At 59.7% G+C, this 57,671-nt stretch carries 42 protein-coding genes (2 of these 42 only partly in view); 31 read left to right on the plus strand and 11 right to left on the minus strand.

What is annotated here, in order from left to right:
• Together HCG46_RS05115 and HCG46_RS05120 are read right to left on the minus strand one after the other, a co-directional pair.
• Positions 1 to 517: the beginning of a ShlB/FhaC/HecB family hemolysin secretion/activation protein gene (locus HCG46_RS05115; protein ID WP_168684951.1), read on the minus strand. 1,253 nt of this gene lie to the left of the window's left edge; only the first 517 of its 1,770 coding nucleotides appear in the window; it begins with the start codon at positions 515 to 517; its stop codon lies beyond the left edge, outside the window.
• Between the two features lie 6 nt (positions 518 to 523).
• The gene (locus HCG46_RS05120; protein ID WP_168684953.1) at positions 524 to 5,911 is read right to left on the minus strand and encodes a filamentous hemagglutinin N-terminal domain-containing protein; all 5,388 of its coding nucleotides are present in this window, start codon (positions 5,909 to 5,911) and stop codon (positions 524 to 526) included.
• A 228-nt stretch (positions 5,912 to 6,139) separates the two neighbouring features.
• Between HCG46_RS05120 and HCG46_RS05125 the strand changes: the two genes are divergently transcribed.
• The 14 genes from HCG46_RS05125 to HCG46_RS05190 all read left to right on the plus strand — a co-directional run bounded on the left by HCG46_RS05125 (position 6,140) and on the right by HCG46_RS05190 (position 27,024).
• Positions 6,140 to 7,597, plus strand: a complete 1,458-nt coding sequence (locus HCG46_RS05125; protein WP_168684955.1) for an ATP-binding protein — start codon at positions 6,140 to 6,142, stop codon at positions 7,595 to 7,597.
• A complete protein-coding gene (locus HCG46_RS05130) occupies positions 7,594 to 8,289 on the plus strand; it encodes a response regulator transcription factor (protein ID WP_152505720.1) in 696 nt (231 codons plus the stop codon). Before HCG46_RS05125 ends, HCG46_RS05130 begins: the two co-directional genes overlap by 4 nt.
• A 127-nt stretch (positions 8,290 to 8,416) precedes the next feature.
• A complete protein-coding gene (locus tag HCG46_RS05135) occupies positions 8,417 to 9,715 on the plus strand; it encodes an ABC transporter substrate-binding protein (protein WP_168684957.1) in 1,299 nt (432 codons plus the stop codon).
• A complete protein-coding gene (locus HCG46_RS05140) occupies positions 9,708 to 11,753 on the plus strand; it encodes an ATP-binding protein (RefSeq protein ID WP_168684959.1) in 2,046 nt (681 codons plus the stop codon). Before HCG46_RS05135 ends, HCG46_RS05140 begins: the two co-directional genes overlap by 8 nt.
• A complete protein-coding gene (locus HCG46_RS05145; protein ID WP_075282369.1) occupies positions 11,737 to 13,074 on the plus strand; it encodes a sigma-54 dependent transcriptional regulator in 1,338 nt (445 codons plus the stop codon). Before HCG46_RS05140 ends, HCG46_RS05145 begins: the two co-directional genes overlap by 17 nt.
• 149 nt (positions 13,075 to 13,223) lie before the next feature.
• Positions 13,224 to 14,546, plus strand: coding sequence for an extracellular solute-binding protein (locus tag HCG46_RS05150; RefSeq protein ID WP_055656022.1), 1,323 nt, complete (start codon positions 13,224 to 13,226; stop codon positions 14,544 to 14,546).
• Positions 14,547 to 14,632: 86 nt separating this feature from the next.
• Positions 14,633 to 16,369, plus strand: a complete 1,737-nt coding sequence (locus HCG46_RS05155) for an iron ABC transporter permease (RefSeq protein WP_055656025.1) — start codon at positions 14,633 to 14,635, stop codon at positions 16,367 to 16,369.
• A gap of 27 nt (positions 16,370 to 16,396) precedes the next feature.
• Positions 16,397 to 17,455 (plus strand): ABC transporter ATP-binding protein, encoded by a 1,059-nt coding sequence (locus tag HCG46_RS05160; RefSeq protein ID WP_023003308.1) that lies wholly within the window; start codon positions 16,397 to 16,399, stop codon positions 17,453 to 17,455.
• 488 nt (positions 17,456 to 17,943) lie between these two features.
• Entirely contained in the window at positions 17,944 to 20,328 is a 2,385-nt protein-coding gene (locus HCG46_RS05165) for a methyl-accepting chemotaxis protein (RefSeq protein ID WP_168684961.1), read from the plus strand.
• Positions 20,329 to 20,439: 111 nt separating this feature from the next.
• Positions 20,440 to 21,018, plus strand: a complete 579-nt coding sequence (locus tag HCG46_RS05170) for a histidine phosphatase family protein (RefSeq protein WP_023003301.1) — start codon at positions 20,440 to 20,442, stop codon at positions 21,016 to 21,018.
• Between the two features lie 206 nt (positions 21,019 to 21,224).
• Positions 21,225 to 22,637, plus strand: coding sequence for a caspase domain-containing protein (locus HCG46_RS05175; protein WP_168684963.1), 1,413 nt, complete (start codon positions 21,225 to 21,227; stop codon positions 22,635 to 22,637).
• Between the two features lie 47 nt (positions 22,638 to 22,684).
• A complete protein-coding gene (locus HCG46_RS05180) occupies positions 22,685 to 23,251 on the plus strand; it encodes a hypothetical protein (RefSeq protein WP_023003297.1) in 567 nt (188 codons plus the stop codon).
• Between the two features lie 111 nt (positions 23,252 to 23,362).
• Complete coding sequence (locus tag HCG46_RS05185; RefSeq protein WP_055656035.1) at positions 23,363 to 24,028, plus strand: hypothetical protein; 666 nt, start codon at positions 23,363 to 23,365, stop codon at positions 24,026 to 24,028.
• A 434-nt stretch (positions 24,029 to 24,462) separates the two neighbouring features.
• A complete protein-coding gene (locus tag HCG46_RS05190; RefSeq protein ID WP_075282361.1) occupies positions 24,463 to 27,024 on the plus strand; it encodes an FAD-dependent oxidoreductase in 2,562 nt (853 codons plus the stop codon).
• Between the two features lie 138 nt (positions 27,025 to 27,162).
• On the opposite strand, the gene HCG46_RS05195 is transcribed toward HCG46_RS05190, so the two are convergent.
• The 5 genes from HCG46_RS05195 to HCG46_RS05215 form a co-directional block, all read right to left on the minus strand.
• Entirely contained in the window at positions 27,163 to 28,398 is a 1,236-nt protein-coding gene (locus HCG46_RS05195; protein ID WP_168684965.1) for a Tm-1-like ATP-binding domain-containing protein, read from the minus strand.
• An 8-nt stretch (positions 28,399 to 28,406) separates the two neighbouring features.
• Positions 28,407 to 29,894 (minus strand): aldehyde dehydrogenase, encoded by a 1,488-nt coding sequence (locus HCG46_RS05200; protein ID WP_168684967.1) that lies wholly within the window; start codon positions 29,892 to 29,894, stop codon positions 28,407 to 28,409.
• Between the two features lie 8 nt (positions 29,895 to 29,902).
• Positions 29,903 to 31,423: a tripartite tricarboxylate transporter permease gene (locus HCG46_RS05205; RefSeq protein ID WP_168684969.1), complete on the minus strand. Its 1,521-nt coding sequence runs from the start codon at positions 31,421 to 31,423 to the stop codon at positions 29,903 to 29,905.
• Between the two features lie 7 nt (positions 31,424 to 31,430).
• Positions 31,431 to 31,970, minus strand: coding sequence for a tripartite tricarboxylate transporter TctB family protein (locus HCG46_RS05210; protein WP_055656045.1), 540 nt, complete (start codon positions 31,968 to 31,970; stop codon positions 31,431 to 31,433).
• Positions 31,971 to 32,036: 66 nt separating this feature from the next.
• Positions 32,037 to 32,972, minus strand: coding sequence for a tripartite tricarboxylate transporter substrate binding protein (locus tag HCG46_RS05215; RefSeq protein ID WP_031270417.1), 936 nt, complete (start codon positions 32,970 to 32,972; stop codon positions 32,037 to 32,039).
• A gap of 269 nt (positions 32,973 to 33,241) precedes the next feature.
• On the opposite strand from HCG46_RS05215, the gene HCG46_RS05220 reads away from it, so the two are divergent.
• The 8 genes from HCG46_RS05220 (at position 33,242) to HCG46_RS05255 (ending at position 45,480) form a co-directional block, all read left to right on the plus strand.
• Positions 33,242 to 34,027, plus strand: a complete 786-nt coding sequence (locus HCG46_RS05220) for an IclR family transcriptional regulator (protein ID WP_075282357.1) — start codon at positions 33,242 to 33,244, stop codon at positions 34,025 to 34,027.
• Positions 34,017 to 34,697 (plus strand): HAD-IA family hydrolase, encoded by a 681-nt coding sequence (locus tag HCG46_RS05225; RefSeq protein WP_168684971.1) that lies wholly within the window; start codon positions 34,017 to 34,019, stop codon positions 34,695 to 34,697. The genes HCG46_RS05220 and HCG46_RS05225 overlap by 11 nt, the downstream gene beginning before the upstream one ends.
• Positions 34,694 to 36,049 carry an aminotransferase class III-fold pyridoxal phosphate-dependent enzyme gene (locus HCG46_RS05230; RefSeq protein ID WP_168684973.1) on the plus strand — a complete coding sequence of 452 codons (1,356 nt, stop codon included), beginning with the start codon at positions 34,694 to 34,696 and terminating at the stop codon, positions 36,047 to 36,049. Before HCG46_RS05225 ends, HCG46_RS05230 begins: the two co-directional genes overlap by 4 nt.
• 842 nt (positions 36,050 to 36,891) lie before the next feature.
• Positions 36,892 to 38,034 (plus strand): LuxR C-terminal-related transcriptional regulator, encoded by a 1,143-nt coding sequence (locus tag HCG46_RS05235; RefSeq protein ID WP_168684975.1) that lies wholly within the window; start codon positions 36,892 to 36,894, stop codon positions 38,032 to 38,034.
• A gap of 25 nt (positions 38,035 to 38,059) precedes the next feature.
• A complete protein-coding gene (gene bcsA, locus HCG46_RS05240; RefSeq protein ID WP_168684977.1) occupies positions 38,060 to 40,315 on the plus strand; it encodes a UDP-forming cellulose synthase catalytic subunit in 2,256 nt (751 codons plus the stop codon).
• A gap of 11 nt (positions 40,316 to 40,326) precedes the next feature.
• Complete coding sequence (locus HCG46_RS05245; RefSeq protein WP_168684979.1) at positions 40,327 to 42,609, plus strand: cellulose biosynthesis cyclic di-GMP-binding regulatory protein BcsB; 2,283 nt, start codon at positions 40,327 to 40,329, stop codon at positions 42,607 to 42,609.
• Between the two features lies 1 nt (position 42,610).
• Complete coding sequence (locus HCG46_RS05250; protein WP_052001968.1) at positions 42,611 to 43,708, plus strand: glycosyl hydrolase family 8; 1,098 nt, start codon at positions 42,611 to 42,613, stop codon at positions 43,706 to 43,708.
• Positions 43,687 to 45,480 carry a hypothetical protein gene (locus HCG46_RS05255; protein ID WP_168684981.1) on the plus strand — a complete coding sequence of 598 codons (1,794 nt, stop codon included), beginning with the start codon at positions 43,687 to 43,689 and terminating at the stop codon, positions 45,478 to 45,480. Before HCG46_RS05250 ends, HCG46_RS05255 begins: the two co-directional genes overlap by 22 nt.
• Positions 45,481 to 45,655: 175 nt before the next feature.
• Here the strand turns inward: HCG46_RS05255 and hpaR are convergent, their stop codons facing one another.
• The gene (gene hpaR / locus HCG46_RS05260) at positions 45,656 to 46,108 is read right to left on the minus strand and encodes a homoprotocatechuate degradation operon regulator HpaR (protein ID WP_023003267.1); all 453 of its coding nucleotides are present in this window, start codon (positions 46,106 to 46,108) and stop codon (positions 45,656 to 45,658) included.
• A 102-nt stretch (positions 46,109 to 46,210) separates the two neighbouring features.
• Between hpaR and HCG46_RS05265 the strand changes: the two genes are divergently transcribed.
• From HCG46_RS05265 to hpaI, 8 genes are read left to right on the plus strand one after another with little or no spacing between them, the layout of a single operon-like run.
• A complete protein-coding gene (locus tag HCG46_RS05265) occupies positions 46,211 to 46,597 on the plus strand; it encodes a 5-carboxymethyl-2-hydroxymuconate Delta-isomerase (protein ID WP_023003266.1) in 387 nt (128 codons plus the stop codon).
• Between the two features lie 3 nt (positions 46,598 to 46,600).
• The gene (hpaE, locus tag HCG46_RS05270) at positions 46,601 to 48,112 is read left to right on the plus strand and encodes a 5-carboxymethyl-2-hydroxymuconate semialdehyde dehydrogenase (protein ID WP_168684983.1); all 1,512 of its coding nucleotides are present in this window, start codon (positions 46,601 to 46,603) and stop codon (positions 48,110 to 48,112) included.
• A gap of 41 nt (positions 48,113 to 48,153) precedes the next feature.
• Positions 48,154 to 49,008: a 3,4-dihydroxyphenylacetate 2,3-dioxygenase gene (gene hpaD, locus HCG46_RS05275; protein WP_168684985.1), complete on the plus strand. Its 855-nt coding sequence runs from the start codon at positions 48,154 to 48,156 to the stop codon at positions 49,006 to 49,008.
• Positions 49,009 to 49,028: 20 nt separating this feature from the next.
• A complete protein-coding gene (gene hpaD / locus HCG46_RS05280; protein ID WP_023003263.1) occupies positions 49,029 to 50,009 on the plus strand; it encodes a 3,4-dihydroxyphenylacetate 2,3-dioxygenase in 981 nt (326 codons plus the stop codon).
• Between the two features lie 29 nt (positions 50,010 to 50,038).
• Positions 50,039 to 51,457 carry a pyridoxal-dependent decarboxylase gene (locus tag HCG46_RS05285; protein ID WP_168684987.1) on the plus strand — a complete coding sequence of 473 codons (1,419 nt, stop codon included), beginning with the start codon at positions 50,039 to 50,041 and terminating at the stop codon, positions 51,455 to 51,457.
• Positions 51,454 to 52,308 (plus strand): fumarylacetoacetate hydrolase family protein, encoded by an 855-nt coding sequence (locus tag HCG46_RS05290; protein WP_168684989.1) that lies wholly within the window; start codon positions 51,454 to 51,456, stop codon positions 52,306 to 52,308. Before HCG46_RS05285 ends, HCG46_RS05290 begins: the two co-directional genes overlap by 4 nt.
• Positions 52,305 to 53,111 (plus strand): 2-oxo-hept-4-ene-1,7-dioate hydratase, encoded by an 807-nt coding sequence (gene hpaH, locus HCG46_RS05295; RefSeq protein WP_209009308.1) that lies wholly within the window; start codon positions 52,305 to 52,307, stop codon positions 53,109 to 53,111. Before HCG46_RS05290 ends, hpaH begins: the two co-directional genes overlap by 4 nt.
• Before the next feature lie 11 nt (positions 53,112 to 53,122).
• A complete protein-coding gene (gene hpaI, locus HCG46_RS05300) occupies positions 53,123 to 53,911 on the plus strand; it encodes a 4-hydroxy-2-oxoheptanedioate aldolase (protein WP_023003259.1) in 789 nt (262 codons plus the stop codon).
• A 407-nt stretch (positions 53,912 to 54,318) separates the two neighbouring features.
• On the opposite strand, the gene HCG46_RS05305 is transcribed toward hpaI, so the two are convergent.
• The 3 genes from HCG46_RS05305 to HCG46_RS05315 all read right to left on the minus strand — a co-directional run bounded on the left by HCG46_RS05305 (position 54,319) and on the right by HCG46_RS05315 (position 56,786).
• Positions 54,319 to 54,981, minus strand: a complete 663-nt coding sequence (locus HCG46_RS05305) for a L,D-transpeptidase (RefSeq protein ID WP_168684991.1) — start codon at positions 54,979 to 54,981, stop codon at positions 54,319 to 54,321.
• 171 nt (positions 54,982 to 55,152) lie between these two features.
• Entirely contained in the window at positions 55,153 to 56,091 is a 939-nt protein-coding gene (locus HCG46_RS05310; RefSeq protein ID WP_168684993.1) for a sugar kinase, read from the minus strand.
• Between the two features lie 2 nt (positions 56,092 to 56,093).
• Positions 56,094 to 56,786, minus strand: coding sequence for a GntR family transcriptional regulator (locus tag HCG46_RS05315; protein WP_023003256.1), 693 nt, complete (start codon positions 56,784 to 56,786; stop codon positions 56,094 to 56,096).
• Positions 56,787 to 56,878: 92 nt separating this feature from the next.
• Between HCG46_RS05315 and uxaC the strand changes: the two genes are divergently transcribed.
• Positions 56,879 to 57,671: the 5' portion of a glucuronate isomerase gene (gene uxaC, locus HCG46_RS05320; RefSeq protein ID WP_168684995.1), read on the plus strand. Its footprint extends 650 nt past the window's final position; 793 of the gene's 1,443 nt are visible here — the first part of the coding sequence; the start codon lies at positions 56,879 to 56,881; its stop codon lies beyond the right edge, outside the window.

Here is a 57,671-nt window from a genome sequence, read left to right on the forward strand (position 1 = left end):
GCAGCCTTGCGCGGATCTCCTCGGCGTCGCGCTCGTCGAGCCCCTGAACCGTCACGTTGCCCGACTTGAACTCGATCACCCTGACCTGCAGCACCCCGCCGGTTATTTCCTGCGGCGGCAGGGTAACGGATACGAACGGATAGCCGGCATCCTTGTAAACGCGGGCTATGGCAGCCTGGATTTCCCCCGCAAGGGCGAGGGAAAGCGGCTTGCCGAGATACTCCGACAGCACGGCATCCAGTGCAGCCTGATCGAAAGCAGCCGCCGGACCGCCGATGCCCTTTGGAGCTCGGCCTGCCACATCGTCGGACTGACCGATCAGATAAACGCCGGCCAGGTCAACGCCGAGTGGTGACCTGTCGGTCGCACCGAAGTCCTGGGGGGCGACGTCCAGCGAGACCGGCTCTCCGGGTTCGGCAGCAGGCAGATTTCTCTCAAGAGCCTGCTGGGCGAATGAACCTTCGGAAACGAGCGCAAGACCGGCCACCAGGGCTGCAGTTATCGTATGTCTTGTCATGCCGGACTACTCTGCCGCCGCACTGAGCCAGCGACCGAACGAGCGGTTGCAGGGGTGAACGGCACCTTCGCCGCCGACGACGCCCGGCTCGCAGGCGGAGGGGTTGTCTTCAAGTGCCTCGTCGGCATCCGGGTTCTGCAACCGGTTGCGCTCCAGCACCTGCTGGCGGGGATCGGTGGAGGACTGTCCGCTGCCGGAAGAACCAGACGTTTCGGAGGGACTTGTGATCGTCAACGTGCCATCGACGCTGACAATGTCGTAGCCGAACTGATGCGAATAGAAACTGTTCCCAATGGCATAACTTCCGGCCGCGGTTGCCGTGACGGCGGCACCGCCATCGAAACTTCCGAGGAGGCTCGCTCCGGCAGACGACAAGGCATAGGTGAACCCGCCGGAATAGACCGTTCCGTCATATACTTTCGACTTGTCGTCACCCGTTACCGTAATTGCGGTCAGGAACCCTCGCAGGAGCGGGGTCGTCTGCCCCTCGTAGATGCGCCAGGTGTTCGCCGTGCCGCCCTGGTCATCAATTCCAAAGCCGGCTGAAACGAACGTGTCGAGCTGCTGCATGGCACTGCTGGTCACTCCGGAAACATTGGTGACCGAACCGCCAAGCTGATTGCCGACTGCATTGTTCAGCCCGGTAGTCTGTGTATCCCAGACACTGTTGGTAAGCGTGATCGTACCTGCGTCCATTGTGCCGACCAGGCCGCCGCCGTTCACGCTTGCGGCGACGGCACCGGTTGCGTAGGAACGGGTAACGGACGACCCGTCAAGCATCCGCCCGACAAGGCCGCCGATCTCATTGCTGCCAGACACGTCCCCGGTGGCGTAGCTGTCGGAAATGCTGCTGACCGTCAGGCCAACGAGCCCGCCGGCCATGCTGCCGGTGTGGATCACGTCGCCAGTCGCAAAGGACCGTGTGATAGGCGCTCCGAGGGAGTGGGCAACCAGCCCACCGAGACGCGTCGCGATGCTGTCGGAACTTTGCACCGTTCCGGTCGCATAAGAGAGATCTACCGAGCCCGAATCAATGGAGCCGATGAGACCGCCTGCGCCATATGGTGTGGTGGTACCACCCGTGTTGTCGGCAAGGAGCGTGACAGTTCCGCTGGCATGAGATCTGGAAACGTCGACATTTGACACCCGGCCCATCAGTCCACCGATGTCATAACGGCCACTGACGTTGCCGGAAGCGGACGAACGGGTAACCTGTGATGCATCAGAAGTCTGACTGTTGCCGATAAGGCCACCTGCAGCATAGGCCGTGGTGCTGACATCAGCCGAAGAATGTGTGTCGGTAACGGAATACTCCGACGCCATAACACCGGCGACGCCGCCGACATTACCTGCGCCTGTCACCGTGCCGCCAACCGAAACATCCGATACCGAGACCTTGCCACCAACGGCGTTGCCGATCAGCCCGCCAACACCGATCCCTCCCGCGATGTTGACGTTCGTCAGTTTGAGATCATGAATGGAGATATCCTGACCATCGGCTCTAACGACGCCAAACAACCCGATCGTGTTGAAGTTACCTGTCGAGGTCAGGCCATCGATCGTATGGCCGCCACCGTCGAAATTGCCGCGAAGGCTTGTCGACGCAAAGCCGGAACCACCGTTCCATGCCGTTGTTCCCGAAGCGTCGATATCCCGGGTCAGCACATAGTTTACCGGCGTGGTTCCGGAACCCGACTGTATGCCCTGAAGACTGTAGACATCGAAGATCTGGTACGGGTTGGCCTGCGATCCATCACCACCAAGCGCACGCACAAAATGACCGCCCTGGATATCGAAGTCCCGGGCATAAAAGTCCGGCAAACTGCTGCCGACCTGCAGCCAGGCGGTATCGGACTGGAAATCGTCGACATGGATATCACCCGTCGCCGTTGAAGTGACATTCGTGGCGCTGCTCGTCTGGTCCACACGCAGCTTGCCGTTCGCCGCGGTGACGGAGCCGTTGATCTTGATGGAGGCGTTGCTGGCGTCGACGTAGAGAGAAAGCTGGTTGCTGTTAGACCACGCGACATCGCCGTTCACTGTCAGGTCACCGTCATGGGCCCACAGGATGGTGTTGCTGTCGCCGACCGAAAATGTACCATTCGTTGCAACAGTCAGGTTGCCACCGGCGTAAAGATTGTTGTCGAGATTGAAGTTGGACGTCGCATTCAAATTGAAGTCGAGACTGTTGCCATTCTGGTCGGTTCGCACAACCGCCGACGTGTTGCGCAGGAAGTTGAGATCGGTGTCGCTGAACGCGCCGATGGTCGTGTCCAGAGCGGTGACCACGTCCGTCGTGGCCGCTGCACCGGTATTGACGTTGAAAGCATTGCCCCAGATATCGGCTCCGGAGACGCCGGTCGACGTTACTGTATCGGCGAAAGTCGCCGCTTTGGTGCTTTCACCGTCCAGATAGGCCAGTGCCCCTGCGGAATTAAGCGATCCGGCCGTAGTCAGGATGTAATAGTACCCGTTTGCCCCGCTCACAGCGCTGCCGACAAGATTGCCGCCGGAAAGTGCGCTGACATTTGCTCCGGTTTGGGCCGTCGTGCCCGCGTCACTGTAGACGATACCTGAGACCGCCTCGGGTGTGGCGGCATACTCCCACTTGAAATAAGGGAAAAGTCCGCTGCCAGTGCCCCAGATGCTGCTGTCCAGGGTAAAACTGCCCAGGGTCAGGGATCCCTGCATCTGAGAAGTCGTCAGGCCGCTCGTGTTGGTCACGGTAGCGGTATAGGGAGCCGAGTAACCGATCACCTCGGTTTGTCCGGTCGTTTCAGTATCCCAGGCCGAGTCGGTTATCGAAACGCTTGAGTCGGAGACTTCAGCGACCAATGCGGCTGCATACCCTTCAGCCTCTACAAGACCCGTAACAAAGGAGTTCTGAATAACCGTGTTCCTGTCGGCCGTACCGATGAGCCCTCCAGCCGCGGCACCGTTTGTGCCGAGCACCTGACCGGCAAAATACGAATTCGAGATCGTCAGGTCTTCTGCGTACCCAACCAGTCCACCAGCCTCCCGAAAGCTCCCAGACGAGGTGACTGTCGCCGTCGAATAGGAATTTTCGATCCTGTTGTCGTTGTCGTCGGAGGTGCCGACAAGACCACCGACCTGCCCTCCGGTTATCGATCCTGTCGAGCTGGAATTCGAGATTGTCAGCCCTTCACCCATGATCGCGACGAGGCCGCCGGTGGCGCTGCCCCAATCCGTCGTCGTGACGGAAACATCGGCATGAACATTGGTCATGGTCGACTGGTCGATGTTGCCGAAATACCTGGCCACGACGCCTGCGCCCCAGGAATTCGTCTGAACGGTTCCACTGACAGTCACATTCGACATGTTGTGACCGTGATAGTTCCCACCGCCTGTGTCGCCGACCAGAATTGCCGTCTGGTTGTCGCCGGTAACAGACGCGTTCGTGAGTGCAAGGTCCTTTATCTCTAGGTCACGTCCGGAAGTGAAATAGTTGTCTTGCCAATAACTTATGAGTGCGACATTACCTTCGGAAGGCCGGTTGATATAGAGGCCGTCTATCGTATGTCCCTTGCCATCCAGGCTTCCGGAAAAGGAAACAGGGTCAAAGCCAGCACCGTTATTCCAAGATGATGTCGTCGACGCGTCGATATCGTTCGCAAGTTCATAGTAAAGGCTGATATCGCCGGACCCGCCACCACGCCTGTCATGGGTCGTTATCCCTTGCAGGCCATAAACGTCGAATAGCGCATAGGGGTTGGAAAAAGTGCCATCGCCACCCTGCGCCCGGATGAAAGTGCCGAAGCCAACACTCAGTGCGTTCGTGGCAAAGTCTGGCAGGCCCGCGCCGACCTGATCCCAGACACCCCTGGTGAGAGCGAAATTGTCGACATCGACCGCGCCGGCCGCTCCCGTGGAGATTGTGCCGACGGCAGCCGTGCCGCTGTTACCGTAAGCCAGCAGGGTCAGCCCACCGTTCTGGCCGTCGATGGCCGCATTGATCGCGATGTCGTTATAGGCGTTGAGCGTGAGTGTGTTTGTACTCGTCCAGGTGATGCCGGAATTGATGGTGATGTTGCCGTCGCCCGCACTCTGGTTGCCCGGACCGCTTGCCGACGAGTTGGTGGTCTGCAGGCTCACGTTGTTGCTGGCAAGGTTGGAAGAGATCGTTGCCGCCGCCGCCGCATCGACCGTCAGGTCAACCGGGTCGATCAGCCAGAGACCGGTCTGACCGCCTTCAGCCGAGGTGTCGACCGCAATTCCGGAAAAATCGATCGTGTTTCGGGCAGACGTTTCGACAAAGCCGCCTTCACCGCCCACGCCACCCCTGGCGCTCAACGATCCGGAAACACTTGCCGTGTCCTCGGCAAACACCACGATTTCACCACCCTTGACGCCGCTTTCTTCCGCCGAGGCGTCGAGCGTACCGGTGATCGTGATTTCTCCGCCCGTCACCGTGATGGCGCCCCCCTCGGTCGCCGGCTTTGCACCCGGCACCGGAACGTTCTCCGCCAGTCTGCGCGACTTGAGCTTGCCGCTGACCTGGACCTTGCCCGTATTGCCCGCCGTCAGGAATATCCGGCCACCGGAAGTGCTGACACCGGTTGCCTTGACGACACCATCCGTGTTTCCAGCCAGCGCAAAGACATTGCCGCCATTCGCGCGGATTTCAGCGTTGGCCGCCGCGATGGTTCCGGAATTGAGTGCTTCGGTATCGGCTCCGCCAAGCTTGACCGACAACAGGCCGGCTGCATCGGCGACGTCTTTCATGAGGACTTCGTAGCCAGCGGCAAGGGCTGCGGTTCCGTTGGGCGCTTCAAGCGTGCCACGGTTTTCAACGCGGCGCGCAATCAGTGCAATGTCACCCTGCGCAGACCGGATAGTGCCCGCATTTACGACTTCGGCACCGCTCGTGCCGGAAAAGGTCAGGCCGCCGCCATTCAGAAAATCGCTGTCGGTAACGTCCTGCGTCGAAGCGACAAACGAACCACCCGTCGACACAAGCCCGCCACTGCCAACGGCAACTCCGGCGGGATTGACGAGAAATACGCTGCCCGTCGCGCTGAGGTTGCCATCGATACGGCTCGGCACATTGCCCGTGACCCGATTGAGCGTGGCACCGGCGCCGTTGTCGAAATGAACCTGATTGCCGGAGCCGATGGAAAAGCTGCCCCAGTTCACGATACCGGCATCGCTGGATTGCTTCACATCAACCCTTGAACCACCTTGCGTAATGGTTCCGTTGCCATGCGTGAAACTGCCCCCTTGCGGCAGGGCATCGCCTGAAAAGGCTGCGGTGGGGACAAGGGCTGTCGTCAGCAGCAGAAATGCGGCAAGGGAGGCTGTCCGGTTTGAGCCGGAGGGAATGGCAGGCTCAACCGTTGCGCTTGAAACGCCGGTGTTTCGGGTCCTGGACGCCATTTGTATCATTACTCCCGCTGTTGCGTCGTCTTGTGCCCACGACGGTCAACATTGGTGTAAATACAGATGGCGAGTGATCGAATTCCACCTACCAATACTAATCAATTCTGACAGATTCTGACGAGACTTGCTTCCTTTGGGTGACACCTGCCTGAAATCGAAGCTGCCGCAATCAAGGCCTCGAAACTGTTACTTGAACAGGCAGGCCGCTTCCGTCATCACAAGCGCATGCTCGATCTCAAGACCATGTTGCTGCTGGAATTCGCGACAACCGCTTTCATGTCAGTTGCCTGGCTTCTCGTCTGGTTCGTCTGGCGCCAGATCTATGAACTGAAGGTCATCGCGGCCGGTTTCTTCGCCATCGCGATTGGATTGTTTCTCTATTTGCAGCGCGGTCCGGACCCATCGCTCATTCGCGTCGTAACGGACAACATGGTGATCAAGTTTGGCCTGGTCCTGTGGGCCGACGGCCTGGCGCGCTTCCTGGGACAACCCCGTTTTGTCGGCATCAGCGCGTTCTGTCTCGCGGCACAGCTCCTGTTCTGGATCTTCGCCGTTATCTACGATCCGACAGACCTCGGCCTGCGCATTCATGCCTCCACTGCCTTCACGGTGGTGATGATGGCACTGATGATCCGGACGCTTTACCGCGACCGCTCCCAACCCCCTTTCCTGCGCTGGATCATGATCTTCCTGCTTGGGGAATATTCCGCCGCAAGTCTGCTGCAGAGCGCACTCGTCTACATTCAGCCATCGACGGTTGCCAATCCGGTGATGACCAACATCAACACATGGTACTTCTTCCAGGGACACATCTTCATCGTCGGCTTTTTCTTCTGTCTGATCTTCATGGTGGGCATGCGCCTGTCCATGGATTTGCGCGACCGCAACGCCGCGCTTGCGCGCGAAGTAACATTGCGACGGCATCTGGAGGGAGAACTGTCCGCCAGTCTTGAAGGGGAGAAGGCGGCCCGTCAGGACCAGCGCCAGTTGATGCGCATGGTCAGCCATGAGTTTCGCACCCCCCTGGCCGCAATCCGCTACGCTAGCGACATGCTCACCCTGATGCTGGAACGACCGCAGCAGGCTGTCGCCCAACGTCTGAAAAGCATCGACGAGGCCGTTTCCCGCATGACGATGCTGATCGATCGTTTTCTTGCAAGCGAGCGGCAGGATGAAGGTGTGCTGAAGATCGAGCAGGTGGATTTCCCGGCCCTTTATGAGGACGTTCAGCGGCACTTCGACCATGCCGGCCTTGGCGAACGCCTCAGACTTCATCCCGTTGCGCCGATGCCGGCATACCGGGGAGATACCGAGATGCTCCGCACGGTGATCGTCAATCTGGTCGACAACGCGCTCAAATACTCACCAAAGGACGCTGAGGTCGAGATCACGATAGGGGCCCAGAACGGTGATATCGTTCTGGAAGTGAAGGACCGCGGGATCGGCATTCCGGATCGGGACCTGGCGCAGATCGGCAACCGTTTCTACAGGGCCTCGAACACTGGCGGAACCGGAGGCAGCGGGCTCGGCCTGCATTCCTGCCGGCAGCTTGTCGGCTATCACCAGGGACATCTGGATTTGAGTGCAAGACAAGGCGGCGGCACGCTCGCCAGGGTTTTCCTGCCGCTTCCCGGATTTGCGCGAGCGGACTCTGAGACCATGCAGGAGGAGGAACCGGCATGAACAGGATTTTGATCGTGGAGGATGAAAGTGCTCTTCGCGCCGACCTGTTGGATTATATGCGTCTCAACGGCTTTCAGGTCAGCGGCGCGGGCGGCGCAGCTGAAATGTGGACCGCGCTGGATGACGCGGACCGACCGGATGTCGTGATCCTGGATGTCTCGCTGCCGGATGGAAACGGCTTCGACCTTGCAGGTGACCTGAGGGCGAAAATCAATTGCGGCATCATCATGCTGACCGCACACGGTGACAGCGAAAGCCGTGTCCGCGGGTTCGACAGCGGCGCGGACATCTATCTCGTCAAGCACACCAGCCTCAGGGAAATACTGGCTGCGGTGCAGAGCCTCATACGCAGACTGTCCGGCGCTTCATCAGAAGGCAACAGCACGGCTGAATGGGTGCTGGACAATGTCTCCTGGAAGCTTCTGCCACCGGACGGCGACGCCATAAAGTTGACCGCAACCGAAAGGATCTTTCTGGAAGCCCTGGTCTCCAATTCCGGCGCTCCTTGCGCCCGGGACGATCTTTCCCGGCTTCTTTCCAATCGCCAGACCCAATTCGACAACCGGCATCTGGATGCCGTCGTCAGCCGCCTCAGGCGCAAGATCCAGGATCAGACCGGGGTGGAATCGCCCATCAAGTCTGTCTATGGCGTCGGATATTCCTTCAGCGCCGCCTGCAAGATGGACAGCTAGCCCGGTTTGTCTCGCTCAGGTTGCCGAGCACACGGCGGAACCCGAAGGGTCTGGCACCATCGCCTTGCATATTTCCGTCGACGTTCGGAATTCTGATATAAGGTGCCTCCAAATGAGGCAATCCGGGATGTCAGGCGCAATCAGTTTTCAGAAAATATCCGTCATGCTGGCCGTCATTGCGATGTCCTGCTTGGCGACACTCCTGCTGTTGACTGCCGCAAACGCGCGGGATCTTCGTGTCCTGACGTCCTTTCCGGACTATTTCACGAAGCCCTTCGTCGATGCGTTTTCGAAGAAGTATCCGGCGATCAACGTTACCGTCCTGAACAAGAACACGGTTGCCTCGGTCGAGGAAATCCTGCTGGAAAACCCGCGCGGCTTCGACCTGTTCTGGTCGTCGTCACCGGAGGCCTTTTCCCTTCTCGAGAAATTCGGCCGCCTGCGGGAACGCTCACAGGACAGCAGCCAGACCTTTGTCGATTTCGCCTATTCCGGTGTCGGCTGGTGCTGGATGGAAGACTTTGAAGGCAGGCCGCCCACAAGCTGGAACGATCTGCTGGACGCACGTTTTCAGGACAGGCTGGCCATGTCCCACCCTGCCCGGTCAGGGTCCACGCACATGCTGCTGGAAGTCATCCTTCAGGACCGCGGCTGGGATCGGGGCTGGCAGTATATCTTCGGCCTGTCCCAGAACCTCAAGACCATCACCGCCCGCAGTTTCAGTGTCATAGAGGGGCTCAAGCGCGGCCGCTTCGATGTTGGTCTGTCGATCGATTTTCTCGCGCTGACGGAAGCCGACGACGGCGTTCGCTTTCAATATGGTCAACCGGTCATGATGGCCCCTGCCCGGATTTCCGTTCTCAACCACGGTTCCGCCCATGAGGAGGCGGGTCTGTTCATCGATTTCATGTTGAGCACACCGGCGCAGGAACTGCTGACACAGCCCGACATCCGCAGGATTCCGGTGGACATCACTGTTCGCGAACAATCCCTGAACCAGTTCCCCAGGGAAGTGCAGGCTGCGCTGAAATTCAGCTGGTCCACCTATGACCCCAATCTTGCCGAAACCCGGTATCAGGCCGTCAACGACCTGTTCGACATCTTCATCACCAGAAATCTGGTTCAGCGCAGAAACCTGTTGCGGCGCCTGGAAACGTTGAGCCGTCAGGCGCCTCCCGATCTCGTCCCTTCGCTGATCAAGATTAAGAAGAAACTCAACCAGCTTCCCGTGTCCGAGATCGATGCCGTGCGCTCGGAACGCTACCGGGACGCACAGGAGGAAGGCGTGAACTCGCTTGTCGGTACGGGCGAGGAATGGAGCCTTGCCACCTGGCGCGTTGCCGCCAGGGAGCAACTGGCGGAAGTCGATGCCATGCTGACGGGGCTCGAGGCAAGCATCCGGAATGGTCTGGCTGTCAATGACTGAGACGGCAAACCGCGGGCGCGGCACGATATGGTTTAGATTGCTGCTGTCCATCCTCACGATTGCCGCGATCACCTGGATCATCCTGGCCATCGGCGTGGTCTTCTTCACTCAGGCACGCAGCGATTTTGGTGAGATCACCGAAAAGAGCATTCCGGAAATCGCCCTGGCCTCCGAACTTTCCGAATATGCGACGCGCCTTGCCGTCATCGCGACCGAGATTGCCGCGCAGACCCGGGAGCGCGAACCGGAAGCCATGCGCGAGGATGTGGAAGCCGCAAGCCAGGGCATCTCGGGCCTTCTGGAAACAAACATCCTGAGCGACACGAAAAACACCGCGAAGATAATCGAGGCGAAGGAAACCTTGAGCGACAAGCTCGGCTCCTTCCTGCAGGTCTCCCGGGATCTGCAGGCGATCAACAGGTCGCTGGAACACTACCAGGTGGAACTGCGCTGGCTGCAGATCGATATCCAGACCGAAGTCGCTGCCCGCATTCAGGACCTGTCCTTCAACATCGACAGCCTGTCGTCCGAAATGGTCCGCTCGCAGTCGCGCACCGATCGGGTCGCGGCTGCCGCGATCATCCGGCAGGAAACCCTTCTTCGCGAACAGATGCAGACAATCGGGTCAAGCACTGCGACGGCGATTACCTTCCTGCTGCAGGCGCTTTACGTCGACACGGCGGAAAAACTCGCGCAGCTCGAAGATCTGAATTTCGACGCGCTTGAAAACCTCCAGGGCATGCTGGCGGAGGTCCCGCAAAAGGCCGACACCGAAACGCTGGTGTCATCGCTGGAGCGGCTGCAGGCCTTCGCCTATGACGAAACGGGTGTCTTTGCAGGATCGCGTGACCGGATCGAGCTGCAGCAACAGGCACTTGGCGACCTCAGCACCGCACAGGCCGCCGTCGCAGATCTTCAGGCAGCCCTGGTCGAACTGGGCAGGGAACGCCGTCTTGCTGCCCTCACCTTCACCAATCAGGCAGCCGAACGGCTGCGCATTGCCTCTCTGCTGCTGGCCGTCGCAACTGTCATCTGCGGCGTCATCTGCGCGGGCATTCTGCTGTTTTATGTCCGCAACCAGATCGTTGCCCGACTGCACCGGCTGGCAGAAGCCCTGATCGAGATCGCTCAGGGCAATCTCTCCACGCCGATCCCCACCCGCGGCAACGACGAGATCGCCCGCATGGGGGCAGCGACGGAGATCTTCAGATCCTCCGTGGTTGAACTGAACAGAACCCACGAAAACCTGCAAAAGGAAATCGTGGAGCGCAAACGCGCCTTCGACCAGTTGAAGCAGACCCAGCGCGAACTTGTTCAGGCCGGCAAGCTGGCGGCTCTCGGCCAGATGTCTGCGGGCATCAGTCACGAACTGAACCAGCCGCTCGCGGCCATGAAGCATCACCTGCACAACCTTCGACTGCTGCTTGCCAAGGGCAAGAGCGAAGCGGTCGAAGCCAAGGTCGACGTCGTTGAAAACCTTGCCGAGCGGATGTCGCGCGTCATCAAGCACCTGAACGGCATAGCCCGCCGTTCGGACTACGCGGTCAAGGACCTGACGCTGGAACAGGCCCTGGAACCTGTCGTTTCGCTGTTCGAGCGGCGCCTGGAGGAAAGCAGCGTCGCGCTCAATGTCTCCGACACTGCCGGCAAGCTAACCCTCCGCGCGGATCCCGTGTTGCTGGAACAGGTCCTGATCAACGTCATAGGCAACTCGGTCGACGCCATCGACATGAAAGCGGCAGGCGGCGGTGAAATCCGCATCGAGGCAGAGCAAACCGGCGGTGACGCGACCATCCTGATTGCCGACAACGGCATCGGCCTTCAGGGGCAATCGGCAACGCAGCTGACCGACCCGTTCGTGACCACCAAGGAAGTCGGCAAGGGTCTCGGTCTTGGATTGACCATCTCCTTCAACATCATGCAGGACATGGACGGGCATCTGGAACTTGCGGAAAACGACCAGGGTGGCGTAACCGTTCAGCTGAGGCTGCCATGCGCGGCACAGAACAAGGTGGGGCAGCTTGAGCACTCGGTTTGAAACGGGCGAAATCGTTCTGGTCGACGATGATGCGGATCTGCTGGAAGCAATGCAGGAAACGCTCGAGCTCGCCGGGTTCAGCGTACGTTGCTACGCCAACGCCAATGTGATTGCCGAGCAGATCCAGCCCAACTGGAACGGCATCGTCATCAGCGATATTCGCATGCCCGGCAGAACCGGCATGGAGTTTCTGCGCCTGATCCAGGAAAATGCCCCCCAGGTCCCCTTCATCGTCATTACGGCACACGGCGACGTGAAGACCGCGATCCAGGCGATGAAGCACAACGCCTATGACTTCATCGAGAAATCCACCGAACCGCAACACCTGATCGACACGGCACGCCGGGCACTTGAAAAGCGCAGGCTGCAACTCGAAAACCTGGCGCTGCGGCGCAAGGTTCAGCGCATCCGCGATCCTCAGGGTGAGCTTATCGGCAGTTCGCAGGTCATGGCTGACCTGCGGTCGACGATTTCGCGCATCGGCCCGCTGAATGTCGATGTGCTTCTGCACGGCGAAACCGGCACCGGCAAGGACCTGACCGCACGCTGTCTGCATCAACTGTCCCCGCGCGCGCCGGGGCCGCTTGTGACGATCAACTGCGGTGCCGTCACGGAGATGGACATCGACCGCGAACTGTTCGGCTTCGAAACCGAAAACGGCTCCTTCCCGGGGCGGATCGAACGGGCGCAGGGCGGAACACTTTATCTGGATGAACTTGATTCCATGCCCAATGCGCTGCAGACGCGGTTTCTGCGTGTACTGGAAGAGCGCAAGATCACCAGGCTGGGCGGCAGCGATGCCGTCCCGGTCGATATCCGCGTCATCGCCGGCGTGAAGACCAACCCTGCCGCCCTCGTTCACGATGGCCGCCTGCGGGGCGATCTCTATCACCGGATGAATGTGGCGACCCTGTCTCTCCCGCCGGTGCGTGAACGCGGCGGGGATGTCATCGAACTGATGGAACACCTTCTGGATCAGGCCTCGGAAAACCACGGCCTGCCGCTTCCGAAACTGTCGCAGCGCCAGAAAAAGCAGTTCCTCACCTATGACTGGCCCGGCAATGTTCGCGAAATTCGCAACATCGCTGCACGACTTGTCATCGGCCTGGAGGCTGACCTGCAGATAGGCAGCGGCCAGCCCATTGAGGTCTCCACAGGCTATGAGGCGGCCATGACCGCCTTCGAAACCGAGCTCTTGCAGAACGCTCTGCTTCAGACCGGTGGCCGCAAGGCAGAAGCCGCCGAACTGCTCGGCATCCCGCGCAAGAGACTTTACCTGCGCCTGAAAAGCTGCGGCCTTGCGGAGGAAGACGGGTCATGATCGACACGTTGAACGTGTCAGTTTTGACCCAAAAATATCAATAATTTCAATAATTTGACTCGAAAATTTCGCCAGTGATAGCGTTTCTTCGCTGAACGAACAAGGGGCTGGATCACCCCCTTGCGTCAGAATGGAGGAGACATAATCCAATGAGGAAATTACTGGGCCTGACGGCACTGGGACTGCTGGTGTCTGCCGGCGTGGCGAATGCTGCCGACAAGGTGGTCGTCGTGACATCCTTTCCGAAGGAACTGACCGATGCATTCGAAGCCGCCTTTGCTGCATCCAACCTGGACTACGAGCTGGAGATCCTGAGCAAGGGAACATCCGCAGCCGTCAAATACATTCAGGAAACCGCCGGAAACAACACGTCCGACCTGATGTGGGCGTCCGCCCCGGATGCGTTCGAAGTGCTCAAGGGCAACGACCTGCTTGCCAAGGTCGAAATCAACGCCGAAGGCATTCCGGAAAAGATCGGCACGTACCCGATCAATGATCCCGACGGCTTCTATTACGGTTTTGCCGCATCCGGTTACGGCATCATGTGGAACACCCGCTATCTGCAGGCCAACGAGCTGGCACCGGCAAAGGAATGGGAAGACCTGGCCAAGCCGGAATATTTCGGTCATGTCGGCATGTCCGCACCGTCCCGCTCCGGCACCACGCACCTGACGGTCGAAACGCTTCTGCAGGGCGCCGGCTGGGAAAAGGGCTGGGCCGACTGGAAGTGGATTTCCGGTAACATGAACACGGTCACCGAGCGCAGCTTCGGTGTGCCGGATGGCGTCAACTCGGGCAACTTCGGCCTCGGCGTCGTTATCGACTTCTTCGGCTTCTCGTCCCGCGCGTCCGGCTTCCCGGTCGACTTCGCCTATCCGTCGGTCACTGCCGTTGTACCTGCCAACATCGGTGTCGTGAAAAACGCTCCGAACCCGGAAGGTGCAAAGGCGTTCATCGAGTTCGTGCTGTCGCCGGAAGGCCAGCAGGTCCTGTTCGATCCGGCCATCATGCGTCTGCCGGTCAACCCGGCCGCTTACGCGACCGCACCGGACGGCATTCCGAACCCGTTCGAAGGCGATGATGTGAAGGCATCGGTCAACTTCGACGCCGACCGCTCGGAAAAGCGCTACAACGTCGTCAATTCCCTGTTCGACGTCATGGTCACCTACCGTCTGACCGAGCTGCGTGAAGCCGTCAGGGCCGTGCAGCTTGCCGAGATTGCGCTTGCCGACAAGGACAATGCGGAAGCCAAGGCACTGATCGCCGAAGCACGCGCACTCATCGACGCTACCCCCATCACCGAGGAAGAAAGTCTCGACCCCTCCTTCGCCGCCGTCTTCCAGCAGAAACGCAAGAAGGAAAGCGACGTCATCGAGGGCCGCCAGGCGGAAGTCGAGCAGCAGTGGGATGCCTTCGTGGTCGAGAACTACGCAAAGGCCAAGGCTCTGGCGGAAAAAGCCGCCAGCCTCTGACGGAAAACCAAAAACAACATCACGTCGAACTTGCCGCACCGCCCGGAACAGGGAAGGTGCGGCCTCTTCCCCGGAGTCCATAGCCGATGACTACGAGCAATGCAGCGACTGCGCCTGCAAGGCAGTGGCGCATATTTCCCGAGCTGTCCGGCACCGCAATTGCGGGCGTCGCGATCGCCATCTTCCTGCTGGCGTTTCTCATCCTTCCCGTCCTGAAGGTGACCTATGTCGCCTTCCAGGATCCCCACACAGGAGCCCTGACGCTCCAGAATTTCGGCGATTTCTTCCGCTCGTCGCTGTTCCGCAGTTCCTTCGTGAACTCCTTCTACGTCTCGGCGATGTCCGTAGTCGTGGCAACGGTTATCGCCCTGCCGCTGGCCTATATCACCACCCGTTTCAACTTCGGTGGAAGCGCGCTGATCCAGAGCATCGGCGTCATCCCGCTGATCATGCCGCCCTTCGTCGGCGCCATCGCGATGCAGCTCCTGTTCGGCCGCAACGGCACGGTCAACCTTCTGCTGTCGCAATACCTTGGCTTCAAGATCCCGTTCATGGAAGGTCTGAACGGCGTCATCTTCGTCCAGTCCCTGCACTATTTCCCGTTCATCCTGATCAACCTGTCGGCGTCGCTCCGCAACATCGACAAGGCAATGGAAGAATCGGCGCAGAACCTCGGCTGCACGGGCCTTCGTCTGTTCCGCCGGATCGTGTTCCCGCTCGCCATGCCCGGTTACATTGCCGGCGCCGCGCTGGTGTTCATCAAGGTCTTTGACGATCTCGGCACCCCGTTGCTGCTCAACGTCAACAACATGCTGGCCCCCCAGGCCTATCTGCGCATTTCCTCCGTCGGCATCAGCGATCCGATGGGCTACGTCATTTCCTTCATCCTGGTTGCCTTCTCGGTCTTTTCGCTGTGGGCGTCCTTCCTGTTCATGCGGGGCAAGGATTACGCCACGGTTCAAAAGGGCGGTGGCGGCCTTGCCCGGCGCGACCTGTCGCGCGGCGAGAAGATCGTTGCCTATGGCGTCGTCGTCTTCATCCTGCTTCTGGTCCTGTCGCCGCATTTCGGTCTGACGCTGCTTGCGTTCGGCACGATCTGGTCGTTCAGCCCGCTGCCGGACGGCTACACGCTGGCCAACTTCGCCACCGTGTTCGAACAGTCCCTGCAATATGTGGTCAACACGCTGATCTATGCAGGCCTTGCCGCCGGCTTCGACATCATCCTGGGAACGGCAATCGCCTACATCGTGCTGCGAACCGGCATCAAGGGCCGCAAGATGCTCGACTACATGGCGACCGCCGCGCTTGCCGTACCCGGCGTCGTGCTCGGCATCGGCTACCTGCGCCTGTTCCACAGCTTCGAGGTGCCGGTCATCGGCAAGCCGCTGGCGTCCTGGTGGGTCATCATCGTGATCGCCCTGACCGTGCGCCGCCTGCCCTATGCGCTCAGGGCCTGCATGGCCGCGCTTCAGCAGGTCAGCCTGTCGCTTGAGGAAGCAGCGGAAAACCTCGGCGCCTCCAAGGGCCGCTCCATCCGCAGGATCGTCGTTCCGCTGATGGCCGGGGGGATCCTCGCCGGTTTCGTCACCAGCTTTGCCACTGCCGCAGTCGAACTGTCAGCAACCATCATGCTGGTTTCCACCAGCGACGACGCTCCGCTCTCCTACGGGATCTACCTCTACATGCAAAGTCCGTCCGGCCGGGGTGCCGGCGCGGCACTCGGCATCCTCGCCGTCGTGATCGTCGGCCTGGGGACATACCTGTCGAACCGCATCATCGAGAAGGACCGGGCCCGCAAGGCCGAAGTCCGCGCATCCCACTGAGCGTTCAATTTCGAGGAAACACTTCCAATGACCAGAAAAGCAGTCGAAATACGGATCGAGGACCTGCATCTCTCCTTCGGCACCACCGAAGTCCTGCGCGGCGTCAACATGACCATCGAACCGGGTGAATTCTACGCCTTCCTTGGCCCGTCCGGCTCCGGCAAGTCCACCCTCCTGCGTGCCATTGCAGGCTTCGGTCCGACACCCAGAGGACGCATTCTCATCGGAGGCCGCGACATTGCCAAGCTTCCGCCCTGGAAACGCAATGTCGGCATGGTGTTCCAGTCCTATGCCCTGTGGCCTCACATGTCGGTTCGTGCCAACGTCGCCTTCGGCCTTGAGGAGCGGAAAGTCGCGCGCAAGGACATCGGTACCCGTGTGGAATCGGCGCTAGAACTCGTCGGGCTCCTGCATCTCGCCGACCGCATGCCTTCCCAGCTTTCCGGCGGCCAGCAGCAGCGCGTGGCTCTTGCCCGCACCGTCGTCGTCGAGCCGGATGTCCTGTTGCTCGACGAGCCGCTGTCGAACCTTGACGCCAGCCTGCGCATCCAGATGCGCCGGGAACTTTTGTCCCTTCAGAGAAAGCTGGGCCTGACGACCATCTTCGTCACCCACGACCAGGAAGAGGCCAACACCACCGCCGACCGGATGGCCGTGCTCGACGGCGGTGTCATCCAGCAGATGGGCACGCCGCAGGAACTCTACGACACGCCGGCAAATCTGTTCGTGGCAAAATTCCTGGGAACCGCAAACATCATCGACGGAACACTTCAGCGTGGCGACGGCGGAAATACCTTCAAGATTGCCTCCGGCGAAGTGCTTCATCTCGGTGCAGGCAGCCCCGACGGTTCTTCGCTCGTGCTGCGGCCGCAGAATATCGAAATCGTCACCGACCAGAACCACCCGGACCTGATTACGGGCAAGGTCAAGCACCGGGAATTTCTCGGCAGCCAGACGCGCTACCTGGTGGAAGCAGCAGGCAGTGAGCTGATCATCGATCAGAAACATGTGGGCGGTGTCGACTGGTACGAACCCGGCATGGAAGTGAAGATGAGCGTCAACACCCGGAACGCCGTGTTGCTCTGACGTTTTTCGGCATCAGGCCTGCACGGGATCGAGCCGGCCTCCTGCCCGGTGCAGGTGTCTTCACGCCATTCAGATCCGGTGCCCGGCCCAACCTCCTCTCACCCTTCTCCCTGCGGGCGGCCGCCACTGCCGGCCGGGAGGAGCTGAAAGCCCAAGGTTCGGGCGCCGGGGCCCGTGAGCGTCAGTTCACGGGCCATCTTTCGCAGTAACACTTGCCAATATGACGCAAGGTCAAGTTTTTGATATCGGAATCGCGATACAGGTCTCGCACCGCGAAGAAAATCGCAACACCTGTCAAGCATTTCAGCGGATCAAGGAAGGTTCCGATGCTCGGTGATATTAGTCAACTTTGGCTAGGCACTTGCCTCACCGATAAAACTGACCTGGTCATAAATAGTTTGGTAACAACTACCACCTAGCTTTCCCGGATTACTCCTGTGGCGGCATGGAGTTCAGTGAACCACTGAAACTCGATTCATGGGGGAAACATGAGAGCCGCCGGCAATCTTCCGATATCGATGAAACTCGCCATCTGCATGGCTGTTTCCGTTCTGCTTACAATGTCCGTTGCGGTCGTCGGCTATGTCGCGACCCGCCAGATGGGCGGGGCAATTCAAACCTCCCAGACAACGGGCTCTGCCCTGATGTCCATGGCCCAGCTTAACCGCCTGAAAGCGCGTTACGTCGAATCCGGCAATCCGGATGACGTCTCCGTGGTGAAGGACAGCATGACCGACATCTCCGCGACGCTGTCCGTACTGCAAGCCGGTGGAGAAGACGTTGCCTCGGCGACCGGCAACATTGCGGCATTCTCGACTGCTTTCGACGCCCTGGTTGCCTCCGAGGAAGAAATCGAACGCAAACGCCTGCAGATGACGACGTCCCTGGAAAACCTGATGGCGATCGGCCACAGCGTTGCCCAGGTGGCAGCGAAACGCGAACAGAAACTGGTCGACGAGCTGCAATCCTTGAGAACAAGCGGGGAAGCAGCCAGTGAACTCGCGCAGGCAGCAACACTTGCCAGCGCCCACTCCATGCAGCTCAAGCTGGATCTGGAGACCCTGTTTCGACATCCGGACGCGGCTCACATGAAGGCCGTCAGCAAGTCCTTCGGCAAGTACTATCTTCTGATCCGCAAGCTGACGTCCTTCGCAACCGTGTCGGAAAACCTGCAGCCCGCGCGTGACCTTGCCGAAGGCGCCAACGCCATGCGCGCCCTGCTCTCTGCTGTACAGAAGGATCCGTCCCAGGCCCTGTCCAGGAGAGACGCTTTGACCAAGGGCTTTGACAGCCTTGCCGGACTGACCGATGCCGTGCGCAATGACCTTGGCCGCACCTTCAAGAGGGCCCACGGCGACATGCTGGCGATCGAGGGACTTGCCCGATCCGCTGTTGCCGAAGCCAAGGCCGGCGACGACTTTGCTGCCGAAGCCCGGGTGTTGTCAGATGCGTTCTGGCAGTTCCAGGTCAACCGGTCGGATCTTACGCGCAAGGCGGTGCTCGACAGTATCGCGGCCCTGCAGATGCAACAGGAGCAGGTGTTGTCCACCATGCTGACGGGAGCCGATGCGGTTGCAGCGCGCACCGCAATCGAAACCCTGGGCAGCGCCTTTGCGAAACTGTCTTCGGCCATGGCAGATTTCCGGGTTGCGCTTGCTGCTGCCGACACTGCCGAGACAAAGTTTGCCGAAGGCATTTCCGCGCTCAACGAAAGGCTGGAAACCAGTGCCGCCAGTACGGAAGCAAGGTCGACACTCATCCTGTTGGCAGTGTCCGCGGTCGGGTTGGTGTTCGGCATTGCGGCGGCAGTTGCACTCTGGTTCACCGTTGCCCGCCCCGTGTCCGTTCTGACAGCTGCGACCCGCCGTCTGGCTGACGGCGAAGTCGATGTCACGATCGACGGTGCGGTCACGCGCGACGAGGTTGGGCAGCTCCGTCAGGCACTCCTGATTTTCCGTGACAGCCTGCTGGAAAACCGCCGCCTCGGCGAAGAACGGTTGCAAAGCCAGTTGGCCAGTGAGGAGCGCCAACAGCATATAGACAGGCTGGTGGCCGGGTTCCGCAATGACATTCAGGACGTCCTGAAGAGCCTGTCCGAAAATGCCGGACAAATGCAGGACACTGCCCAGTCCATGACGGTGATTGCCGAAACGGCATCTTCCCTCACCGGCAACGCCACCGGTTCCTCGAACGAAGCCTCCGGCAACGTTCAGGCCGTCGCGGCTGCCACCGACGAGATGGCTGCCTCGATCGCCGAGATCGCCCGGCAGGTGGAAACGTCAAGCCAGATCGTCAGCAACGCCGCGGACAACGCCAACCGGACCAGCAGCAAGATCACCGGCCTGGCGGAAACCGCACAAAGCATCGAAGGCGTTGTTTCCCTGATCTCCGAGATCGCCGAACAAACCAACCTGCTGGCGCTCAACGCCACCATCGAGGCGGCTCGTGCCGGGGAAGCCGGCAAGGGCTTTGCCGTGGTGGCGGCAGAGGTCAAGTCGCTGGCAACACAGACCGCAAGAGCGACAAACGAAATCGCCTCGCAGATTGCGGCCATGCAGGCGTCCGCATCGGAAACGGTTACGGCCATCGGCGAGATCGTCGCGATCATGCAGGACGTCTCGGAGTGCACCAGCGCGATTGCCGCTCCTGTCGAGCAGCAGGGCTACGCGACAAACGAAATCGCGCGGAATGCCGCCCTCGCCTCCAATCGAACCATGGCGGTCGTCGAAGACATGTCCAGCGTTTCGGACGCGATCGGCGACACCCGGAAATCCGCAAGCGATGTTCTGAATGCCTCCGACGACCTGAACCAGCAGACAGCACGCATTCGGTCGACCGTGACGACATTCCTCAACGAAGTGGCGGCAGCCTGAGATCAAACGCCTGCCGGGCGGGAGCACCGACTGCTGCCCGCCCAGTTTCACCCCCGTAAAACCGGTTCGACCCGAACGGACCGCCAACATGACACTTAAAAAGACAATCCGATGACCCATCCGAAAATCATCTTCATGCGCCACGGCGAAACAGAATGGAACCTGATCGGCCGTGCGCAAGGCCGGCTGGATTCTCCCCTGACCGCAAAGGGACGCGAGCAGGCGACCCTCTTGGGAAAGATCCTCGCCCGCGAACTGGTATCAGCCGAAGGTTACGACCAGATGGTCAGCCCCTTGGGCCGAACTCTGGAAACCTCGCAGTACCTGCAGCAGAACTTCGACTTTTCGCCGGTTGAAACCGACCTGCTCGTCGAAATCGATGTCGGCGGTTTGAGCGGCCTGACAAGGCCCGAGATGTTCGAGAAGTATCCCGAACACATGAACGGCAAGCCCGGCAACACCTGGTATTTTGGCGCGCCGGGTGGCGAGACACTGCAGCAGATGCGTGAGCGCGCCGGAGCCTGGCTTGCAGGCCTGACGGGACCGACAATCGCAGTGGCCCATGGCCAGATCGGCAAGGTTATTCGAGGTATCGTTCTTGGCCTCGATGACACCGGGATCCTCAGCCTCAAGGAACCGCAGGGCGTGGTTCATGTGCTTGAAAACGGACAGGAAACGGTCTGGAGCTAAAGACTGCGGGCGTGCCCCCGTTCTGCACGCCCAGCACCTTCCCCCGCGAAAAATACAAGACCAAAACCGGAAGACAGGACGAACCCGTCACTTTGGCAATGGTCTTCCTCCATTGACGCTGTGGACAGGAAACCGGTGCTGCAGCTATACAAAGGAGAGTATTCAGCAAGAACTGCTTTATTTCATTCACTTAGCGGGGGCTACAAGTGAACTATTTGCTGCCAGCACATATTATTCGTTTAGGCGTCATTTTAACGACCATCGTATTTATTCAAATAATTTCCAGTACAGGATCCGCCTTTGCGGGTAAGCGTGTCGCACTCATCATCGGCAATTCGAATTACGAACATATTCAATCTCTGAAAAACCCTGAAAACGATGCCCTTCTCATGGCAAAAACCTTGGGCGATGCCGGTTTTGAAGTGAGGCAACTCATCGACGGCAACTACAGGGATATGAAGCGGGAACTTCTCGAGTTTGGTCGCACCTTGCGGGATTCGTCGATCGAAGCTGGCCTGATCTACTACGCCGGGCACGGTGTGCAGGTACGCGGGGAGAATTATCTCATCCCGGTGAACGCCCTTCTGGCGGATGAGGACGAGGTCGATCTCGAGGGCATCAACGTCAACGACTTCCTCAAGGTGATGAACTCGTCCAGCAGTCCGGTGAACATCGTCGTACTGGATGCCTGTCGCAACAATCCCTTCAAAGGCTCTTTCCGCTCGGCCACCCGTGGCCTTGCCCCCATCGATGCACCAATGGGCACCCTGATCGCCTATGCGACGTCACCCGGGCAGGTTGCGATGGACGGTTCCGCTGGAAATTCCCCCTACACGGCCGCCCTCAGCCGCGCCATCGAGACCAGTCCCGGCGAGCCGATTGAATCCGTCTTCAAACAGGCCCGGCGCGATGTTCTGGCCGAAACCGCCGACCGGCAGGTGCCTTGGGAAGTCAGCTCGATCACCGGTGATTTCTACTTTTATGAAGACGGTCCGCTGCCAGACGATACCGCCGGAGAAGCCGGCAGCCAGGGCAGCCTCGACGTCGCCTACTGGACCGCCATTCGCGACAATCCTTCCATCTCGGAACTGCGCGCCTATCTCGCCCAGTTTCCAAACGGCCTTTTCGCAGGTGTCGCCGCCAACCGACTGAAGGACCTCGAAGACAAGCCGCAGGTCCAGGCAAGTCTTGTACCGAGCGAAGCCGAGCAACCGATAAACGAAGCTCCGGTCCCGTCCGACCCGAAGGAACTGACGAGGGCCGTCCAGGTGGAACTCAACAGGCTTGGCTGCGACGCAGGTTCGCCAGACGGTGTCTGGGGCCCGAAAAGTGGCCGCGCGCTCGACACCTTGAGGAACGAAGCCAAGCTTCAGCTTGCGTCCTTGTCTCCCAACGCGGCTGTCCTGAAGAAACTTCGGCAGCTCGACGGCAGGATATGTCCGCTGACCTGTTCCGCCCGCTACGTATTGAAGAACAACGAGTGTGTTCTGAAAACCTGCCCGGCCGGACAACTGCTCTCTTCAGCAGGGCAGTGTTACACGAAGTCGAAACCCAGTCCCCAGTCCTCCTCATCCGGAGGCAACTGCTTCACGTTCAACGGCCAGCAATATTGTGACTGACCTGGCAGAGCGGCACACGTGCTCGAGTTTCAGATGATCGGGGCAAGATGGGGTTGATAAAAACTCTGGCAGCCAGCCTGCTTCTTGCGGCCGGCTTTGCAGGAAACGCAAGCGCGGACGACATGTCCGGCAAGACCATAACGATCGACATCACCATGCCGATCTGCGGTTTTGCCGACGGCACACAGTCCTGCGTCTGGGAACACAGCGCGTGGTTCTATCTCGCCGCCATCTTCTTCGCCGGGAACGACGACCTGTTCTATTCCTTTTCGTTTCACTCGAACTTCGAAACGGAAGGCGTCCGGATACCAACCGGCACGGGATCAGGTGAGAGGGTCAATAAAACCAAATCTGGCGACCCCATCGTCCATTTCGTGGATGTTGAGCGGCTCTCCGCAAACCGTCTTCATGCAGTCCACACCATGGAAATGGTTGAAGACGGATACATCCGGAAAAACGCATTCACGCTGGAAATGAACGGCAAGGAGTGCCGGATCCTGGAGTTCAGGCAGGAGCACTTCTCCAACACCCAGCTCAAGTACGCCTATGGAAAGCCGACCTCGCTCATTTGCAAGGTTCAGGACGGTCCGCAAACCGATGTCTATGGAAAGTGACGGCATGGACAGCGCACCGGCAAACCCGCAACCACAGCTCCAAACAAATCCATCAACATCGAATTTCAAGATCCTCCAGATGGAGGGCATTTTCCCGGAAGGAGACTTATTGTGAAGAAGATTTTGTTCCTGGCATTGACGACCTCAATGCTGGGTATGGCCGGTTGCCAGTCGACGGCACCGGAAGGCGCCTCCCCGGCCCAGAGTTCCAAATCAGCTCCCGCGACCTTCGATCTCGGCAGCAAGAAGATTTTCCTGAGCTCGAATATCAAGATCGAGCAGAAGGACTATTATTCCAACACCAACAAGGGTTCGTTCACCGAAACCAACAACCGCACAGGCACCACGGCCGTTCTGATCCGCCAGAACGGCGACAATCTGCTGGTCGCCGATCCGGACAACCAGGCGGGAACCGTGTTTGTGAACGGTAAAAGCGTCAAGACCTCCGGCAGCATCTCCGGCAAGGGCAGGACCAACTGCGTCAAGCTGGAAATCGAGGAAGGCTACAAGCGGAATATCTGTTCGCGCTACACCTACAGCAACGGCATCGTCGAAATTTCCGAAGAGGAAAAGGACCCAGCCGAGGACCGCACCACAAAGCGGACCTACAAGTTCGCCTATGACGGCAACAGCTGCCGCTTCATCAGTTTCTCGGAGTTCTCGAACGCCAAGAACGGCTATTGTGACGGACCCTGCCTTGGCTACTACGGCGGCAAGACCAAGTGGCGCTACACAATCAACAGCACATCGACTTCAGGCAACTGCAGCATTCGCTGATTGGACCTGACGCGTTGCCCCGGGCCGCAGCTTTCCGGCTTACGTTTCCCCGGGGCAACCATCCTCACCTGACGGATATGATGGCCGGAGCGCAACGCGGTGAACGCCTATCATTTGCCGCCACTCCCTTCCGGCGTGGCGCGCTTGCCGGATACTTCACCACGCACCCGAAACCCTGACATTTCCCTGATAATTCGCGGCCGTTTTCGTGCCGTGCCGCGTTATCGAAACACGACCAGCCTGTCGCAATCACAAGCCAGCTTTTCCTGACGATTTGAACCACCGTGTCGTGGCGCTTATGCCGCCATGACGCAATTACGCTATTTTGCCTGTCGATCAGTCGCGATACTGCCGCCACGAAACGGAAATCCGGTGCAGTCGCACGGACCGGACGCAGGCGGACTGCGCTCCGGTCGATGAAAAAGGAATGAGACATGTCAGCATTTCCTGACAAGGCACAGATCGTCATCGTCGGTCTCGGCGGTATCGTCGGCGCGTCGATCGCACATCACCTCATCGAACGCGGCTGGACCGACATTGTCGGCATCGACAAGTCCGGCATTCCGACCGACATCGGTTCGACGGCCCATGCGTCCGACTTCTGCTACACCACCAGCCACGACTACCTGTCCGTCTGGACCACCCAGTACTCCATCGACTTCTTCGACAAGATGGGTCACTACGCCCGCGTCGGCGGTCTGGAAGTCGCGCGCACCGGCGACGACACCTGGATGGAGGAAATCAAGCGCAAGGTGACCTCGGGCAAGGCCTTCGGCACCAATGTGCGCCTCGTGACCCCGGCCGAGATCAAGGAAAAGTTTCCGCTGATCGAAGAGGACATGGTCCAGGGCGGCATGTGGGACCCGGATGCAGGTCTCGTCATCCCGCGCTCGCAGACGGTTGCAGGCAAGCTTGTTGATGAAGGCGAGAAGACCGGCAAGCTGAAAGCCTTTGCCAATACCCCGGCCCAGTCCCTTATCGTCGAGGACGGCCACATCAAGGGCGTCAAGACCCACCGCGGCACGATCATGGCTGACCATGTCATCGTTTGCGCCGGTCTGTGGGGCCGCCTGATTGCCGAGATGGTTGGCGAAGACCTGCCGGTAATGCCGGTCGATCATCCGCTGACTTTCTTCGGCCCGTACAACGAATTCGAAGGCACCGGCAAGGACATCGGCTATCCGCTGCTGCGCGACCAGGGCAACTCCGCCTACATGCGCGACACGGGCGATCCCAAGACGGCCGAAGGCGGCCAGATCGAGTGGGGGTACTACGAACCGACCCATCCGCGCATGTGCCACCCGCGCGATCTTCTGGAGAAGGATCAGGCCCGCCTGTCCCCCTCCCAGCGCGATCTGGAAATGGAACAGGTCATGGAGCCGCTCGAGCGCGCCATGGAGCTGACCCCGATCCTGGGTGAGATCGGCTACAACGAAGGCCATTCCTTCAACGGCCTCCTGCAGGTTTCCGCGGCCGGCGGCCCCTCCTGCGGTGAAAGCCAGAAGGTTCGCGGCCTGTGGTACTGCGTTGCGATCTGGGTCAAGGACGGACCTGGCTACGGCAAGCTGCTGGCTGACTGGATCACCGATGGCCGGACTGAAATCGACCATGCGTCCATCGACTATTCGCGCTTCTATTCCCACCAGCTGTCCGAGAAATACATCGAGGACCGCTGCTACGAAGCTGCGCAGAAGATCTATTTCCCGGCGATCCACCCGCGTGAGCCTTACCTGACGAGCCGCAGCGTCAAGCGGTCCCCGTTCTACGACCGCGAGGTTGAACTCGGCGGCCACTTCATGGAACTGGGCGGCTGGGAACGCGCGCATGGGTATGCCGCCAACGAGCATCTGCTGGAAAAATACGGCGACCGGGTTCCGGTTCGTGAAAACGAATGGGACAACCGCCATTTCTGGCGCGTCTCCAACGCCGAGCAGCTCGAACTCAGCGAGAACTGCGGCATCATCAACCTGTCGCACTTCTACATGTTCGACGTCGAAGGCCCGGACCATGTGGAACTGCTGGAGTGGCTGTGTGCCGCGAAGATCGGCGGCGATGCCAACATCGGCAAGGGTATCTACACCCACTTCCTCGATGACGAAGGCAACGTACGTGCCGACCTCACGGTCTTCCGCATGGCAGACCGCTGCCGCATCGTCGACGGTGCGGACGCCGGCCCGCGCGACTATCACTATGTGAAGCGCATCGCCGAGGACAAAGGCTTCGACGTCACGGTGACCGACGTCAGCGAGCAGTACACCACCATCGGCATCTGGGGCCCGAACGCCCGTGAGAACCTGAAGAAAGTGGTTGCCGATCCGGCAGCACTCGATCCTGAAAACTTCCCCTTCGCGGGCATCCGCCAGATCGAAATCGCCGGCAAGTCCGTCATGGCCCTGCGCCTGTCCTATGTCGGTGAACAGGGCTGGGAACTGCACATGAAGTACGAAGACGGCCTGGCTGTCTGGGACGCTCTGCGGTCCACGGGTGTCATCGCGGTCGGCGTCGAAACCTACGCCAACTCGCGCCGCATGGAAAAATCCCTGCGCCTGCAGAACGCCGATCTTCTGACCCAGTACAACCTCCTGGAGGCTGATCTGGCCCGCCCGAAGGTCAAGGAAGCGGATTTCCGCGGCAAGGCAAAGCACGTCGAGTACCGGGAGCGCGACAAGCAGCCGGCCATGCTCTGCACGCTGGTGATGCTTGAAAACACAGATGCAAGCGGTGTCAAACGTTACCCGGTCGGCGCGATGCCGGTGCAGGATCCGGACACGGGCAAGACGCTGGTCGACAGCCTGGGCCGTATTTCCTACACGACCTCGGTCGCCTATGGCCCGACCATCGGCAAGAACATCGCTCTTGCCTACCTGCCGCAGGAGTACTGCCAGGTCGGCCGCAAGCTGAATGTCGAGTATTTCTCGGAAACCTACCCGGTCGAGGTCGCCGGTGTCGGCTATCAGCCGCTCTACGATCCGGAAAACCAGAAACCACGGTCCTGATGACCAAGGCCCGTGACAGGCAACGACTTGCCACGGGCTGACCTCAGATCACAAGAACAAGCTAAAGCCCCATCTCACGACCCCAAAAAGCGCCGCTCGCCGGCGCTTTTTCCTTTCGTGGCACGCGCGGCGGCCGCCTTAACCGCCCCGCATGACAATCCCTTTTTCGACCCATCTGTCGAAAACGCCAAGCACAGCATCCGCAAACGCCTTGTCGTTGATATGCGCCGAAACCTCGGTCGTCTCGATACGGCCCGGGAAGACTGTCCTGACTTCGTCGATGAAGGCCGCCAGCCCCTCCGGATCGTGGGCTTCCTCGCCCTCCTTGTCCCAGGCCTCGATACCGCCAAGCGGCAACAGGAAATGGGTCGGCCCCTTGGCCGCCTCCAGCCGATCGGCGAGTGCATTCGCCCACTGACGGCGCTCCTGCGGGTTGAAGACGGAGCTCTTGATCAGACGATTGTGCTCGTGAAACGGCCTGTCGGCATATTGCGCCGGGATTTCCTGCCAGCCGGCAAAATCCACCAGATCAAGCGCGCCCGGCGCCACGATCTGCGGCGTGCCCAGCCTGCCTGCATTCTGCAGCCGGTCCGGCCCGCTGCTGACTAGCGACCCTGCCAGGAGATTGCCGAATTCCTGCAGGCAGAAATCCATGACGCAGCAGAACGCCCCTTCCCGTGCCAGGCTTTCGAAAGCCATGCCGCCCATGCCGGTGGAATGGAAGACAGCGACTTCATACCCCCGGTCTTCGAGTGCCGGCTTCAGAAGCTTCATATAGGACAGGCAACTGGAGCCAAGCGATGTCATGCCGACCAGCGGCTTTGAGCGATCCGGCATCTGCGCGGCCCTGGCGGCACCCAGCACGGCGCCTGCTGCCTGCGCCAGCGACGACTTGCAGATTTCGTTGAGGCCATAAAGGCCACCGGCCCACAGGATCATCTGGATATCGGGCGCCAGCCGTTCCGGCGGGATCAGAGACGAGAAGCTGACCGTGGACACGATGAATTTCGGTACGCCCATCGGCAGCGCCTGGGCACAATCGAGTGCCAGGTCCGTCCCCATGGTTCCGCCAAGCGCGATCATGCCGTCGATACGGCCTTGCGCATAAAGGTCGGCGACAAGCTTTGCCGCACCCTGCGCCATCACCTGAAAAGCCTTGTTCTCGTCGCCTTGCGCAATCACGTCCTCAATGGACATGCCGCCCGCCTTGGCGACCTCATGCTTGGAAATGCCGGTCGGCATCGCAGGATCACCCAGCACGCTGACATCCATCGTCAGCACCTCGCCACCCTGATCGCGTATGGTCTGCTCAATGAATTCCAGTTCGGCATTCTTGGTGTCGTAGGTCCCGATGGACAGGATTGTCTTGGTCATGGATATCCTCAGAGCTGGATCCAGGCTGTCTTCAGGTCGACATACTTGTCGAGCGCGTGCAGCGACTTGTCGTGGCCGTTGCCGGACTGCTTCATCCCCCCGAGCGGGACGGTCATGTCCGAGCCGCCATAGGTGTTCACATGGATGACACCGGAGCGGACTCCGGAAATCATCCGGTGCGCCCGGCCGAGATCGGACGTCCAGATACCGGCGGCGAGACCATATTCGGTGTCGTTGGCGATCCGGATGGCCTCTTCCTCGTCCTTGAAGGCGGTTACGGCCAGTACGGGCCCGAACACTTCCTTCCGGGCAATCGTATCGCTCGGCTTGACCCCGCTCATGACGGTTGGAGCCATGTAGTAGCCGCCGGTCTCGGTCAGGATCCGCTCACCGCCGGTGCGGCGCTCGGCACCTTCGGCTTCCGCGGCCTCCACGAATTTCAGGTCGGCTTCCAGCTGGGTCAGCGAGTGAACCGCGCCGATCTGGCTGGAAAGATCCAGCGGATCGCCCACCTTGAAAGCTTCGGCTTCCCGGCAGATCGCGGCAACGAAATCGTCGTGAATGTCCTCCTGCACCAGGAGGCGCGAACCGGCGACACAGACCTGGCCGGAATTGCGGAAGATCCCCGCCGCCGACACCTTGGCAGCTTTCGCCAGATCAGCCGCATCATTGAAGACGATGTTGGGGGACTTGCCGCCCAGCTCCAGATAACAGCGCTTCAGGTTGGATCTGGCGGAATATTCAAGAAGCCGCCGCCCTGTCGCACCGGAACCGGTGAAGACCAGGATGTCGACGTCCATGGACAGGGCCAGGGCTTCGCCGACCACGGCGCCGGGGCCGGTCACGACGTTGAAGACACCGTCCGGAACTCCTGCCTCCGACGCCAGTTCGGCAATCCTGAGCAGGCTGAGCGAGGCTGATTCCGCCGGTTTCAGCACGATGGAGTTCCCCATGGCGAGCGCCGGAGCAATCTTCCAGGCGCCGATCATCAGCGGGAAGTTCCAGGGAACGATGGCCCCCACGACACCGACCGGTGCCCGGTGGACAAGCCCCAGCACATTGTCTGCCGTCGGCGCGATCTCGCCATAGATCTTGTCGAGTGCTTCGGCGTAGTACCGGAAGGTCCCGGCCGCGGACAAAGCCTCGGCCTTGAAGGCCATGTTGATCTCGGTGCCGTTGTCGCGCACGCCGAGAACCGCAAGCTCAAGCGCTTTCGTCTCGATCAGATCCGCCAGCTTCAACAATACCTTCTTGCGGTGGGCCGGGGCGGCTTTCGACCAGCGGCCATCCTCGAACGCCTTGCGCGCGCCCTCAACAGCAAGTCTCACATCGGCGGCCGTTCCGCTTGCGATCCTTGTCAGCGTTTTTCCGTCAATGGGGGAAAGCACCTCCAGCGTCGCCCCCTCCCGGGACGCGGCAAAGGCGCCGTTTACAAAATGCCCCTGCTCGGCAACGGGCTGGTTGCGCAAAACGTCGATTGCGGCCTGGTCAAGCATCTTGGTTCCTACCCTTGCTGGGTTGAGGTTTCGGAAGTGTCCTCTTCGCGATCCCGTCGCGCCTTTTGCTCGCGAATGACCGTACGTACGTGCAGGACGAGAATGAGAATGATCGCTGTGAAGAGGATTGCGGCGATCGGCCTGTCGATGAAATCGAGCGGGGAATTCACCCGCGCCATGGCGCTGCGAAGCTTCACCTCCATGATCCCGCCAAGCACCATGCCGAGGATGATCGGCACAATGGGCAGGTTGAGACGCTTCAGCACCAGGCCGAAGACGCCGAAGCCGGCGGCAATCGCGCAGTCGGTCACCGAGTTGCGCAGCGAGAACACGCCGACAAAGGACAGCGTCATGATCATCACGCCCAGGAAACGCGTCGGGATCTGAATGATCTTGAGCAGCAGCCCCGTGGAGGACAGGAGGAAGACCAGGACGATGATATTCAGGAGGATCAGCGCCAGATAGAGCGCGACCACAAAGTCGAGTTGCCCCTGGAACAGCTGAGGCCCCGGGATGACGTTATGAACATAGAATACCGACAGCATCATTGCCGTCAGCGCTTCTCCCGGAATGCCGAGAGCAAGCAAAGGGATCATCGCCGCACCGGGAACCGCATTGTTGGCAGCTTCCGAAGCGATCAGCCCTTCCGGTGATCCCTTGCCGAAAAGGTCCGGGTCCTTCGAGGATTTCTGCGCATAGGTGTAGGACAGGAACTGGGCAGTGAATTCACCCACGCCGGGGATCATGCCCATGAGAACACCGAAGCCGGAAGAAACGGTCGCCACCCGTTTGAACGCGAACAGCTCCTTGAGCCCGGCAAAGAGGTTGCCCTCGACCTTGGCCGATCCGGGTTGATGTTCCTTGTCGACCAGCAGCAGCAACGCTTGCGAGATCGCAAAGAGACCGAGCACCACCACGATGAGATCGACACCGGAGGTGAGCCAGCTCTGGTCGAAGGTGAAGCGCTTCGTGTATTTGGCAGGCTCCAGGCCGATGGTGCTCAGGAAGATGCCGAAACAGGCCAGCATGCCGGCGGCAAAAACCTGTCCGCGGTGCGCAACCACAACCAGGATGATGCCCATCAACGCGGCCAGGAAGATCTCGCGGCTGCCGAAATGCGGTGCGATCATCGCCAGAACCGGCGAGAGGACGATCAGGCACAGGATCGAGAACATGCCGCCGAAGAAAGAAGCCGAATAGGCGAGCGACAGCGCCCGATGCCCCTGCCCCTTCTTGGTCATGGGATAGCCGTCATAGGTGGTCAGCGCATTGACCGCCGTACCCGGTGTGTTGATCAGCACCGCCGGAATGGCGCCGCCATACATGGATGAGCCATAGACGCCGAGCAGCAGCGTCAAGCCGACGATAGGCTCGAAGGAAAAGGTTGCCGGCAGCAGGATTGCGATGGCGACGGCAGCTCCGACACCAGGAATTGCGCCGATGATGACACCACCGATGGAGCCGATCACCAGGGCCGCAAGAACGTCCCATTGGGCAAGCATGGACAGGCTGGAGAGGATCAGTTCCATTCTCGCCTCACAGATAGGTCAGGGCAAAGGCGCGGATGCCGTCAGGCAGCGCCTCGTAGATGTGGCCTGCGGGAACCTTGACCTGCAAAAACGCGCGGAAGATCACCACCACAGAAATGCTGAAGGCAACCGCGGCACCCAGGTTGAGAGGCGTTGCCTCGCCAATCCGGACACACAGAAACAAGGTGAAGGCGAGTGTCGCCGGCAGGTAGCCGATTTGCGGCACCAGGAGCACGTAGATCAGGAAATAGGCCACGAACTCGAACGACTTCAGCCAGAAGCCGACCTCGCGCCATCGACCCGGAATGCGCTTGGAGCAAAGCGAGCCTATGAAATGCAGGCTGGCGAACAGCACCATGCCGCCGATAGCGACTGTGGGCCAGAACCTTGGCTGTGCAAACCACTTGGTCCGCTTGGCCCAGACCGTCTCACCCGGGATCTGCGACAGAAGAAATAGGGAAAATGCCAGGAACAGGATTGCAAACACGATGTCGCCGGGCCGGCGATAGCGTTTGAACAGTTCCTGCAGCGTCTTGATGCGCGCCAAGCCGAACCCTCCTTGGAACCCGAAAGCAACCGGCCGGCGCGAGATGCGCCGGCCGAAATAGTCGCCTTATTGTTCGATCAGCTCGGAGATTTTCTGAAGCGCCGCCGCATCAGCCTCGATCTGCTGTTCGGACTGAACCGGGTCCTGCCAGTAGATCAGGACGCCGGTCTGGCCGATCAGCTCGAGCGCCTGCGGCGACTTGAGCGCAGCTTGCGCAGCTTCGGAAATCTTGATCCGTGCATCTTCGGGAACGTCCTTGTGAACGAACAGCCCATTCCACAGCGCAACCGACAGATCCGGGTTGATTTCCTGCATGGTCTGTACGTTCGGCGTCAGGGACGTCCGTTCCTTGCCGATGCTGGCCAGGATCTTGACCTCGCCGAGGCACGGCTGGATCTGCTGCAGTGTCGTGTTGATGACGTCGACATCGCCGGAGGCCAGCGTGTTGCAGTTCAGCTCGTCAAAAGCTGCTTCGCTGGCAAAGTCGAAGCCGGAGGTCTTGGCGGCAGCGAAGGTGATCTGGGTGGGCGGCAGGAACGAACCGAAATGGCCGAGAGCGATCTCGTTTTCCTTGGCGTAATCAGCCAGCTCCGCCCACGTGGCGTAGGGCGCGTCTGCGCCAGCGGCAATCACGAACGGATAGGTCATGAAAATGCCGATCGGCTCGAACGGGTTCGGCGAAAGTTCGGGAATTCCGATCTGCGGACCACCAATCGGCACGTCGGTAACGAAAGAGCCGACCGTATAACCGTCGGCAGGCGCTGTCGCGACTTCCACTGCACCAGGGAACGGACCACCGCCGCCACCCGGCTTGTTCACGACCGCTGCCGGCACGCCGTACATTTCCTGGAACTTGTCCGCGATCAGACGGGTCAGCACGTCTTCCAGGTCGCCCGGAGGCCACGGAACGATGAACGATACAGGCTTTTCCGGATATTCAGCCAGAGCGGCCGTTGCCGACATCAATGTCGCGGCCGTCAGGGCGATCACTTGCTTCTTCATTTCAACAGTCCCTTTTCTGGTCAGGTGACAGCCGGACTTTGCGCCGGTCTTGGTCATTTTTTATTTGCTTTGTTAATTATTGTGATCTTAAATAATGAGATGTCAACCTTCAATCGAAGCGCTGACCCTTTTGTTTACCTCGCAAAACGGTTCAAATAACAAACCATCGGTTTAAAAATATATTGTTTCAAATGAAACTACATGTCAACATCGTCCCGTCAAATGCCGGAGCTTCAATCCGGCGCCTGCGGGAAAGGAACTGCTGAAGCATGGGCACGATCACAAAAGCGCTGAGCCTGCTGAACCACTTTTCCGCCAGCCGTTCGGAAATCGGCCTGACCGAGTTCCGCAACCTTTCGGGCCAGGACAAGGCAACGGTTCACCGGCATCTGACCGAACTCACAGCCAACGGTTTTCTGGAGCAGAACCCGGGCACCAAAGGCTATCGCCTGGGGCCGGCCATCCTGCGTCTTGCGGCAGTCCGCGAACGACTGTTCCCGGCAAGAAGGCTTGTCGCTCCACTGGTGGAACAGTTGGCTGGAGAACTCGGGGAGCTGGTTCATGTCTCCTTGCGGGAGGGCAATCACCTGTCACCGCTCTATCATCATGACGCACTCATTCACGGCACGCGGGTCTATTTCGACGAAGCTGAATTGCTGCCGCTGCACGCAACTGCCTCCGGTCTCGCCATGCTGGCCTTCGGTCCGATCGATCTGCTGCCGAAGCTTCTGAAGACGAAGCTCAAACCCTCCACCGGCTACACGATCACCGATACCGAGCTATTGAAACAGACAGTCGAACAGGTTCGAAACGACGGTATTGCCTTTATCGACCAGGGATTTGAAGAGCACGTCTCTTCCTTTGCCTCGCCGATCTTCGGCGACTTGCCCGAGGCAGTCGGCACCATTGCCGTTGCCGCCCCCACCGTTCGCATGACCGATGAGCTGAAAGCAAAAATCCGAATTTCCCTGCCGATCGCGGCGACGGAAGTCACTGAAAAACTCGGCGGCGTTGTCCCGGTCGATTTGAGAAGGATCTGGCGCGATGCCGCATGACACGAAGGCTCTGGTGCTCGATTTCGGCGGGGTTGTCACTCGCACGATTTTCGAGACCCACAACCTGACCGAACAGGCTCTCGGGCTCGCCCCCGGCACCCTGACCTGGCGCGGCCCGTTTGATCCGGCAACCGACAGTCTTTGGCAGGCAATGCAGCGGGACGAGATTTCCGAACGCGACTACTGGCACCGGCGCACGCAGGAAATTGCCGAATTGACCGGCAACGAGTGGACGGAAATGGCCCAGTTCGTGAAGGCTGCGCGCGGCGCTGATCCCGATGCCGTCATGCGCCCGGAAGCCCTGGCCGCAATCGACATTGCCCGGCAGGCAGACTGCAAGCTTGCGATCCTGTCCAATGAGCTGGACCTTTTCTACGGTGCGGACTTCAGGAAAAAGCTCGCTTTTCTGGATGATTTCGACGTCATCGTCGATGCCACCTACACCAGGATCCTGAAGCCGGATCCGCGTGCTTATCAGCTGTGCCTGGACGAACTCGGCCTGCCCGCATCCGCCTGCGTCTTTGTCGACGATCAGCTGCGCAACATTCGCGGCGCGGAGACGGCCGGTCTGCAGACGGTTCACTTCGACGTTCTTTCCCCCCGATCTTCCTATGACCAGGCACTTTCGTTGCTCGGCCTGCCAAGTTTACTCCAAGGAGACATGACATGAAGGATTCCAACTTCCTGAAGGAAAACAACGCCCGCCATGTCTGGCATCCGATGGCTCATCCGGCCGACAGCCAGACCAATCTGCCGACGATCCTGACAGGTGGTCGCGATGTTTTCATCACTGATGTTGACGGTCACGAAGTTCTTGATGCCGTCGGCGGGCTGTGGAACGTCAACCTCGGCTACTCCTGCGAACCGGTGAAACAGGCAATCTCCGACCAGCTGAACGCCCTGCCCTATTACTCGATCTTTCGCGGCACATCGAACGACAAGGTGATCGAGCTTTCCTACGAACTTGCCGATTTCTTCGCCCCGGACGGGCTGACGCGCGCCTTCTTCACCTCCGGCGGCTCGGATTCGGTCGAAGTCGCCCTCAAGCTCGCCCGCCAGTATCACCGCATTCGCGGCGAAGCGGGCCGCACCAAGTTTCTCAGCCTTAAGAAAGGCTATCACGGCACCCATTTCGGCGGCGCCAGCGTCAACGGCAACGGCAAGTTCCGCAACGCTTACGAGCCTCTGCTGCCGGGCTGTTTCCACATTCCGGCTCCCTACACCTACCGCAACCCGTTCAACGAGAGCGATCCGGCGAAACTTGCCCAGCTCTGCGCAGCCGCCCTCGAAGACGAGATCGCCTTCCAGGGAGCCGGCACCATTGCCGCCTTCATCATGGAGCCCGTCCTCGGCGCCGGTGGTGTCATGCCTCCCCATCCGAGCTTCATGCCGATGGTGCGCGAGATCTGTGACCGCAACGGCATCCTGCTGATCTCCGACGAGGTCATCACCGCCTTCGGTCGCACCGGCAGCGAGAGCGGTGCACGCCACTGGGGCGTCCAGCCGGACTTCATGTGCACGGCAAAAGCCATCACAAACGGCTATTTCCCGTTCGGCGCGGTGATGATCGCCGGGTATGTGGCCGAAGTCTTTGAAAACGACACCAGCGGGATCGCGTCCATCGATACCGGCTACACCTATTCCGGCCACCCTGTCGGCGCGGCAGCCGCGCTGGCTGCCCTCGCAGAGATCCGACGTTTGAAGGTCCATGAAAACGCCGCCGTACGCGGCAAGGAACTTCTTGGTGGCCTGAAGGGGCTCCAGGAACGTTTCGAGGTGATCGGCGACGTGCGCGGCGAAGGACTGATGTGCGCCATCGAACTCGTCTCCGACCGCGCCAGCAAGAAACCTTCGGCAAAGGATGCCCCGCTGAAACTGCAGCAGGCCGCCTATGAGGACGGCGTCATGATCCGGGTCTCCGGAAACAATGCCATCTTCTCGCCGCCGCTGATCGTGAACTCGGACAACGTGACGAAAATCCTGTCGGCGGTCGAGACCGGACTGAAAGCCGTTTCCGGCTAATCCCTCGGAAGCATCTCAGTAACACGCAAGCCTCAACGGCCGGCACCACCACGTTGCCCTGAAGCCCTCTCAAGACCTCGAGGGCTTCGGATCCTCTAAAGGCCACTTGCCATCAGAAGACCAGCACGCGGCGCGCAAACAGCCAACGGGATTTGCGCGCCCTGGCTCTTTTGTTTGTCCCAACAGCAAGCTGCCCGCCAATTTGAGGTCGAATTTCCCTAACGTTTTCAACCGCTGCGCGACATTTCTGGCCGCCGCGTATCAAGTTTCGAAAAATTCGATCACAAATTCAGGCAGGCAAAACGCTCAATTCTCGAGCCTGAACTCAAATTAGCCAAGTCCGCCTAATTTGTCGGCAATCTGAATAGTTAAATCAAACAAGACAAAATTTTATCTCAAACAGATTTCACCGGGAATTTCGCGACATCGCCTCGAGACATTTCGACGCAAACAGTAAAAATCGAAAAACACGACAAATGCTGCAGCGCAACAATACACGCAAGCACACCACCTTGACTTGCATTTTTCAAATTCAACGAAAACCATCTCCTGAACACAACCCGATGATCTTAATGTATTCATCGATATATCTCATTTAATACTGAAGAATATTCTATAATTATCTTAGAGTTATAAATTAACCAAGACTGTAGTTGCTTTAAAATTGATGCAATTGCACTAGAGCAACGGCATGAAGTTTCCGGTATAAAAGGTTTAATAATTTATTAACCCCCTAAGAAACCAATCGATCGATTTAGATAAAATTCAATTTCAGAGAATGAAACGAGCCAGAACTTAGATCGTCACCACGAATAAAATCCATTTCTACCTGGGAGCAAAAAATGTATTTTGCAGGAAGGGACTTTAACGAAAGTGTTTTATACGGTGGCCAGACAAAAGAACGCCGCAACCGAAGCAATTTAGACTTTCCTTATGCACTGGCCAAACGCTTTGAATTTCTTCTCTTCAGCATCTTTGTTCTGGATGCAAGAAGGAAGAAGATCGAGATTTGCTATACAATTGATGACAATCGTCAAGCCTGGGAAGCTGAACATCTTCTCGGGAACGAAATAGACACGTTCTCCCAAGTAAAAGCCAACTCCTGCACCCCCGTTACACACGACACCGAGATCCTGCATTGCACCGCAACAACACCCGATGGTTTGTCGCGCGATACAACCCTTGAAACCAACCGTGCGGCTGTTCTCATGGTCGAATTGGGAATGGGTTTGCAGCTCTATCTTGCCGCCCACGTTCCAGTCGGCTTTTCAGACAGTCTTTTCCAAGGTGTTGTTGCTTATGCGGATGACATCTTCGGCGGCTTCGAGGCCTATGCCGAGGATCTCGTTTACGGGCGGAACCGCACTGAACTGACAAGCGCGCAATACTGGATCAAACACATCAAGTCTCCAGCGCTTGTGTTCTTCGGCAACGGCTCAGTCCTTGTCAAAAACCCGGCGATGGAAAAGGTGCTGCAGAAAGGCGGCGATCTTCGCCTCATCGACGGCAGGATCCAGGCACCTTTGAGCCTGGCACCGTTCTTTGCCCGCAACTCTCGCGACTTGCCCGTCGATGCCCCGGCAAACACCGGATCAACTCGGCAGGAACGGGCACGGGTCATGAGCATTGCCGGTGGCCCCCGCTACTTTGTGGAGGCCATCCCGTCCCAGGTGTCCGACGAGGAAACCCGGGATCCCGTCAGATCCTATTTCCGCAAGAAGGTCCTGATCACCGCGGACACCGCCTCCAACGAGGTAAGCGCCGAGACGATCAAAGCCGCCACCGGGGTCACGCATCAGCAGGCGCGCATCATCAAGAAAATAATAGACGGCAAAACCGTAAGACAAGCCGCCGAGGAAATCGGGATCAGCTACAACACCGCAAGAAATCACCTTGCGATGGCACAGCAAAGAACCGCAACAAGCTCACAAATAGAGCTCGTCAACTCGGTGACAAAAGCAATTCAAATAGCACCAGACCAATAACGTACAAAGTACAGGAACTTAGGCTATGCTGAACTTACTTTTATACGTATTCGCGACGATAGCGACCATCGCTACATTTTTCATCGTCACGCTGCCGCTTTCGGTTGAAGTTCAACTCTTTCTCGGCCTCTTCGTTCTGGTCGCCATGCAATTCACGAAGGTCTTGCCGGGCACTCTGGGACGCGTCACGTTTCTGACGCTCGGAGGGTTGCTCGTCGGCCGTTACGTTTACTGGCGCGTGACACAGACGGTTCCGCCGATCGAGAACTTTTACGATTTCGTTCCCGGCGTCCTGCTGCTTGTTGCAGAGCTCTTCTGCATCTTGATGTTCTTCCTGTCGGCGCTCATCGTCTCCGACCGTTATGAGCGTCCCCGCAAGGTGCAGAACTCCGACGCCGATGCTCCGACCGTCGACGTGTTCATTCCCAGCTACAACGAGGATCCGGGCCTCGTCGCCTGCACCATCGCCGCCGCCAAGAACATGGACTATCCGAAGGACAAGTTCCGTGTGTTCCTTCTGGACGATGGCGCCACGCTTCAGAAGCTGAATTCCACGGACCAGAAGGCCGCCCTTGCCGCTTATGAGCGCAGCCAGGAATTCAAGCGGATCTGCGAAGATCTCGGTGCGACATATCTTGCTCGTGAACGCAACGAACACGCCAAGGCCGGAAACCTCAACTACGGCCTGTCTCGGTCGGAAGGTGATCTCGTGGTGGTCTTCGACGCCGATCACGCACCGGCACGGGAGTTCCTGCGCGAAACCGTCGCCTACTTCAAGGATCCCGAACTGTTCCTGGTTCAGACACCGCACTTCTTCCTCAATCCGGATCCGATCGAGCGCAATCTGCGCACCTACAACATCATGCCCTCGGAGAACGACATGTTCTACGGCATGATCCAGAAGGGCCTCGACAAATGGGACGCCACCTTCTTCTGCGGCTCCGGCGCCGTCCTGCGGCGTGCAGCCCTCAATGAAGTCGGCGGTTTCTCGGGCGTCTCGATCACGGAAGACTGCGAAACCGCTCTCGAGCTGCATTCGCGCGGCTGGAAGAGCGCCTATGTCGATCGTCCGATGATCGCCGGCCTGCAGCCTGACACTCTCGCCTCGTTCATCGGCCAGCGGTCCCGCTGGTGCCGGGGCATGCTGCAGATCCTCATGCTCAAGAACCCGATGTTCAAGCCGGGCCTGAGCTTCATGCAGCGCGTCGCCTACATGTCCAGCGCCATGTTCTGGCTGTTCCCGTTCCCGCGGCTGGTGTTCCTGCTGGCGCCACTGATGTTCATCCTCTTCAACATGAAGATCTACATCGCCTCGCCGCAGGAATTCCTGGCCTACACGATGACCTACATCCTTGCGGTGGTAACGATCCAGTCCGGCCTCTATGGCAAGCTCAGGTGGCCCTGGATCTCCGAACTCTACGAGTACATCCAGTCAATCTACCTGTTCCCGGCGATCTTCTCCGTGCTGATGAACCCGCGTGCGCCGAAGTTCAACGTCACGACCAAGGGTGAAACACTCGAAGAAGAACAGCTGTCGGTCATCGCATGGCCCTACATCATCGTCTTCGCGGTCATGCTCCTCACGACCGGCGTGCTGGCCTGGCGCCTGCAGAACGACACCGGCCAGACTGCCCTGCTTGGTGTTGTCGGCATCTGGCATGTCTTCAACCTGATCATTGCCGGTGCAGCCCTTGGCGCCATCCTGGAACGGAAAGAAGTCAGAACCGCACCGCGTATCCGGGTCCATCGCAAGGCGACGCTCCGCCTTCGTGACGAGACCATCCCGGTCAATCTGGTGGAATCCAACACCAACGGCCTGCTCCTTCAACTTGAAAGAGCACCAGCTTGGGGGAACGTGCTCGGCGACAACGGCCACCTGACATTCCATCCCCGTCAATCACTGGACCGGTCAGCCGATGCGACGCCGGAACCTGACGCCGCGCTTGCCGAAACAGGCATCAACATTCGTGTCGCCTCCCAGCGGGCCGGCTCGAAGGGAATTCTGATCGGCGCCGCCTATCTCGACACCGTCGCAACGCGAGCAATCGTTTCCAGCGACGTGATGTTTGCCGACCTGACAATACCGAGAGCCCTGCACAACAGGAAGCTGACGGGATCCTCGGTCGTCGCGGGCATGATGCGCCTGACCAGATGGGCACTTTACTACGGCATTCGCGTCCCGGTCCTCGGCCTCATGACAGCTCTGCGGTCCGGCCTGAAACGCAAGCCGGCACCTGTCGAACAGGACCTGCCTGAATCCGTCCTCGCACCTGCAGAATGAGGATTGAAGCAATGAAAACTCTGTATCACCTCAAAGCCGCAACCTGCCTCAAGGCAGCGCTTGTCGCCTCAACCTTGATTGCTCTGCCTGTTTCGGCAGTTGCCCAGCAGCTCGACGTATCGGTGCTCGACACCAAGACCGAAGACCGCAGCACCATCCGCCGACTGACGGCAACCGCCGACCAGCTCCGGATGGAAGGCGAACAGGCAGAAATCCGGCTTGCCGTCTACGCTCCGCGGGACGAGGTCCTTCTCTATCGCAAGCTGCAGGTGGACTACCTGACCGCGGTCTCGACCGCCCCGGAACATTCCAGCATGAGCATCATGGTCAACGGTCAGCCCGTTGGCGACATTGAACTCAACGCAGGCGCTCAAAGCTCCATGCGCAGCTTCGATCTCCCTCCCGGACTGATGGTCGAGGGGTTCAACGAAATCCGGTTTATCGCGAAACACAAGCACCGTGTGGACTGCACGATCCCCGCCACCTATGAACTGTGGACGGTGCTGAACCCGGCAAACACGGGTATCGTGTTCGATCCGGGCCCGGACAACACACCGAAGGTGTCGGCCAGCCTTGAACTGCTGCGCGCGGTCCCGAACGACAAGAGCGGCGCCACCAACATGCGCCTGCTGCAACTTGGTACGGCGAGCGCCGGGAATCTGGACCGGGCCCTGGCAGTTGCACAGACTGTCGCGGCTTTCGGGAAATACCATAACCCGGACATCCAGATCAGGAACGAGCCGGGCAACGATGCCGGCCTGGATATCATAGTCGGCACTCGGGCCGAGCTTTCGCACGCAGGCTTTGCCGTTGGCGACACGGGCTCGGAAATCCCCGGCCTTGCTATCGTCCACCGGCCGGATACGGGCAGGGTTTCCCTGTTTCTCGCGGCAGAGAACCGCCCGGCTCTGGACAAGTCCATCGAGGCCTTCAAACAGGCCCTGCAGGCCAAGCCGATGCTGGGAAGCCGCCGGGGTATTGCTGCATTCGAAAACAAGTTCGGTTACGAGATCGAACCCGGCGAAACGGTTTCCCTGGCAAAGATCGGCGTCAGCAGCAAACGCTTTGACGGCCGGCTTCTCCGGCAGGACTTCTCGATCCGCCTGCCGGACGACTACTTCGTCGGAGACTATGGCAAGGCCAAACTCAGCCTGAACATCGATGCGCTGGCAAACCTGTCCAATGCCAACCGGCTGCAGGTCTTCGCCAATGGTGCCGCACTTGCGTCTGCGGAACTGACGCGTGACGGCATTTCATCCCGCAATCCACTCGATATCCCGCTTGGCGGCTTCTCGCCCGGCTTCAACGACCTGCGCATCGAAGTCTCTTCCCTGACTGAAGATGATGCCAGCTGCGACGTCGCGACCGGCCTCAACGGCGACCGGCTGTCGCTTGATGCGGACACATCGACGATCGAGTTCGATGCACTTGCCAGAATGCGCGTGACACCGAGCCTGTCTCCTTCCGACCTTCTGCCGAAAAATCCTGCAGAAAACCGGCCGACCACCATTCAGGTGCTTGCCGACGACCCGAAAAGCCTGGAGGCCGCTGCACAGCTTGCCGTGGCAACGGCAGCAATCACACAGCAGGTCCGGCCGATCGCCATCACGACGGCCTCCGCCTCGGTCGGCAATCAGCCGGGGCTGATTGTTGCCCCGGTCAATCGCCTGTCGGGCATGGCCAAGGAAGCCTATCTGGACACGCTCGACCCGGAAAGAACGCAGGGCTCGCGCAGTCAGGTGGGCCGCTTTTTCGGGCTGAAGTCTGTTGACGAAAACGACACCAGCCTGATGGCAAGCATCCAGCGATACGCCGGATCCGCCTGGCGCAGCGTCGGCTTCAAGCTCAATTCCGAAGTTCCGTCCGACCGCAGCTTCGCGCTGCAGGGCAACAGCATCCTGATCGCACAACGAACCAAGACGCTGACATCCAAGGAAAGCTGGGTTGCCTTCATGGGAGCCCCGGTCAAGCAGGACACCTGGACCGTCGTGACCGGCCTGACGAGTGACGACATCAAGGCCAGTACGGAAACGATGCTGCGCGAAGGCAGGCTTGCCTGGCTCACCGGCGACACGTCGCTCTATAACGCGACCACCAACCGGTTTGCGTCCGAACGCCTGTCCGATCCGAACTACTTTGCCTCGCTGGCAAACCCGTCCGAGTTCAGGAACAGCCGGCTCGTCGTGGCAGGATTGGTCTCGCACAACATGCTCGACTTCGTCGTGTTCATGCTGGCGTTCTGCCTGATCCTCGGCTTCAGCTACTACGTCTCCCTCAAACGGTCCGGACGCTGACATGCTGAGGCTTTGCATGACAACCGGCATGGCACTTTTCCTGTCGCTTGCTCCCGCTCACGCCGAACCGGTGTTCGGCGCCAGCGCGCGCAGCAAGGAAGCCGTGTCGCTCTGGCTGGGGTCGGCGTGGCGGGACTATACGAGCCGCCACATGACCCCGGAAGGAGCCGTCATTGACGATGCCAATGAAGGCATCAGTCACAGCGAAGGCCAGGGCTACGGCATGGTTCTGGCCGTCGCGGTGGATGACCGCGAGACCTTCAAGCTGATCCGCGACTACACCTACGAGAACCTGCAGGTGCGCAAGGATCACCTGTTTGCCTGGAAGGTGCTGCACACGCCGGAAGGTCCCAATGTCGCCGACACCAACAACGCGACGGACGGGGACCTGCTGATCGCCTGGGCGCTGATCGAGGCCTACAAGAGCTGGGGAGACCCTGAAGACCTTGCCTCGGCAAAGGTCGTTCTGGCGGATATCGCGGCAACGCTCCTTCAGCAAACCGCCCTCGGACCGGTTCTTGTTCCCGGCAGTGAAGGGTTCGTCTCCGGCGATCATCAGACCGTCACGGTCAACCCGTCCTACTGGGTCTATCCGGCCCTGGAAACCATTGCCGAATTCGATACGTCCGCGAACTGGGGCGAGGTTGCGGTTGTCGGAGAGGACGTCCTGGACCTTTCCCAGAGGGCTCCAAGCTACCTGCCACCGGATTGGGTCGATATCGGCGGTCTCAAGCTGGTTCCTTCAGATAAGTTCACACCTGAATTCGGCTACAATGCCATCCGGGTTCCGCTCTATCTCGCGCTGTCCAGAAATGCCCTGCGCGTGAAAAAGGCGGCGGATTTTTCAACACTACGCGGCTTTGCCGATCCCCGCGGCCCATCGGTTACGCAGATCGTCACGGGCGAGCCGAAGAGTGTCATGGGCGGCATCGGTTTTCGCGCAATTGCCGCCCTGACCAGATGTATGGACAAGGCCGAGCCATTCCCGTCCGAACTGCTGCAGATCGGCACAGACGACTATTACTCCACAACACTTCAGATCTTCACGATTCTCGCAATTGCAGAGAGGTATCCGCAATGTCTTTCACCAGAATGGTAATTGCCTCCTTCGCGCTGGCGTTTGCGACCAACGGTTCCCTGGCGCAGTCCGCTCCGTGGGAAGCCGCGCCGCAACAACAACTGCCCGGCGGCTCTCCGTTTGTCCTGCAGGCACCTGAAACCGGTGTTTTGCCGGTCCAGCAGGCCAATGTTTCGCCTTTCGCGCTTTCGGTCACCCAGCCAGGGGCTGCACAGTCCGCCGCCCCGGCAGCCCCCGCGACTGCCAAGGTCGATGAAACGGCTCTGCGCTACTACGCACAGAACGGTGAGATCGGCCGTGTGTCTGCCGAAATCAAGCGGCTGAAGTCTCTTCATCCGGACTGGCAACCGCCGGAAAACATCTACGACCGCAACCGGATCGAGGTGAACGAACAGCCGCTCTGGGATCTCTTCGCCACCGGCCGGACCCAGGAGCTCTACGCCAAGATCCGGGAATACATAAATCTCTACCCGGGTTATGAGCCTTCAGCCGAATTGCGCCGACAGATCATCAATGCCGAAGCGCGAAAGACCCTCATTCAGGCGTCCGAACTGGGCAACGCCCAGGAGGTCATCAAGATCGCGGTGAAGAACTCCGATCTTCTGACCTGCCAGGAAATCGACATTATCTGGCGGACAGCCAGGGCTCTCAACGAGACCGGTCAGGACGTCAAGGCGCTCGAAGCCTACAAGTACATCCTTGCCAACTGCGCCAATGAGGACGAACGCAAGGCCACCGTGCAAAAGGCTGCCGAAGTGCTGCCGCGCAACGCGGTGGAGCAGCTTGTCGCCTACGGCAGAACCGGATTGGACGGCCGCTCGGAATTCAACGAAATCTACCTGGACCTGTTGCGTGGTGAAGTTGGCGAAGGCGCCACCGATCCCGCCATGCTGGTCGACAAATCGGATCTGGACGCACTCGCCAATTCGGCTGCAAAACTCCAGAACCCGAACGATGCCGAACTTCTTGGCTGGTATTACTATTCCCGCGAAGAGTTCAAGACCGCCACCAAATGGTTCCAGACAGCCTACAAGCTTCGCCCCTCGCCAAAGGCCATCGAAGGTATGGTCGTCTCCATGAAGGAAGATGGCGAATACGAGGAAGCCGAGGAACTTGCCTACAAGAACCGGCGCAAGGATCCGCTCATCCTCAAGGCATATCTGGAAGTCGTTTCGATCCAGCTTCTGGAAGGCTATGGCACCGAGATGGATTTCAAGCGCCTGTCGAGATTTGCGAACGTCGTCCAGGATGCGCAATCGCCGATTGCCGCCCAGGTGTTCGGCTGGCACTTCTACAACATGCTTGAACTCGATGAAGCTGAAATCTGGTTTGCCAAATCGATGGAGTTCCAGCCGAACGAATCCGCGGCCGTCGGCCAGATCGTGGTTGCTCAGCGCAAGAAGCAGAAAGCCCGCGAACGACAGTTGATCGCGCAATGGTCAACCAAATTCCCGGCGATCAAGACCCTCGGCGGCGCACAGCTTGCGTCCGCTTCCGAAGAACGCAGCCGCTCCTCTGGCGGATCGCGCTCCTCCGGGTCTTCCTACCTGCGCTCTGCCGAACAGGAGATCAGCACCGGAGATTATGCAGGCGCTCTGCCGTACCTTGAAAGAAACGCAATGAGCGGGCGCGAAAGCCGCAAGGCAAAACTGCTTCGGGCCTGGGCGCTGTATCACACGGGCCGGTCGAAAGAGGCGCACAAGCTCTTCGCGGAAGCCGACAAGGCGGGGTCCACGACCGAAACCCGCCAGGGCAAGTGGTTCTCCGAAAAGAAGATGTACCGCTACAACTAAAACAACTGGTCTCTTCCCGCACGAGACCAGAAGCCCGGGCTCTATTCCAGCTATGCAAGCTGAAGGGAGCCCGGGCCGTTTCCGGCCAATAGCCGGCATCCGGTGCCGGGCCCTCACCGCGATAACCGGCCTCAATCCATAATCTGTCCCAGCCCCAGGCTCAGTCCCTAGCCTCTTACAGCTTCTGGAAATCCTCCAGAATGTCGAGCAGCTGTGTCAGTTTCTCCTTGCCGATGACCTCTTCTATGCGCGCCGCGATTGCCTTGGCGTCATCGAGCTTATCCTCAATGATTGCCTGTCCGGCCGGCGTAATCGCCACCGTTTGCTTGCGCCGGTCCTTCTCGTCCGCCTGACGGGTCACCAACCCCTTTTCCAGAAGCGTCTGAACGATCCTGGTCTGGCTGGGGAGCAGCAGACAGGCCCGCTCTGCCAGGGTCGAGGCATCCTGTGGACCGAATTCTTCCAGCACCCGCAGGATGCGCCACTGCTGTTCGGTGATGCCGCAGTCGGAGAGCATCTCGCGGATCGGGCCCATGACCTTCTCGCGCGCCCGGATCAGCGCAATCGGGATGGAGCGTCTTGTGGACGGCAGCGCCGGGCCGTCAGCGGGTTCAGTGTCGTCGATCATGCAAGGTCCATAGCGAATTGGCAGATTATTAGACACAAAAAGTTTGACAGTTTCGATCTCATATATTTAACATAGCAAATATTGCACTGTTAAGGAAATCCCATGCCGCACATATCGCTGGAATATTCCGCCAATCTGGAACAGCGGGCCGACATAAAGGCCCTGTGCGAGCATCTGCGTGCGCAGGCCGCTACCATCGATGCCCTTCCCATGCCCGGTCTGCGGGTGCGGGCCATCCGGTGCGACCACTATGCAATCGCCGACGGCGACCCGAAACATGCCTTCATCGACATTTCCGTACGCCTTCGCGCCGGACGGCCGGACGACGTCAAGCGCGACGCAGCGGAGCGTCTGTTCAAGGCCGCAAAGGCTTTCCTGGAACCGGTCCTGGCCACCAGTTCGCTCGCGCTATCGCTTGAGATGCGCGACATCGACCCGGACCTTTCGCCCAAGACGGGCACCATTCGCGACCATTTGGGGACTGTCTGACCCATGTCTGACCTTCAGAACAACATCGAAAAACTTGAGACCTACCTCGCAAGGTTCCGGGAGACCGGCGTGCTGAACCAGATCGGCGGCAAGGCCTGCCCCGCAGCCTCCGGCGCGACATTCGAAACCACTTCCCCGGTGGACGACAGCCTGATCTGCAAGGTTGCCAGGGGGGATGCTGCCGATATCGATGCTGCAGCCAGGGCCGCCAAGGAGGCCTTTCCGGCATGGCGCGATTTGGCCGCGACGGAGCGCAAGAAAATCCTTCACAAGATTGCCGACGGCATTGTCGCCCGCGCCGAAGAAATCGCCTTTTGCGAATGCTGGGATACCGGTCAGGCCCTGCGTTTCATGTCGAAGGCCGCCCTGCGCGGCGCCGAGAACTTCCGCTTCTTCGCTGACAAGGCGCCAGGTGCCCGCGACGGCCAGGCCCTGCCATCACCGACCCTCATGAACGTCACGACCCGTCTTCCGATCGGACCGGTCGGCGTGATCACGCCCTGGAACACGCCTTTCATGCTGTCGACCTGGAAGATCGCACCGGCGCTCGCTGCAGGCTGCACCGTGGTCCACAAACCGGCGGAATTTTCTCCAGTCACTGCACGCATCCTGATGGAAATTGCAGAAGAAGCCGGCCTGCCGAAAGGTGTCTGGAACCTGGTCAACGGCCTCGGCGAAGAAGCCGGCAAGGCCCTGACAGAACATCCTGACATCAAGGCCATCGCCTTCGTCGGCGAGAGCCGCACCGGTTCCATGATCATGCGTCAGGGGGCGGAAACCCTGAAGCGGGTGCATTTCGAGCTCGGTGGCAAGAACCCCGTGATCGTTTTCAACGATGCCGATCTCGACCGGGCGCTGGATGCGGCGATCTTCATGATCTATTCGCTCAACGGAGAGCGCTGCACCTCGTCCTCGCGCCTTCTGGTGCAGGACACGATTGCCGATGAATTCGAGGCAAGGCTCATCGAGCGGGTGAACAACATCAAGGTCGGTCATCCCCTCGACCCAAAGACCGAAATTGGCCCGCTGATCCACAAGACCCATTTCGACAAGGTGACCGGCTACTTCGAAACCGCCCGCCAGGACGGCGCAACGATTGCCGCTGGCGGCAGCCGCGTCGGGACGGAAGGCTGCTTCGTGCGCCCAACCCTCTTCACCGGCGCGAACAACTCCATGAAGATCGCCCAGGAAGAAATCTTCGGCCCGGTCCTGACCTCCATCCGCTTCAGTTCGGAAGACGAAGCACTTCAGATCGCCAATGACATTCCCTACGGCCTGACCGGCTACGTCTGGACCAACGACCTGACGCGGGCGCTGAGGTTCACCAACGCTCTGGAAGCGGGCATGATCTGGGTGAACTCGGAAAACGTCCGCCACCTGCCCACCCCCTTCGGCGGCGTCAAGGCCAGTGGCATCGGCCGCGACGGCGGCGACTGGTCGTTCGAATTCTACATGGAGCAGAAACACATCGGCTTTGCGACCGGCCAGCACGCCATCCCGCGCCTTGGTGCGTGAGGAATGTGAACGACATAAGATCGCAGTAACGGGAGGAGACTATGGGAGAAATCGTTCTCGCGGCCAAGGTCACGCATGTGCCGACCATGCTGATGTCGGAACAGCCCGGACCTGTGGAGGGCAAGCGTCAGCCGGCTATCAACGGTCATTACGAAATCGCGCGCCGGGCAAAAGCGCTCGGCGCGACGACGGCGATCGTCTGCGACACGCATTGGGTGATCAACGCAGGCTTTCACATCAATGCCAACAAGCGGTTCGAAGGCCTGTTCACCTCGAACGAATTTCCGCATTTCATCCAGAACCTGCCTTACGCCTACGAGGGCAACCCGGAGATGGGCGACGCCATCGCAAGAGAGGCAACCGAGCGCGGCGCTTTCACGCTCGCCCATCATCTCGACAGCCTGGAACTTGAATACGGCACGCTGGTGCCGATGCGGTTCATGAGCCGGGAACACGACATGAAGGTCGTCTCGGTCGCTGCCTGGTGCACGGTGCACGGCCATGACGAGAGCCGTATCGTCGGCGAAGCGATCCGGGCGGCAGTTGAAACCAGTGACGAGAAGGTGCTGCTGCTTGCCTCGGGCTCCCTGTCTCACAAGATATGGGCCAACAAGGACTACGCCGCCAACAACGGCACTTTCACCATCTCGTCCGAGTTCAACCGGCAGGTCGATCTGCATGTCCTCGACATGTGGCAAAGGGGCGATCATGCCACCTTCCTTAAGATGCTGCCGGAATATGCCGACCATTGCTGCGGCGAAGGCTCCATGCACGACACCGCCATGCTCTACGGCGCGCTCGGCTGGGACAGCTACACCGCCGAATGCGAGGTCGTGACCGACTATTTCCCCAGTTCCGGTACCGGACAGACCAACGTCATCTTCCCGGTCCAATAGGTTTATCGCAGGAGCCTTCCATGCCCATTCCGGCCCCCAATCTCTATCCGCCCTTCAACATCATCCGGCTCAGCCATGTGGAACTGGGCGTCACGGATCTGGCCAAGAGCCGGGCCTTCTATGTCGACACGCTCGGGCTTCAGGTCACGGACGAATCCGATGAGGCGATCTATCTGCGCGCCATGGAAGAACGCGGCCACCATTGCCTTGTCCTGCGCAAATCGGCAGATGCCGCTGCCCGTGATCTCGGCTTCAAGGTGTTCGACGAGGAAAACCTCGACAAGGCCGCGCACTTCTTCAAAGGCAAGGGGTTGCCGGTCGACTGGGTCGAGCGGCCCTATCAGTCGCGCACATTCCGGACCCGCGATCCGCACGGCATTCCGCTGGAGTTCTACGCCAAGATGGACCGCCTGCCGCCGATCCATCAGAAATACGCGCTCTACAAGGGCGTGAAGCCGCTCCGCATCGACCACTTCAACTGCTTCTCGCCGGACGTCGATGCTTCCGTTGCCTTCTACAACGAGCTTGGCTTCCGGGTGACCGAATACACGGAAGACGAGGCAACCGGCCGTCTGTGGGCCGCCTGGACCCACCGCAAGGGCGGCGTCCACGACATTGCCTTCACCAACGGCAAGGGCCCGCGCCTCCACCACACCGCGTTCTGGGTGCCGACCCCGCTCAATATCATCGACCTGCTCGACCTGATGGCAACCACTGGCTGGGTATCCAATATCGAGCGCGGCCCGGGCCGACACGGCATTTCCAACGCCTTCTTCCTCTACATTCGAGACCCGGACGGCCACCGGATCGAGATCTACTGTTCGGATTACCAGACGGTCGATCCGGATCTGGAACCGATCAGGTGGGACCTGAAGGATCCGCAGCGGCAGACCCTTTGGGGCGCACCGGCTCCCAAGAGCTGGTTCGAGGAAGGATCCCTGTTCGAAGGAACCGAAGTTCAAGCCCCCAGCCTTGCCGCACAACCGATTGTTGCGCCATAGGTGAAACAGACAATGGTTGGAAGAATGCGATGAACTGGACTGACTTTGCCGGCTGGGGCCGGAGGGTGGCCGACTGGGCCGCAGACTATCACCAGACCCTGCGGCAGCGGCCTGTCCGCGCCCAGGTGAAGCCGGGCGAAATCCTCAACGCCCTCCCCGAGGCACCTCCCGAACTTGCCGAGGAGATGGAGAAGATCTTCGCGGACTTCGAGAAGATCGTGCTGCCGGGCATGACCCATTGGCAGCACCCGCGCTTTTTTGCCTATTTCCCTGCCAATGCGTCTCCACCGTCAATGCTGGCGGAATATCTCGTTACCGCCATGGCGGCGCAGTGCATGCTATGGCAGACCTCTCCGGCGGCAACCGAGATGGAAACCAGGATGATGGACTGGCTGCGCCAGGCCGTCGGTCTGCCCGGGTCCTTTTCCGGAGTGATCCAGGACAGCGCCTCCACCGCAACTCTGGCCGCCGTCCTGACCATGCGCGAGCGCGCCCTTTCGTGGGATGGCAACAAGGCCGGCCTCAGCGGGCAACCGCGCCTTCGGGTCTATTCCTCCAATGAGGTCCACACCTCCATCGACAGGGCAATCTGGATCTCCGGCATCGGCCAGGACAATCTGGTGCGTATCCCCGTTCTGGGCCCACGCCGCTCCATGGATCCGGACGCGCTGCGTGCGGCCATCGAAGCCGATCTTGCGGCAGGTTTCCGGCCGGCCGGCATCATCGCCTGCACCGGTGGCACCGGCGTTGGCGCGTCGGATGATGTTGGAGCGGTCGTCACGGTCGCGAAAGACTTCGGCCTCTATGTGCATCTTGATGCGGCCTGGGCAGGCGCGGCGATGATCGTCCCCGAGTACCGCGAGCTCTGGGAAGGCGTCGACGGCGTCGATTCCATGGTCTTCAACCTGCACAAATGGCTTGGTGCCCAGTTCGATTGTTCCGCCCATTTTGTTCGCGATCCGGAAGACCTTGTGCGTACTTTGGCGATCCGGCCGGAATATCTGAAAACCCACGGCCACGACGGGATCGTCAATTATTCCGAATGGTCCGTTCCACTCGGCCGCCGTTTCCGGGCCTTGAAGCTCTGGTTCCTGATGCGCTCCTACGGTTTGGAAGGCCTGCGAGGGCGTCTGCGCAACCATGTCGACTGGTCGGCTGCTCTGGCCGAGCGATTGCGCGCAGAACCGGATTTTGAAATCACCTCCGAGCCCGTCCTTTCCCTGTTCAGTTTTCGCTTTGCCCCTGAAAGTGCAAGGGACCTCGACACGCTCAACCAGCGCCTCGTCGATACCATCAACGACGATGGCCGGATCTACCTGACCCAGACCCTGCTGGACGGTGCCAAGGTCGTCCGTTTCCAGGTCGGGCAGTTCGACTGCACACAGGAAGACGTCGCCTTTGCCTTCGACGTCATTACCGAAATTGCCAGAAACATGGAGACCGCATGACCCGGCTCGCAACCTACAGCGCTGACGGACAGGAATTTTACGGAGCCGTCACTGATACCGGCATGATTGCCCTGTCGCCGGACTTTCCGCAGTGGCCGACGCTTTACGACGCCATTCGCGCCGGCGGTCTGCAGGACCTTGTCACTGCCGCAAAGGAGAAACCGGTTACGCATTCCGAGTTCACTTATGAAATGGTGCTGCCGAACGCGCCGCGGATCCTGTGTGTTGGCGTCAACTTTCCCGACCGCAATGCGGAGTACAAGGACGGCAGCACCCAACCGAAATACATGTCCTTGTTCCCCCGCTTTGCCAGCGGGTTCACCGGCCACGACCGGCCGCTGATCCGGCCGCCCGAAAACCACACACTCGATTACGAGGGCGAAGTGGCCATCGTCATCGGCAAGACCGGCCGACGCATCAAGGCGGAAGATGCCTATGATCATATCTGCGCCCTGACCCTGTGCAACGAAGGCACCATCCGCGACTGGGTCCGGCACGCGAAATTCAACGTCACCCAGGGCAAGAACTGGGACTGCTCCGGTTCTATCGGTCCCTGGCTCGTGCCTTTCGAAAAGGCGGAGCAACTGGATGAGGCCCGCATTCAGACCCGCGTCAACGGAGAGTTGCGCCAGGACGATTACCTGAAGCGCATGACATTCCCGATCCGTGAGGAAATCGCCTACATCTCGACTTTCATGACACTTCAGCCCGGCGACATCATCGTCACCGGCACACCGACAGGTGCCGGCGCCCGGTTCGACCCTCCCCGCTATCTGAAACCCGGCGACGTGGTCGAGATCGAGGTCGATGGCATAGGCATCTTGCGGAACGGGGTGGAGGACGAAAAATGAGCCTGAACGAAGCAGACATTTCCAAAGCCGCAAATGATCTCCTGAACGCGGAAAAGACGCTCGAGCAGATCGGTCTTCTCACCTTGCGCCATCCGAACCTCGACATGGACGGGGCCTATGCAATCCAGAAAGAACTTGCCAGGGCGAAGCTTGCCGAAGGCCGCAAGATCATCGGCTGGAAGATCGGCCTGACGTCGAAAGCCATGCAGGACGCGCTCAAGATCGACATTCCGGACAGTGGTGTCCTCTTCGACGACATGCTGTTTGAAACCGGAGCCACTGTCCCCAAGGGTCGGTTCATCCAGCCGCGCATCGAAGCGGAAATTGCCTTTGTCATGAAGGCCTCTCTCGGTGGCGCCAGCGTCACGCGCGAGGACGTACTTGCGGCAACGGATCACGTGTGCCCGAGCCTGGAGATTCTCGATACACGCATCCAGCGCGTCGATCCGGAGACGGGACAGGCTCGCAAGATCTTCGACACCATTGCCGATAACGCCGCCAATGCCGGCCTGGTTCTGGGCAACGAAAAGCATGATCCCGGAGCAATCGACCTCCGTTGGGCCGGCGCCATCGTCACCAGGAACGGTGAAGTGGAGGAGACCGGCCTTGGTGCGGGCGTCCTCAACGATCCGGTCGAGAGCGTCGTTTGGCTGGCGCGCCGCATGGCCGATTACGGACAGACAATCGAAGCCGGACAGATTATTCTGTCCGGATCCTTCATCCGGCCGGTGGAATGCCCGTCCGGTTCGAAGGTCCACGCCGACTTCGGCCCGTTCGGGTCTGTATCCTGCTCCTTCGCCTAATAGGGAAAACCATGCCAGCGCCTCAAAACGCCTTCAAAGCCGCCTTGAATTCCGGTCAGCCGCAGATGGGCTGCTGGGTCGGGCTTGCCGATGCCTACACGGCGGAGATTACCGCGAGTGCCGGCTTCGACTGGCTGTTGATCGATTGCGAACACGCGCCCAACGACCTCAGATCCATGATGGCGCAGCTGAAAGTGGTCGAGGCCTCTGGCAGCAAGCCGGTCGTGCGGGTACCCATTGGCGAGACCTGGATGATCAAGCAGTTCCTGGATGCCGGTGCGCAATCGCTGCTGGTCCCGATGGTGGAAAGCAAGGCGCAGGCAGAAGAGCTCGTCAGTGCAGTACGTTATCCGCCGGTCGGTGTGCGCGGCGTTGGATCCGCGCTTGCCCGCGCGTCCGGCTTTTCCGCCATTCCCGACTATCTGACGACTGCCGACGGTGAAATCTGCCTGCTGGTTCAGGTGGAAAACCGCGCCGGCCTGGCAGACCTCGACGGCATCCTGTCGGTCGACGGCGTTGATGGTGTCTTCATCGGGCCCTCGGATCTGGCCGCCGATATGGGCCACCTCGGTGACCCGATGCATCCTGAAGTCGTTGCCGCGATCCTCGACGCCATGAAACGCATCAAGGCTGCCGGCAAGGCACCGGGTATCCTGACCACCAATCTGGATTTCGCCCGCACCTGTCTGGAGCTCGGCGCAACCTTCGTTGCCACGTCGATCGACGTCACCCTCTATGCCGCGGCCATCCGCGGTGCAGCCCGGCAGGCAAAGGAGTTACTTGGGTCGGTCGAAGGGTGACACTTGCGGGCGCTACCTCCCCGTCGGGTCCCGTCCATATGCTAAGCGAGGCGGGGCCGGAAAACTGGTAACTCCGGAACAAGGTGCCCATCCTTCGAGACGGGCCGGTTGGCCCTCCTCAGGATGAGGCTGTAGGGCTGTGGATTGAAATGTCCTTGGTCGGCTGGATAACAGACTGTCTGCCTGCACAGTATCCAGATCACGACGCCAGACAGATCACGCTATCGGACTGACCAACCCGGAAAGCTGCTTTACCCAAACTGCCCCCACCCACCCCCCTCATCCTGAGGAAGCGCGAAGCGCTGTCTCGAAGGATGGGCCGCGCGAACGAAAAGGAGCCGCCAGTCCATCTGAGGGGACCTGGCGGCTCTTCAAACATGAGGCCGTAGTGGGAACGTGCCGAAAACCTAGCCCAGCACAACCACCTTGGCGCCGACATTGACGCGGTTGTAGAGATCGATGATGTCCTGATGCCACATGCGGATACAGCCGCTGGAAGCATTGGTTCCGATGCTGGAGGGCTGGTTGGTGCTGTGGATGCGGTAGAGCGTATCCTTGTTGCCTTGCCACAGATAAAGCCCGCGTGCGCCGATCGGATTGCTCGGACCGCCGTCCTGCCCGTCACGATATTTTTCCAGTTTCGGATCCCGTTCGATCATCTCGTCCGGCGGAAACCATTTCGGCCACTCCCGCTTGAAGCGGATTTCCGCTTCACCGTTCCAGGCAAAGCCGGCGCGACCGACACCGATGCCATAGCGGATGGCACGACCACCGGGCTGGATCAGGTAGAGATACTTGCTGCCGGGATCGACAACGATTGTGCCGGATGGATATTTGCTCGGATAGAACACCACCTGGCGCAGATATTTCGGGTCGAACTTCTGATACTGGATCGCCGGTATCGAAAACCCGCCATCGGTTCTGGCGGCATAGGCCGTCGCATAATCCGGTGTCCCGTCGGCCAGCGGGGTCAATCCCGCCTGCACGGTTGAACTCTGCTGGCTCTGGCAGGCTGCCAGCAGCAGGGGTAATGCAGCAACAAATGTGCGTCGGCTCATCGTGGAAGCCATATTCGCGTCCTTTCAGCGGCGTGCTCGAACCGTCAAACTTGCAATAATACGGTTCTGACCGGATCAGAAAATTCTAAAGACACATCACGCGATCCAGGAGCGAAAGCAACATATTTATGGTAAACAGTTGATTAAAATTGGGGCTTTTCTGCCGTTAGGTTACACAAACAATCAGGCGCTCAACCTGTTGCGGCAGGCAATCAGGTCCATTCTTGTGACAGGCACCAGCGCTCCACGGCTGCCGATCACATGCGCGGCAAGGGCACAGCCCGCACGAACAGCCTCACGCGTTCTTGCCCGTTCCATGTATTCGACCAGGAACGCCGCATTGAAACTGTCGCCTGCTGCCGTCGTATCGACGACCGTGCTTGCCGGTTCCGGCTGATACTGAAAACTGTCGCCATCGGCCCCGCGCACAAGGATCGGCCCCGCCCCGTTCTTGACCACGACCAGCCGCGCCCCATTGGCGAGATAGCGCGCCGCGGTCGCCGCTTCGTCGGTATCCTTGAAATGGCAGGCTTCATCTTCAAACGACGGCAGCACGATGCCGGCGACGCTGGCCGCCTTCATCGTCCAGCGGCACATTTCGTCACAGGCCGGCCACAGGCGCGGCCGCAGGTTCGGGTCGAAGACGATTTCCGCGCCGCGCCCGGCAGCCGCCTGCAGGGCGGCTAGCAGCCGGTCCCGGGCTGCTTCGGCAAGAATGGCCACGGTGATACCGGAAAAATAGAGCAGGTCTCCTTCCCCGGCTGTCTCCAGTGCTGTGAGATCGTCGGCAAGATGCCGGGCCGCGGACTGCGAGCGCCAGTACTGAAAGCTTCGTTCGCCTTCCCTGAGGAAGATCATGTACATGCCCGGCGCAGCACCTGGCACCCTGGCCATCAGCGGCCTGATTCCTGCAGCTTCGATAAAGTCCGTCAGTTGTCCGGAAAGTGCGTCATCCCCGACAGCACTCAGGTACCCGACATCCAGCTTTTCGGTGTCCGTCAGTTGGCGCGCGTACCAGGCCGTGTTGAACGTATCGCCGGCAAAGCCGACGGCGTAGGTTCCTGACGGTGTCGGTGAAAACTCGACCATGCATTCGCCGATGGCGAGAAACCGCATCGGCATACTCATTCCTCGAAATGGTTCAGGTTCTCGGCGCGGATGCGGCCGAGAATGGTGGCAATCCGGCCCAGGTGTTCGGTCAGCATGGATTCGGCCAGTTTGCCGTCCCGCCTGCGAATGGCCGACATGATACGGAAATGGTCGTCCAGTGCGACTTGCGCGCCGGACGCCAGCGACAGGAACCGCACCCGGTCCATATGCGCTTTCTGCTCGCGGATCAGCGCCCAGACATAGTCGTGGCCCGAGATTTCACAGATCCTCCGGTGAAACGTATCGTCAAGCGTGTGAAACAACTGGCGTTCATTCGCATCCACCGCCGCCTGCTGCTGTGCAAGCAGCTCGTCCAGATCGTCGATCTGTGCGTCCGTGATGACTTCGATGGCGGCTCGCATGCAGGCAACTTCCAGCGCCGTCCGCACGAATTTGGCCTTCAGCACCGCAACTTCCGAGATCTTGGAGATAACCGTTGCCCGTTGGGGCCGGATCAAAAGGAACCCGAGTTGCGACAGCCGGTAGAAGGCATCGCGCACGGGTTGGCGAGACACGCCGAAGGCCTTGGCCACTTCCGCTTCCGACATGCGCGTGCCCGGCGCCAGGTCCAGTGACAGGATCTGCTGGTGCAATTCCTCGAACACCGTATCTGCGACGGTCGGGATCTTGATCGGCTCGAGCACCTTGAGGGCGCTACTTTCTGACATCAGCGTTGTCTCCGTTGACTCGTCTACTCAACTAGCATATCAGTTTACTAGTAGCAACATTAGCCTGCCCAAAGGCGCCACGGGAGAAACGAATGTCACTGGAAAGAGCGGATGCACCGGATATTTCGGAACAGGGCCTTGACCCGCACCGCCTGTTTCCCGCCGATGCGACCTCGCGCAAGATCGCGACGGAGCTTTATGCCACCGTCAAGGATCTGCCGATCGTCAGCCCGCACGGGCACACGGATCCGCGCTGGTATGCCGAAAACGAAGCTTTCCCTGATCCGGCGCAACTGTTCATCGTTCCCGATCACTACGTCTTCCGCATGCTGTTCTCGCAAGGGATCGACCTCAGCCAACTGGGTGTACCGCGCATCGACGGCGGCTTGAGCGAGACCGACAGTCGCAAGATCTGGCGCACCTTTGCCGAAAACTTCCATCTTTTCCGGGCCACACCTTCACGCATGTGGCTGGAGCATTCCTTCCAGGAAGTCTTCGGCTGGACCAAACGGATCTCCGCCAAAACCGCGGATGAAGCCTACGACCACATTGCCGATTGCCTGAGCCGCCCGGAATTCCGGCCGCGTGCGCTGTTCGAGCGCTTCAACATCGAGGTGATCGCAACCACGGAATCACCGCTGGACGACCTGAAATGGCACCGACAGATCCGGGACAGCGGCTGGAAAGGGCGGGTCGTCACGGCTTATCGCCCCGATGCGGTTGTCGACCCGGAGTTCGAGGGATTTAGCGCCAACGTCGAAAAATTCGGCGAGCTCGCCGGTGAAGACACCACCAGCTGGCAGGGTTACCTCAATGCCCACCGGGTGCGCCGGGCCTATTTCAAGTCCTTCGGTGCAACGTCGTCCGATCATGGTCACGCCACCG

It is taken from the genome of Labrenzia sp. PO1 (assembly GCF_012273635.1).
Taxonomy (GTDB): Bacteria; Pseudomonadota; Alphaproteobacteria; order Rhizobiales; family Stappiaceae; genus Roseibium; species Roseibium algicola.

What these genes read in the sequence shown, in the direction of transcription:
- HCG46_RS05165 (WP_168684961.1), top strand. Translation starts at nt 17,944, where the DNA reads ATGAGAGCCGCCGGCAATCTTCCGATATCGATGAAACTCGCCATCTGC.
- HCG46_RS05215 (WP_031270417.1), bottom strand. Translation starts at nt 32,972, where the DNA reads ATGAAGAAGCAAGTGATCGCCCTGACGGCCGCGACATTGATGTCGGCA.
- hpaD (WP_023003263.1), top strand. Translation starts at nt 49,029, where the DNA reads ATGCCCATTCCGGCCCCCAATCTCTATCCGCCCTTCAACATCATCCGG.
- HCG46_RS05310 (WP_168684993.1), bottom strand. Translation starts at nt 56,091, where the DNA reads ATGCCGATGCGGTTTCTCGCCATCGGCGAATGCATGGTCGAGTTTTCA.
- HCG46_RS05255 (WP_168684981.1), top strand. Translation starts at nt 43,687, where the DNA reads ATGTCTTTCACCAGAATGGTAATTGCCTCCTTCGCGCTGGCGTTTGCG.
- HCG46_RS05265 (WP_023003266.1), top strand. Translation starts at nt 46,211, where the DNA reads ATGCCGCACATATCGCTGGAATATTCCGCCAATCTGGAACAGCGGGCC.
- HCG46_RS05180 (WP_023003297.1), top strand. Translation starts at nt 22,685, where the DNA reads ATGGGGTTGATAAAAACTCTGGCAGCCAGCCTGCTTCTTGCGGCCGGC.
- bcsA (WP_168684977.1), top strand. Translation starts at nt 38,060, where the DNA reads ATGCTGAACTTACTTTTATACGTATTCGCGACGATAGCGACCATCGCT.
- HCG46_RS05130 (WP_152505720.1), top strand. Translation starts at nt 7,594, where the DNA reads ATGAACAGGATTTTGATCGTGGAGGATGAAAGTGCTCTTCGCGCCGAC.
- HCG46_RS05190 (WP_075282361.1), top strand. Translation starts at nt 24,463, where the DNA reads ATGTCAGCATTTCCTGACAAGGCACAGATCGTCATCGTCGGTCTCGGC.
- HCG46_RS05250 (WP_052001968.1), top strand. Translation starts at nt 42,611, where the DNA reads ATGCTGAGGCTTTGCATGACAACCGGCATGGCACTTTTCCTGTCGCTT.
- HCG46_RS05220 (WP_075282357.1), top strand. Translation starts at nt 33,242, where the DNA reads ATGGGCACGATCACAAAAGCGCTGAGCCTGCTGAACCACTTTTCCGCC.
- hpaI (WP_023003259.1), top strand. Translation starts at nt 53,123, where the DNA reads ATGCCAGCGCCTCAAAACGCCTTCAAAGCCGCCTTGAATTCCGGTCAG.
- HCG46_RS05225 (WP_168684971.1), top strand. Translation starts at nt 34,017, where the DNA reads ATGCCGCATGACACGAAGGCTCTGGTGCTCGATTTCGGCGGGGTTGTC.
- HCG46_RS05205 (WP_168684969.1), bottom strand. Translation starts at nt 31,423, where the DNA reads ATGGAACTGATCCTCTCCAGCCTGTCCATGCTTGCCCAATGGGACGTT.
- HCG46_RS05155 (WP_055656025.1), top strand. Translation starts at nt 14,633, where the DNA reads ATGACTACGAGCAATGCAGCGACTGCGCCTGCAAGGCAGTGGCGCATA.
- hpaH (WP_209009308.1), top strand. Translation starts at nt 52,305, where the DNA reads ATGAGCCTGAACGAAGCAGACATTTCCAAAGCCGCAAATGATCTCCTG.
- hpaD (WP_168684985.1), top strand. Translation starts at nt 48,154, where the DNA reads ATGGGAGAAATCGTTCTCGCGGCCAAGGTCACGCATGTGCCGACCATG.
- HCG46_RS05160 (WP_023003308.1), top strand. Translation starts at nt 16,397, where the DNA reads ATGACCAGAAAAGCAGTCGAAATACGGATCGAGGACCTGCATCTCTCC.
- HCG46_RS05305 (WP_168684991.1), bottom strand. Translation starts at nt 54,981, where the DNA reads ATGGCTTCCACGATGAGCCGACGCACATTTGTTGCTGCATTACCCCTG.
- hpaR (WP_023003267.1), bottom strand. Translation starts at nt 46,108, where the DNA reads ATGATCGACGACACTGAACCCGCTGACGGCCCGGCGCTGCCGTCCACA.
- hpaE (WP_168684983.1), top strand. Translation starts at nt 46,601, where the DNA reads ATGTCTGACCTTCAGAACAACATCGAAAAACTTGAGACCTACCTCGCA.
- HCG46_RS05315 (WP_023003256.1), bottom strand. Translation starts at nt 56,786, where the DNA reads ATGTCAGAAAGTAGCGCCCTCAAGGTGCTCGAGCCGATCAAGATCCCG.
- HCG46_RS05150 (WP_055656022.1), top strand. Translation starts at nt 13,224, where the DNA reads ATGAGGAAATTACTGGGCCTGACGGCACTGGGACTGCTGGTGTCTGCC.
- HCG46_RS05120 (WP_168684953.1), bottom strand. Translation starts at nt 5,911, where the DNA reads ATGGCGTCCAGGACCCGAAACACCGGCGTTTCAAGCGCAACGGTTGAG.
- HCG46_RS05245 (WP_168684979.1), top strand. Translation starts at nt 40,327, where the DNA reads ATGAAAACTCTGTATCACCTCAAAGCCGCAACCTGCCTCAAGGCAGCG.
- HCG46_RS05170 (WP_023003301.1), top strand. Translation starts at nt 20,440, where the DNA reads ATGACCCATCCGAAAATCATCTTCATGCGCCACGGCGAAACAGAATGG.
- HCG46_RS05290 (WP_168684989.1), top strand. Translation starts at nt 51,454, where the DNA reads ATGACCCGGCTCGCAACCTACAGCGCTGACGGACAGGAATTTTACGGA.
- HCG46_RS05230 (WP_168684973.1), top strand. Translation starts at nt 34,694, where the DNA reads ATGAAGGATTCCAACTTCCTGAAGGAAAACAACGCCCGCCATGTCTGG.
- HCG46_RS05135 (WP_168684957.1), top strand. Translation starts at nt 8,417, where the DNA reads ATGTCAGGCGCAATCAGTTTTCAGAAAATATCCGTCATGCTGGCCGTC.
- HCG46_RS05200 (WP_168684967.1), bottom strand. Translation starts at nt 29,894, where the DNA reads ATGCTTGACCAGGCCGCAATCGACGTTTTGCGCAACCAGCCCGTTGCC.
- HCG46_RS05125 (WP_168684955.1), top strand. Translation starts at nt 6,140, where the DNA reads ATGCTCGATCTCAAGACCATGTTGCTGCTGGAATTCGCGACAACCGCT.
- HCG46_RS05285 (WP_168684987.1), top strand. Translation starts at nt 50,039, where the DNA reads ATGAACTGGACTGACTTTGCCGGCTGGGGCCGGAGGGTGGCCGACTGG.
- HCG46_RS05140 (WP_168684959.1), top strand. Translation starts at nt 9,708, where the DNA reads ATGACTGAGACGGCAAACCGCGGGCGCGGCACGATATGGTTTAGATTG.
- HCG46_RS05195 (WP_168684965.1), bottom strand. Translation starts at nt 28,398, where the DNA reads ATGACCAAGACAATCCTGTCCATCGGGACCTACGACACCAAGAATGCC.
- HCG46_RS05235 (WP_168684975.1), top strand. Translation starts at nt 36,892, where the DNA reads ATGTATTTTGCAGGAAGGGACTTTAACGAAAGTGTTTTATACGGTGGC.